57 protein-coding genes and 1 riboswitch (2 of these 58 running past the window's edge) are annotated in these 56467 nt (G+C 72.3%); of the genes, 37 read left to right on the top strand and 20 right to left on the bottom strand.

The genetic code is table 11. The features are described from left to right. Positions 1-401, bottom strand: partial view of a cytochrome P450 gene (locus BCF44_RS11800; RefSeq protein WP_116174203.1) — the beginning only. It extends 787 nt beyond the left edge of the window; only the first 401 of its 1188 coding nucleotides appear in the window; it begins with the start codon at positions 399-401; the stop codon falls past the left edge of the window. A 23-nt stretch (positions 402-424) separates the two neighbouring features. Then, complete coding sequence (locus tag BCF44_RS11795) at positions 425-1129, bottom strand: TetR/AcrR family transcriptional regulator (protein ID WP_116174202.1); 705 nt, start codon at positions 1127-1129, stop codon at positions 425-427. A 152-nt stretch (positions 1130-1281) separates the two neighbouring features. Between BCF44_RS11795 and BCF44_RS11790 the strand changes: the two genes are divergently transcribed. Continuing rightward, positions 1282-2046 (top strand): S1 family peptidase, encoded by a 765-nt coding sequence (locus BCF44_RS11790; protein ID WP_116174201.1) that lies wholly within the window; start codon positions 1282-1284, stop codon positions 2044-2046. A gap of 57 nt (positions 2047-2103) precedes the next feature. Here the strand turns inward: BCF44_RS11790 and BCF44_RS11785 are convergent, their stop codons facing one another. Further along, entirely contained in the window at positions 2104-2718 is a 615-nt protein-coding gene (locus BCF44_RS11785; RefSeq protein WP_116174200.1) for a LysE family translocator, read from the bottom strand. A 211-nt stretch (positions 2719-2929) separates the two neighbouring features. On the opposite strand from BCF44_RS11785, the gene BCF44_RS11780 reads away from it, so the two are divergent. The 3 genes from BCF44_RS11780 (at position 2930) to BCF44_RS11770 (ending at position 4700) form a co-directional block, all read left to right on the top strand. Beyond that, positions 2930-3733 carry a S1 family peptidase gene (locus BCF44_RS11780; RefSeq protein WP_116174199.1) on the top strand — a complete coding sequence of 268 codons (804 nt, stop codon included), beginning with the start codon at positions 2930-2932 and terminating at the stop codon, positions 3731-3733. Positions 3734-3744: 11 nt separating this feature from the next. Beyond that, positions 3745-4191 carry a GNAT family N-acetyltransferase gene (locus BCF44_RS11775; protein WP_116174198.1) on the top strand — a complete coding sequence of 149 codons (447 nt, stop codon included), beginning with the start codon at positions 3745-3747 and terminating at the stop codon, positions 4189-4191. 158 nt (positions 4192-4349) lie between these two features. Beyond that, entirely contained in the window at positions 4350-4700 is a 351-nt protein-coding gene (locus BCF44_RS11770) for a hypothetical protein (RefSeq protein ID WP_147328467.1), read from the top strand. Here the strand turns inward: BCF44_RS11770 and BCF44_RS11765 are convergent, their stop codons facing one another. Together BCF44_RS11765 and BCF44_RS11760 are read right to left on the bottom strand one after the other, a co-directional pair. Next, positions 4701-5870 (bottom strand): 8-amino-7-oxononanoate synthase, encoded by a 1170-nt coding sequence (locus BCF44_RS11765; RefSeq protein WP_116174196.1) that lies wholly within the window; start codon positions 5868-5870, stop codon positions 4701-4703. A gap of 53 nt (positions 5871-5923) precedes the next feature. Next, entirely contained in the window at positions 5924-6817 is an 894-nt protein-coding gene (locus BCF44_RS11760) for an AraC family transcriptional regulator (RefSeq protein WP_116174195.1), read from the bottom strand. A gap of 126 nt (positions 6818-6943) precedes the next feature. Here BCF44_RS11760 and BCF44_RS11755 point away from each other — a divergent pair, with 126 nt between their 5' ends. From BCF44_RS11755 to cobA, 15 genes are all read left to right on the top strand, one after another. Beyond that, positions 6944-8017: an aldo/keto reductase gene (locus BCF44_RS11755; RefSeq protein WP_116174194.1), complete on the top strand. Its 1074-nt coding sequence runs from the start codon at positions 6944-6946 to the stop codon at positions 8015-8017. Positions 8018-8041: 24 nt separating this feature from the next. Further along, positions 8042-8566, top strand: coding sequence for a TetR/AcrR family transcriptional regulator (locus tag BCF44_RS11750; protein ID WP_116174193.1), 525 nt, complete (start codon positions 8042-8044; stop codon positions 8564-8566). A gap of 61 nt (positions 8567-8627) precedes the next feature. Further along, a complete protein-coding gene (locus tag BCF44_RS11745) occupies positions 8628-9593 on the top strand; it encodes an SGNH/GDSL hydrolase family protein (protein WP_116174192.1) in 966 nt (321 codons plus the stop codon). A gap of 61 nt (positions 9594-9654) precedes the next feature. Next, a riboswitch (cobalamin riboswitch) is annotated at positions 9655-9739 on the top strand. A 50-nt stretch (positions 9740-9789) separates the two neighbouring features. Next, positions 9790-11733: a putative cobaltochelatase gene (locus BCF44_RS11740; protein WP_116174191.1), complete on the top strand. Its 1944-nt coding sequence runs from the start codon at positions 9790-9792 to the stop codon at positions 11731-11733. Position 11734: 1 nt separating this feature from the next. Beyond that, positions 11735-12349: a cob(I)yrinic acid a,c-diamide adenosyltransferase gene (cobO, locus tag BCF44_RS11735; protein ID WP_116174190.1), complete on the top strand. Its 615-nt coding sequence runs from the start codon at positions 11735-11737 to the stop codon at positions 12347-12349. Further along, positions 12343-13674 carry a cobyrinic acid a,c-diamide synthase CobB gene (locus BCF44_RS11730; protein WP_116174189.1) on the top strand — a complete coding sequence of 444 codons (1332 nt, stop codon included), beginning with the start codon at positions 12343-12345 and terminating at the stop codon, positions 13672-13674. Before cobO ends, BCF44_RS11730 begins: the two co-directional genes overlap by 7 nt. Further along, positions 13671-14408 carry a precorrin-2 C(20)-methyltransferase gene (gene cobI, locus BCF44_RS11725; RefSeq protein WP_116174188.1) on the top strand — a complete coding sequence of 246 codons (738 nt, stop codon included), beginning with the start codon at positions 13671-13673 and terminating at the stop codon, positions 14406-14408. Before BCF44_RS11730 ends, cobI begins: the two co-directional genes overlap by 4 nt. After that, the gene (locus tag BCF44_RS11720; protein WP_116174187.1) at positions 14405-15556 is read left to right on the top strand and encodes a cobalt-precorrin-4/precorrin-4 C(11)-methyltransferase; all 1152 of its coding nucleotides are present in this window, start codon (positions 14405-14407) and stop codon (positions 15554-15556) included. The genes cobI and BCF44_RS11720 overlap by 4 nt, the downstream gene beginning before the upstream one ends. A gap of 4 nt (positions 15557-15560) precedes the next feature. Continuing rightward, on the top strand, positions 15561-16757 hold the full coding sequence (gene cbiE, locus BCF44_RS11715) for a precorrin-6y C5,15-methyltransferase (decarboxylating) subunit CbiE (RefSeq protein ID WP_116174186.1): 1197 nt from the start codon (positions 15561-15563) through the stop codon (positions 16755-16757). Continuing rightward, a complete protein-coding gene (locus BCF44_RS11710) occupies positions 16754-17770 on the top strand; it encodes a cobalamin biosynthesis protein (RefSeq protein WP_116174185.1) in 1017 nt (338 codons plus the stop codon). Before cbiE ends, BCF44_RS11710 begins: the two co-directional genes overlap by 4 nt. Before the next feature lie 72 nt (positions 17771-17842). Then, positions 17843-18466 carry a hypothetical protein gene (locus tag BCF44_RS11705; RefSeq protein WP_116174184.1) on the top strand — a complete coding sequence of 208 codons (624 nt, stop codon included), beginning with the start codon at positions 17843-17845 and terminating at the stop codon, positions 18464-18466. Further along, positions 18466-18633: a hypothetical protein gene (locus BCF44_RS55420; protein WP_170217489.1), complete on the top strand. Its 168-nt coding sequence runs from the start codon at positions 18466-18468 to the stop codon at positions 18631-18633. The genes BCF44_RS11705 and BCF44_RS55420 overlap by 1 nt, the downstream gene beginning before the upstream one ends. Continuing rightward, entirely contained in the window at positions 18630-18896 is a 267-nt protein-coding gene (locus tag BCF44_RS55415) for a hypothetical protein (protein WP_170217487.1), read from the top strand. Before BCF44_RS55420 ends, BCF44_RS55415 begins: the two co-directional genes overlap by 4 nt. A 5-nt stretch (positions 18897-18901) precedes the next feature. Further along, positions 18902-19495 (top strand): precorrin-8X methylmutase, encoded by a 594-nt coding sequence (locus tag BCF44_RS11700; protein ID WP_246014954.1) that lies wholly within the window; start codon positions 18902-18904, stop codon positions 19493-19495. Then, a complete protein-coding gene (gene cobA / locus BCF44_RS11695) occupies positions 19485-20699 on the top strand; it encodes a uroporphyrinogen-III C-methyltransferase (RefSeq protein ID WP_116174183.1) in 1215 nt (404 codons plus the stop codon). Before BCF44_RS11700 ends, cobA begins: the two co-directional genes overlap by 11 nt. Positions 20700-20817: 118 nt before the next feature. On the opposite strand, the gene BCF44_RS11690 is transcribed toward cobA, so the two are convergent. The 5 genes from BCF44_RS11690 to yaaA all read right to left on the bottom strand — a co-directional run bounded on the left by BCF44_RS11690 (position 20818) and on the right by yaaA (position 27610). Then, positions 20818-22419 (bottom strand): DEAD/DEAH box helicase, encoded by a 1602-nt coding sequence (locus tag BCF44_RS11690; RefSeq protein ID WP_116174182.1) that lies wholly within the window; start codon positions 22417-22419, stop codon positions 20818-20820. A gap of 256 nt (positions 22420-22675) precedes the next feature. Continuing rightward, positions 22676-23626, bottom strand: coding sequence for a serine protein kinase RIO (locus tag BCF44_RS11685; RefSeq protein WP_116174181.1), 951 nt, complete (start codon positions 23624-23626; stop codon positions 22676-22678). A gap of 206 nt (positions 23627-23832) precedes the next feature. Next, complete coding sequence (locus tag BCF44_RS11680; RefSeq protein WP_116174325.1) at positions 23833-24639, bottom strand: SAM-dependent methyltransferase; 807 nt, start codon at positions 24637-24639, stop codon at positions 23833-23835. A 73-nt stretch (positions 24640-24712) separates the two neighbouring features. Beyond that, positions 24713-26839, bottom strand: a complete 2127-nt coding sequence (locus BCF44_RS11675; RefSeq protein WP_116174180.1) for a bifunctional diguanylate cyclase/phosphodiesterase — start codon at positions 26837-26839, stop codon at positions 24713-24715. Positions 26840-26878: 39 nt separating this feature from the next. Continuing rightward, complete coding sequence (gene yaaA, locus BCF44_RS11670) at positions 26879-27610, bottom strand: peroxide stress protein YaaA (RefSeq protein ID WP_116174179.1); 732 nt, start codon at positions 27608-27610, stop codon at positions 26879-26881. A gap of 164 nt (positions 27611-27774) precedes the next feature. Between yaaA and BCF44_RS11665 the strand changes: the two genes are divergently transcribed. Both BCF44_RS11665 and BCF44_RS11660 read left to right on the top strand, forming a co-directional pair. Further along, positions 27775-28371 carry a hypothetical protein gene (locus BCF44_RS11665; protein ID WP_246014953.1) on the top strand — a complete coding sequence of 199 codons (597 nt, stop codon included), beginning with the start codon at positions 27775-27777 and terminating at the stop codon, positions 28369-28371. Positions 28372-28430: 59 nt separating this feature from the next. Next, complete coding sequence (locus BCF44_RS11660) at positions 28431-29129, top strand: fibronectin type III domain-containing protein (protein WP_211352981.1); 699 nt, start codon at positions 28431-28433, stop codon at positions 29127-29129. A 78-nt stretch (positions 29130-29207) separates the two neighbouring features. On the opposite strand, the gene BCF44_RS11655 is transcribed toward BCF44_RS11660, so the two are convergent. From BCF44_RS11655 to BCF44_RS11630, 6 genes are all read right to left on the bottom strand, one after another. Beyond that, positions 29208-30449, bottom strand: a complete 1242-nt coding sequence (locus BCF44_RS11655; RefSeq protein ID WP_170217484.1) for a condensation domain-containing protein — start codon at positions 30447-30449, stop codon at positions 29208-29210. A 2-nt stretch (positions 30450-30451) separates the two neighbouring features. Then, positions 30452-31384 carry a patatin-like phospholipase family protein gene (locus tag BCF44_RS11650; RefSeq protein WP_170217483.1) on the bottom strand — a complete coding sequence of 311 codons (933 nt, stop codon included), beginning with the start codon at positions 31382-31384 and terminating at the stop codon, positions 30452-30454. Further along, a complete protein-coding gene (locus BCF44_RS11645) occupies positions 31381-33702 on the bottom strand; it encodes a GMC oxidoreductase (RefSeq protein ID WP_211352980.1) in 2322 nt (773 codons plus the stop codon). Before BCF44_RS11645 ends, BCF44_RS11650 begins: the two co-directional genes overlap by 4 nt. Then, positions 33702-34772 (bottom strand): alpha/beta fold hydrolase, encoded by a 1071-nt coding sequence (locus tag BCF44_RS11640; protein ID WP_116174176.1) that lies wholly within the window; start codon positions 34770-34772, stop codon positions 33702-33704. Before BCF44_RS11640 ends, BCF44_RS11645 begins: the two co-directional genes overlap by 1 nt. Positions 34773-34948: 176 nt before the next feature. Further along, on the bottom strand, positions 34949-37867 hold the full coding sequence (locus BCF44_RS11635; RefSeq protein ID WP_170217481.1) for an ATP-binding protein: 2919 nt from the start codon (positions 37865-37867) through the stop codon (positions 34949-34951). 179 nt (positions 37868-38046) lie between these two features. Next, on the bottom strand, positions 38047-38457 hold the full coding sequence (locus tag BCF44_RS11630) for a secondary thiamine-phosphate synthase enzyme YjbQ (protein WP_116174174.1): 411 nt from the start codon (positions 38455-38457) through the stop codon (positions 38047-38049). 24 nt (positions 38458-38481) lie between these two features. On the opposite strand from BCF44_RS11630, the gene BCF44_RS11625 reads away from it, so the two are divergent. After that, a complete protein-coding gene (locus BCF44_RS11625; RefSeq protein WP_116174173.1) occupies positions 38482-39501 on the top strand; it encodes an aminotransferase class V-fold PLP-dependent enzyme in 1020 nt (339 codons plus the stop codon). A 111-nt stretch (positions 39502-39612) separates the two neighbouring features. Next, positions 39613-40278, top strand: a complete 666-nt coding sequence (locus tag BCF44_RS11620) for a hypothetical protein (protein WP_116174172.1) — start codon at positions 39613-39615, stop codon at positions 40276-40278. A 71-nt stretch (positions 40279-40349) separates the two neighbouring features. On the opposite strand, the gene BCF44_RS11615 is transcribed toward BCF44_RS11620, so the two are convergent. Next, a complete protein-coding gene (locus tag BCF44_RS11615) occupies positions 40350-40799 on the bottom strand; it encodes a ferritin-like domain-containing protein (RefSeq protein ID WP_116174171.1) in 450 nt (149 codons plus the stop codon). Continuing rightward, positions 40796-41281 carry a hypothetical protein gene (locus tag BCF44_RS11610; RefSeq protein WP_246014952.1) on the bottom strand — a complete coding sequence of 162 codons (486 nt, stop codon included), beginning with the start codon at positions 41279-41281 and terminating at the stop codon, positions 40796-40798. Before BCF44_RS11610 ends, BCF44_RS11615 begins: the two co-directional genes overlap by 4 nt. Positions 41282-41447: 166 nt before the next feature. Here BCF44_RS11610 and rimP point away from each other — a divergent pair, with 166 nt between their 5' ends. The 8 genes from rimP (at position 41448) to BCF44_RS11570 (ending at position 49699) form a co-directional block, all read left to right on the top strand. Next, positions 41448-41969 (top strand): ribosome maturation factor RimP, encoded by a 522-nt coding sequence (gene rimP, locus BCF44_RS11605; RefSeq protein ID WP_116174170.1) that lies wholly within the window; start codon positions 41448-41450, stop codon positions 41967-41969. After that, positions 41966-42979 carry a transcription termination factor NusA gene (gene nusA, locus BCF44_RS11600; RefSeq protein WP_116174169.1) on the top strand — a complete coding sequence of 338 codons (1014 nt, stop codon included), beginning with the start codon at positions 41966-41968 and terminating at the stop codon, positions 42977-42979. The genes rimP and nusA overlap by 4 nt, the downstream gene beginning before the upstream one ends. A 22-nt stretch (positions 42980-43001) precedes the next feature. After that, complete coding sequence (locus BCF44_RS11595) at positions 43002-43325, top strand: YlxR family protein (RefSeq protein WP_211352979.1); 324 nt, start codon at positions 43002-43004, stop codon at positions 43323-43325. A 113-nt stretch (positions 43326-43438) separates the two neighbouring features. Continuing rightward, the gene (infB, locus tag BCF44_RS11590; protein WP_116174167.1) at positions 43439-46621 is read left to right on the top strand and encodes a translation initiation factor IF-2; all 3183 of its coding nucleotides are present in this window, start codon (positions 43439-43441) and stop codon (positions 46619-46621) included. A gap of 65 nt (positions 46622-46686) precedes the next feature. After that, positions 46687-46983 (top strand): DUF503 domain-containing protein, encoded by a 297-nt coding sequence (locus tag BCF44_RS11585; protein WP_116174320.1) that lies wholly within the window; start codon positions 46687-46689, stop codon positions 46981-46983. A 30-nt stretch (positions 46984-47013) separates the two neighbouring features. Beyond that, positions 47014-47466, top strand: coding sequence for a 30S ribosome-binding factor RbfA (rbfA, locus tag BCF44_RS11580; protein WP_116174166.1), 453 nt, complete (start codon positions 47014-47016; stop codon positions 47464-47466). 15 nt (positions 47467-47481) lie between these two features. Then, the gene (locus BCF44_RS11575) at positions 47482-48468 is read left to right on the top strand and encodes a DHH family phosphoesterase (protein ID WP_116174165.1); all 987 of its coding nucleotides are present in this window, start codon (positions 47482-47484) and stop codon (positions 48466-48468) included. A gap of 169 nt (positions 48469-48637) precedes the next feature. After that, positions 48638-49699, top strand: a complete 1062-nt coding sequence (locus tag BCF44_RS11570) for a chitinase (protein ID WP_116174164.1) — start codon at positions 48638-48640, stop codon at positions 49697-49699. Positions 49700-49701: 2 nt separating this feature from the next. Here BCF44_RS11570 and BCF44_RS11565 read toward each other — a convergent pair whose 3' ends face one another. After that, the gene (locus tag BCF44_RS11565; RefSeq protein ID WP_116174163.1) at positions 49702-50160 is read right to left on the bottom strand and encodes a GNAT family N-acetyltransferase; all 459 of its coding nucleotides are present in this window, start codon (positions 50158-50160) and stop codon (positions 49702-49704) included. Next, complete coding sequence (locus tag BCF44_RS11560) at positions 50157-51032, bottom strand: aminoglycoside phosphotransferase family protein (RefSeq protein ID WP_246014951.1); 876 nt, start codon at positions 51030-51032, stop codon at positions 50157-50159. The genes BCF44_RS11565 and BCF44_RS11560 overlap by 4 nt, the downstream gene beginning before the upstream one ends. A gap of 80 nt (positions 51033-51112) precedes the next feature. Here BCF44_RS11560 and BCF44_RS11555 point away from each other — a divergent pair, with 80 nt between their 5' ends. The 6 genes from BCF44_RS11555 to thpR all read left to right on the top strand — a co-directional run. Further along, positions 51113-52411, top strand: a complete 1299-nt coding sequence (locus tag BCF44_RS11555) for an MATE family efflux transporter (RefSeq protein ID WP_246014950.1) — start codon at positions 51113-51115, stop codon at positions 52409-52411. A gap of 92 nt (positions 52412-52503) precedes the next feature. Then, on the top strand, positions 52504-53829 hold the full coding sequence (locus BCF44_RS11550) for an MFS transporter (protein WP_116174161.1): 1326 nt from the start codon (positions 52504-52506) through the stop codon (positions 53827-53829). 86 nt (positions 53830-53915) lie between these two features. Further along, positions 53916-54776, top strand: coding sequence for a tRNA pseudouridine(55) synthase TruB (truB, locus tag BCF44_RS11545; RefSeq protein ID WP_246014970.1), 861 nt, complete (start codon positions 53916-53918; stop codon positions 54774-54776). A gap of 126 nt (positions 54777-54902) precedes the next feature. Then, positions 54903-55826, top strand: coding sequence for a bifunctional riboflavin kinase/FAD synthetase (locus tag BCF44_RS11540; protein WP_116174159.1), 924 nt, complete (start codon positions 54903-54905; stop codon positions 55824-55826). Between the two features lie 83 nt (positions 55827-55909). After that, entirely contained in the window at positions 55910-56392 is a 483-nt protein-coding gene (locus BCF44_RS11535; protein ID WP_116174158.1) for a helix-turn-helix domain-containing protein, read from the top strand. Between the two features lie 32 nt (positions 56393-56424). Then, a protein-coding gene (thpR, locus tag BCF44_RS11530; protein WP_170217479.1) for an RNA 2',3'-cyclic phosphodiesterase crosses the window boundary here: on the top strand, positions 56425-56467 show its start. The gene runs 461 nt beyond the window's last position; the window shows 43 of its 504 coding nt (coding positions 1-43); its start codon is at positions 56425-56427; the stop codon falls past the right edge of the window.

Genomic DNA, 56467 nt, shown 5'->3' with positions numbered 1-56467 from the left:
ACGATCACCGGCAGCGGGTAGGCCAGGCCGTCGACCAGGTCGAACTCGGCGCCGGCGGCGTCGAGCAGCTGCTCGGTGAGGTCGTGGATCGCCGGCTCCATGCCGGCCACGAACTTCGGCGTGAAGGCCTTGCTGACCATGCCCCGCAGCTGCCGGTGCCGCGGGTCGTCCATCTGAATGAAGTTGCCCTTCTGGAACAGGGCGAACTCCTCCTGCGTCGGGATCAGCGGGGACAGGTCGGAGCTGAACCGGTGCGGCTCCGACAGGACCTCGTTGACCTCCGGGTGGCCGAGCACCATCCAGGACTGCTGCTTCTCGGCGTAGACGACCTGCCCCTGCTTGCGGAATCCCTCGATGTAGTCGAGGAAGTCCTGGAGGGTGGGCTTCGCCGTAGTCGTCATGACTCCCCCTAGCTGAAGTTGTGTCAGCCCTCCGGCTGTTTGCCGTGGACCGTGGCCGCGAGCGCCCCGTGGAAGTCGGCGAGTATCGCGGTCATCTTGGGCGCGAGCGCCCGGAGCACCTCGGGATCGGGCTCACCGGGGGTGTGCAGGGCCTGCCGGATCGTGTGCGCCAGCAGCGCGGCGGTGGTGTGGTCGTCGCGCGTGCCGGCGACCGGGCCCAGCATCGGCATCAGGTAGAAGCCGGTCTGCACGGCCGACATCAGCTGCCGCTGGCTCTCCAGGTCCAGGTCGGTGCGGACGAGACCGTGCTCGCGCAGCAGGTGGAACATGTCGCCGAACAGGTCCGTCTTGACCCGCACCAGCGGCTGGATGCTGGGGTCGAGCACCAGGTCGCCCAGCATCTCGACGTTCCGGCTGAACATGGCCCGCAGCAGCGGCCGCTTCATCACACCCAGGTACACCATCTGCGCCTGCTCGGCCGGCAGCATCATCATCGGATCCCGCCGCAGCGCGTCCAGCATCTCCGCGGTCATCGCCACCGACTCCCGCACCAGCACGCTCATGAACAGCTCGGTGCGGTTGCGGAAGTGCAGGTAGACCGTCCCCTTGCCGATGCCGGCCTGCTTGGCGACGTCCTCGATCGTCACCCGCTTGTAGCCCCAGCGCAGCACCAGTTCGGCGGCCGCGTCCAGGATCCGCTCGCCGCGTTCGTGGTCGGTGCCGGGCATGAGCGTCGCTCCCTTTTGACTCGTGACCAGATTTCTTATCCGGTCACGAGTCACGGTAGACCCGCCCGACGAGGCCGTCAACGCCTTTCGTGTGACACCCCGGCGAGTTGTTCTGCTTGTCCGCGCACGGATCGGACGGTTCCGTTGCGGGTATGCGAATCTCCAGGTCGAGCCGCCTCGCCGTGGTGGCCGCCGTCTTAGTCGCTCTCGCCGCCGCCGTCCCGGCGGCCGCTTCCCCCCGCGTCGTCGGCGGCGAAAGGGCGAGCATCGTGGAGTACCCGTGGGTCGTCTACCTGACCGACTCGACCGGGTTCCAGTTCTGCGGCGGCACCGTGGTCGCGGCCACCAAGGTGTTGACCGCGGCGCACTGCCTGGCCAACCAGCGGGCGGACAACCTGCGGGTGGTCGTCGGCCGCGAGGACAAGAGGACCACCGACGGCCGGGTGGTCAACGCCCAGTCGGTGTGGGTGTCCCCGAACTACCGGGGCGACCCCACCGGCGGCTCCGACTTCGCGGTGATCACGTTGAGCCGCAGGGTCAACGTGCCGGCGCTGCCACTGGCGTCGGACAACACCCTCTACCAGCCCAACGCCATGGCGACGGTGCTGGGATGGGGCATGACCAAGGAGTCGGGCGAGGCGTCGGAGTACCTGATGCAGGCGGCCGTCCCGCTGGACTCGGACACCGCCTGCACGGCGGCGTACCAGCAGTACCGCGCATCGGCGATGGTGTGCGCGGGCTACCAGCAGGGCGGCGTCGACACGTGTCAGGGCGACTCCGGCGGACCGCTGGAGATCAACGGGGTGCTGGTCGGCATCACGTCCTTCGGCGACGGGTGCGCCCGTCCCGGCAAGTACGGCGTCTACACCCGCGTGGCGTCGTACGTGACGGCCATCGAGGGCGAACTCGACCGGTGACACCGACGCGGCGGCGCCCGTCCCGTGCACGCGGGGCGGGCGCCGTTCGCTTTTCCCTTACGCCACGACCAGTCCGACCGAGATGGTGAAGAACGCGGCCGCCGACACGGCGTCCAGCGCGGTGGTGACGCCCTTGCGCTGGAGCCGCCGCGACATCCGGCCGGCGGCCAGCACGATGGTCGCCTCCCAGCACGCGGCCAGCACGAGGAACAGCGCGCCGAGCACCCCGAGCTGGAGCACGGCGTCACCCGATCCGATGAATTGCGGCAGGAACGCCAGGGAGAACAGCAGCATCTTCGGGTTCATCAGGTTGGACAGGAAGCCCTGCCGGAAGGGATGGGCCACCGCGACCGGTTCGTCCGACTCGGCGCGGCGCGGCCGGAGCAGCCCGCGGACGATCTGCGCGGCGAGGAACGCCAGGTAGGCGGCCCCGAGCCAGCGCAGGATCTGGAGCAACGCCGGGTAACCGGCGAGCAGCGCGCCGAGGCCGGAGACGACCAGCGCGATCTGCACCGCGCTCGCGGTGTGCACGCCGGCCAGCGCCCGCAGCCCGGCCCGCGCGCCGGCCCGCAGCGACGTCCTGAGCAGCAGGAACGCGTCCATGCCGGGCGTGATGATCACGACCAGGCAGGCGAGCAGGAAGGCGGGCAGGGGGGCGACGTCGAACTTCACGTGAAAACTCCGGTCCAAGCGGGCCGTCAGCGAACAAAAACCCGCTCGCGGGCTTGCTGACGGAAGATTCTTCGTACTTATGAGATCTTAACGGGAGATTTTCCTGCCTTGACACGTTCGGGTGAGTGATCTCGCTCGCGTCCCACCCGGTGCGGTGGATCGGCTACGGTTCGTGTCCTCCCCCTCCCCTGTAGGAGTGCTCGCCGTGCCCATGCATGTCCGGCGGTCGGCCGCCGTCCTCGCCTCGCTGCTGCTCAGTGCTGGATCCATCTGGGCCGCCCCCGCGTACGCGTCCACCGCCACGCCCCGGATCGTCGGCGGCGACGACGCCAGCACGACCGCCACACCGTGGGTCGTCGCGCTCACCACCGACGGCGGCCAGTTCTTCTGCGGCGGCACGCTCGTGGCCCCGACCAAGGTCGTCACGGCCGCGCACTGCGTGACCGAGGCGCTGGCCACCGGCGGCATGACCACCAAGTCCCCGTCCTCGCTGCGGGTCGTCGCCGGCCGCACCGACCTGCGCACCAGGGACGGCATGCAGGTGCGGATCGCCTCGGTGTGGGCGGACCCGGGCTTCCGCGACGTCGGTACCGGCCACGACGTCGCCGTGCTGACATTGGCCCGCGAGGTGCCGTACCGGACGCTGCCGCTGGTCGCGGCCGGCGACACGTCCGGCTACGCGCCGGGCACGCCGGCCGCGGTGCTCGGCTGGGGCCGCGTCGGCGAGTCCGCCGCGCCGTCGCCGACGCTCAAGTCCGTGCAGGTGCCGATGGTGGCCGACAAGACGTGCGCCACCGAGGAGGCCGACTTCGACGCCGGCAGCATGGTGTGCGCCGGCTACCCGAACGGCGGCAAGGACGCCTGTGCCGGCGACTCGGGTGGCCCGCTGGTGGTGGACGGACGGCTGGTCGGTGTCGTCTCGTGGGGCGACGGCTGCGCCCGCGCCGGCAAGCCCGGTGTGTACACGCGGCTCACCAGCTACCGAGACGAGGTGTCTGCCCAGTTGGGCGCGTGATACCAAGTGGTATGACGCTTCACGCCACCCTGCGCCGCGAGTGGGCGGCCGACCTGACCCAGCAGCAGCTCTACGACCTGCTGCGGCTGCGGGTCGATGTCTTCGTCGTCGAGCAGAAGGCCCCGTACCCCGAGCTCGACGGCCGCGACCTGGAACAGGCCACCCGCCACTTCTGGCTGGCCGGCGACGACGGCCGGGTGCTGGCCACGCTCCGCCTGCTGGAGGACAAGCCGGGCGAGTTCCGGATCGGGCGGGTCTGCACCGCCGCCGACGCGCGCGGCAACGGCCTGTCCGGGCGGCTGATGGACGCCGCGGTGGCCGAGATCGGGTCCGCGCCGAGCGTGCTCGACGCCCAGGTCACCGTGAAGGACTTCTACGCCCGCTACGGCTATGTGACCGAGGGTGAGGAGTACCTGGAGGACGGCATCCCGCACATCGTGATGCGCCGCAACGGCTGACAATCCGTCAGGTCGACGGGGGAACACGGGTGACGTTCGGTCACGAACAAACGCACCTCTCGTGTGGTGACCGGGCGTTGGCCGCTGACTAGCGTCCACTGTGGATTCAATCCCGAGTTCACGGAGGATCGATGTCGTCCAGCAGCAGACTCCTGGCCGTGTCGGCAGTGATCGCCGCCGGCATGGCCCTCGGCGCGGCGGTCGCGCCCGCGTCGCCCGCGCCCGCCGCTCTCGGCTGTCGTCCCGACTCCGTCCACAACCCCTGGTTCACGCTGAGCGTGAAGCGCGCGCTGCTCAGCTGCGACGTCGTGGAGGTCGGCGTGAGCGGCGGCGGCGCCATCCCGCCGGGCGGCGCGGATCTCAGCGTGTGGGGGCCGGACAACTTCCAGCACCTCACGCACGCCGAGGCGGGCATGTACAAGACCGTGTGGCGCGGCGACCACGTCCCCGGCGCGCAGTGGTGCGCGAGCTTCGTAGGTGACGCCGGGGAGATCTGCCTGACGTCCTGACTAGCGCCCCGGCGCGGTGCGGGTGATCACGTCGACCGCGTGGTCCAGGTCGGCGGTGGTCAGGTCGGCGCGGGCGGTCAGTCGCAGCCGCGAGATCTGGTCCGGCACCGACGGCGGCCGGAAGCAGCCGACGACCACACCCGCGGTGCGGCAGTCGTTCGCCCAGGCGACGGCGGCCTCCGGGGACGGCGCCCGGACCGACACCACGGCCGCGGTCGGCGTGCTCGCGTGCAGGCCGGCCGCGGTCAGACGCTCGGTCAGGTCCAGGGCGTTCCGCCGCGCCTTGCCGGCCAGCTCGGGCTCCTCCTTGAGCACCCGCAGCGCCGTCAGCGCGGCCGCGGCGCTGCCCGGGGCGAGGCCGGTGTCGAAGATGAAGCTGCGCGCGGTGTCGACCATGTGCTTGATCACCCGGCGGGGGCCGAGGATCGCGCCGCCCTGCGCGCCCAGCGACTTGGACAGCGTCAGCGTCATCACCACGTTCGGCGATCCGGCCAGGCCGGCGTCGTGCACCGCGCCCTTGCCCTCGTCGCCGATCACGCCGAAGCCGTGCGCGTCGTCGACCAGCAGCGCCGCGCCGTGCTTCCCGCACGCCTCGGCCAGCTGCGGCAGCGGCGCGAGGTCGCCGTCCACGGAAAACACCGAGTCGGTGACGACCAGCGCTCGCTCGGTCTTGCGGGTCGCGAGGGCGTTCGCGGCGGCCGCGACGTCACAGTGCGCGACGACCGCGACGTTCGCCTTGGACAGGCGGGTCCCGTCGATCAGGGAGGCGTGGATCAGCTTGTCGGCGACGATCGCCGACTCCGGGCCGCTCAGCGCCGCGACGGCGGCCAGGTTCGCCATGAAACCGGACGAGAACACCAGCGCCGCCTGCATCCCGCAGAACGAGGCCAGCTCCAGCTCCAGCTCGGTGTGCAGCTCGGTGGAGCCGGTGACCAGGCGCGATCCCGTGGAACCGGCCCCCCACTTCAGCGCCGCCGCCGCGGCCGCGCCCGCCACCCGCTTGTCCTTCGCCAGGCCGAGGTAGTCGTTGCTGGCCAGGTCGAGCGCGTCCGAGCCGGCGGCGCGGGGGCGGAGCTGGCGGGTCAGGCCGGCGTCCTGCCGGGCCTGCGACCGGGCGTCGATCCAGTCGAAGACGGCCTCGGGTGCGGGGAAGGGGCTGCTGGCGGTCACGCGCGCCAGTCTCGCATCAGGCCACTGGCGGGCCGCCACTAGCTCGTCTTCCCCTAGGCACCCACCTCCACCACCTCCTGGATCCGCGACACGTCCCGGCCCGGCGGCTCGCCGAACAGCCGCCGGTACTCCCGGCTGAACTGCGACGGGCTGTCGTACCCGACCGCGTAGCCCACCGCGGCCACGTCGTCCGGCTCGGCGATCAGCCGCAGCCGCGCGTGCTGGAGCCGTAGCTGCTTCTGGTACTGGAGCGGGCTCATCGCCGTCACCGCCTTGAAGTGCCGGTTCAGCGTGGCGACGCTCACGCCCACCTCGTCGGCCAGGTCGGCGATGCGGATCGTCCGGTCGAACCGCTGGGTGATCCACTTCGTGGCCCGCCCGACCAGCGACACCCGGCTGTCCTCGACGCCGATCCGCCGCACCGCCGCCCCGCGCGGGCCGGTCATCAGCCGCCAGTGGATCTCCCGCTCGACCCCGGCGCCCAGCACCGCGTAGTCCGCGGGCCGGTCCAGCAGCCGGAGCAGGCGCACCACCGCGTCCAGCAACTCCTCGTCGGCGTCCGCGGTCACGATGCCGCTGCTGACATCGTCGTCACGACCGCTGCCGCCCGTCTCCAGCAACAGCTCCGTGATCACCGACTTGCGCAGCGGCAACCCCAGCGCGATGAACGGCTCCCGCGGGCTCGCCTCGATGATCCGCCCCATCACCGGCAGCTCCAGCGAGGCGATCAGGTACTGCCCGGCGCGGTACTCGTACACCCGGTCCGCGAGCGTCGTCTGCTTCGCACCCTGCGCCACCAACGCCAGCACCGGCGTCGTGATGCCGCCCGTGCCGGTGAGCGCGCACGTGGTGACGGCCGCCGTCATGCCCTCGATCCACACCGGCCGAGTGGTGCTCGCATGCAGCCGGGTGATCCGCTCGGCCAGCTCCCGCAACGTGTCCCGCATGTCCCCATCTTCACCGAAGTTGCGCAGATCGTGCAACGCGCGGATCTGATCGTTCTAGGAGCGACCCGGGTTCGCTGGTGGAATGGAAGGAGCAACTGATCGGATCATTCAACTGGAGCGTGTGGCATGTCGCTGGACTCGTACGTCACCCTCGGCCGGTCCGGCCTGCGGGTCAGCCCGTTCACCCTGGGCACGATGACCTTCGGCGAGGACTTCGGCTGGGGCAGCAGCCCCGAGGTGTCGGCCGACATCCTGGCCGCCTACCTCGACCGCGGCGGCAACTCGATCGACACCGCCAACATCTACACCGCCGGCCACTCCGAGCGGATCATCGGCGACTACCTCGCCGCCCACCCGGGCCTGCGCGACGGCGTGGTGCTGGGCACCAAGTTCTTCGGCAACCTGCGGGCCGGCGACCCCAACGGCGGCGGTGTCGGCCGCAAGGCGATCGTGCAGCAGCTGGAGAACTCGCTGCGCCGGCTGCGCACCGACTACGTCGACCTCTACTGGGTGCACAACTACGACCCGACCACGCCGATCGAGGAGACCATGCGGACCCTCGACGACCTGGTGACCGCCGGCAAGATCCGGTACGTCGGCCTGTCCGACCTGCCGGCGTGGAGGGTCGCCGAGGCGGCGCTGACGTCCCGCTTCCACGACCGCGTGCCGATCACCGCGTTGCAGCTGGAGTACTCGCTGCTGGAGCGCACCTCCGAGGGCGAGCTGCTGCCGGCCGCGCAGCACCTGGGCATCGGCGTGCTGCCGTGGAGCCCGCTCAAGAACGGCTTCCTGTCCGGCAAGTACTCCAGCGCCCGACCGAGCACCACCGCCCGCGGCAACAACGGCTACTTCCAGCCGCCGACCGCCGAGGAGTACGTGGTGATCGACGCCGTCAACGACATCGCCGCGGAGATCGGCGCCAGCTCGGCGGCGGTCGCGCTGGCCTGGGTGCAGGGCCGGCCGGGCATCACGTCGACCATCATCGGCGCCCGCACGCTGGAGCAGTTCACCGCCAACATCGCCGGCCTGGACCTCGTCCTCGGCGACGAGCACCGGGCCCGCCTGGACGAGCTGTCCGCGCCGACGCTCGACTTCCCGGCGGCGGCCAACCTGCACGCGCCGATGATGCAGTTCGGCGGAATGTCGGTGGACGGCATCCGCCCACCGGCCCATCCGGCGTTGGTGCCGGTCGAGGCGTGAGGACGCCCCGGGCAGAATGCGCGGATGCGAGTCGACGCCGAGCGCAACCACCGGGTCATCGTCGAGGCGGCCGGTGACCTGTTCTGCCAGCACGGCCCGAAGGTGTCGATGGACGCCATCGCGGCTGCCGCCGGCGTCGGCAAGGGCACCCTGTTCCGCCGGTTCGGCGACCGCGACGGCCTGGTCCGCGCGGTCGTCGAGGAACGGACCGAGGCGTGGTGGCAGGAGGCGCACCGGCGGGCCGTGGACCGGACCGTCCCGGCCAGGGACCGCGCGATCCGGTTCGTGGACGACGTGTTCGACCTGGTCGTGCTGCGGCTGCGGCCGCTGATGGCCACGATGGAGCGGTCCGAGTGCGCCGACGGCACGCCGCCGCGCTGGATCACCCAGCTGGCCGAGCTGATCGCGGAGGTCCGGCCGGCGGCCGACGCCGACTTCCTGGCCAGGGCGATCATCGGCAGCATGCGCAGCGAGATGGTGCAGGCGGGGCGGGAGAACGCACTCAGGGTGAATGTGCTGGCCCTTACGACGAGCGTGTTGGGTGATTGACCCCCGCTGACCTCACGGGACCACACTGGGCGGTCGGTTCGCTGCTCAGCGTGGAGGAGCCATGACCCTGCGCCGCCTGCTCACAGCCGCGGTTGTCGTCCTCACATCCCTCGTCTGCCTAGGCACGGGCGCCGCCGCCGCGGCGACGCCCACCTACTCCCGCTACGTCGCCCTCGGCGACTCGTACACCTCCGGCCCGTTCATCCCGTTCCTGCGCCTCGATCCCATCGGGTGCGTCCGCTCCACCAACAACTACCCGGCGCTGCTCGCCGCGACTCTGCACGTGAGCAGCTACACCGACGTCAGCTGCGGCGGCGCGGACACCACCAACATGACCGCCGCGCAGAGCGTGCCGCTGTTCGGCACGAACCCGCCGCAGTTCAACGCCCTGCGCGCGGACACCGACCTCGTCACGGTCGGCATCGGCGGCAACGACGACGGCGTGTTCGGCAACGTCGTCGGCACCTGTCCCGGTCTGCGTGCCTCCGATCCCACTGGCGCGCCGTGCAAGGCGCACTTCACCGTGAACGGGCAGGACACGCTGCTGGCGAGCATCGCCGCCACGCAGGGCAGGGTGACGGCCGTGGTGCAGGGCATCCACCAGCGCTCGCCGCACGCGAGGGTGCTGGTCATCGGCTACCCGCGTATCGCGCCGCCGACCGGCACCTGCCCGGACGTGCTGCCCTTCGCCGACGGCGACTACCCGTACCTGGACAGCATCGAGCATGCGCTCAACGCCGCCGTGTCCAACGCCGCGGCGGCCGCGAACGCGACGTACGTCGACACGTACGGGCCGTCGCTCGGGCACGACGCGTGCGCGGGCGACAACGCCTGGGTCCAGGGGCAGTCGTTCGACCTGTTCGCCGCCTACCCGTACCACCCGCGCAAGGCCGGCATGGTCGGCGAGGCGGGCATCATCGCCGGCGTCCTCGGCGCGAGCCGCGTCGTGACGACGGTGACGCCACACGCGCCGACCGCGAGTGTGAGCACCCTCACGGCGCTGGCCCACGCCCTGGTCAAGGGCTGATTCACCGCCTCGCTGCCGGCGGGCATGCAACTAGACTGCCCGCCGACAGCGAGGTGTGTGCGAGGAACCCGGTGCGAGTCCGGGACGGTCCCGCCACTGTGACCTGGCCGCAGTCGAGTTGACTACGGCCCGGGAGTCAGGAACTCGGCCCCTCGTCCGCCGGACCCGGGCGTGGACACCCGAGGAAGGACTTGGCATGGCACCCCGCTTCCCGTTCTCGGCGGTCGTCGGCCACGACGACCTACGACTGTCGCTGCTGCTCAACGCGGTGCACCCGGCCATCGGCGGCGTGCTCGTGCGCGGCGAGAAGGGCACCGCCAAGTCGACCATCGTGCGGGCGCTCGCCGCGCTGCTGCCGGACCTGGACGTGGTGCCGGGCTGCCGGTTCGCGTGCGACCCGGCCAACCCCGACCCCGACTGCCCGGACGGCCCGCACGGCGCGGGCGCCGACCGTCGGCCGTCACGGCTGGTGGAGCTGCCGGTCGGTGCCACGGAGGACCGCCTGGTCGGCTCGCTGGACCTGGAGCGGGCGCTGACCGAGGGCGTGCGCGCGTACCAGCCGGGTCTGCTGGCGGCCGCGCACCGCGGCGTCCTGTACGTGGACGAGGTCAACCTCCTGCACGACCACCTCGTGGACCTGCTGCTGGATGCGGCGGCGATGGGGCGTGCGCACGTGGAGCGCGAGGGCGTGTCCGTGTCGCACGCGGCGTCGTTCCTGCTCGTGGGCACGATGAACCCCGAGGAGGGGGAGCTACGCCCGCAGCTGCTGGACCGCTTCGGGCTCACGGTGCAGGTGCTGGCGTCACGGGACGTCTCGACCCGTACGGAGGTCATCCGCCGGCGTCTGTCGTACGAGGCGGACCCCGCGGGCTTCGCGGCGGATTGGGCGGACGCGGATGCGGAGCTCGCGGCGCGGATCGTGAAGGCACGCGCGGAGCTGCCGAACGTGGTGCTGCCGGACACGGAGCTGCGCCGGATCGCGGCCGTGTGCGCGGCGTTCGAGGTGGACGGCATGCGTGCGGACCTGGTGGTGGCCCGCACGGCCAGCGCGCACTGCGCGTGGCGCGGGGCGAACACCGTCACCGAGGAGGACGTGGAGATCGCGGTCCGGCTGGCGCTGCCGCACCGCCGCCGGCGAGACCCGTTCGACGAGCCCGGTGTCGACGAGCAGCAGCTGCAAGAGGCGATGCAGCAGGCCTCCGCCGAGATCGACGACGACCCGGACGATGACCCCGACGGCGGCGAGAGCCCACCGGAATCGCAGGCGCCGCAACAACAGCAACAGCAGCAAGGCGAGGGCAAGGCGCCGAAGGACCAGGCCCCGGCCGCGCCCTCGTCGGCGTTCAAGGCCCGGCTGTTGCAGGTTCCCGGTGTCGGCGAGGGCGCTCCCGGGCGACGGTCCCGTGCGCGGTCGACCGGCGGTCGCACGGTGCGTTCCTCCACCGTGGACGGTCACGGCCTGCACCTCATCGGCACTGTCACCGCTGCCGCCCCGCACCAGCGGGCGCGTGGGCGTGACGGCGCGGGGCTCCGGCTCACGGGCGAGGATCTGCGACTCGCCGTGCGTGAGGGCAAGGAAGGCAACCTCGTCCTGTTCGCCGTCGACGCCTCCGGCTCCATGGCCGCACGGCAGCGCATGTCGGCGGTGAGCGGCGCTGTGCTGTCGCTGCTGCGTGACGCGTATCAGCGGCGGGACAAGGTCGGCGTGGTGACGTTCCGCGGCACCGAGGCGCAGGTGGCGCTGCCGCCGACGTCGTCCGTGGACGCCGCGGTGGCCCGCCTGCGCAAGCTCCGCACCGGCGGCCGCACGCCGCTGGCGGACGGTTTGTTGAAGGCGCACAAGGTGTTGTCGGTGGAACGCCTGCGCGATCCGCGCCGGCGACCGCTGCTGGTCGTCGTCACGGACGGCCGCGCCACCGCCGCGCGTCCCGGGCACGACCCCGTGCAGGATTCGCTCAGGGCGGCGGCGATGCTCGCGGCCGACGGCGTCGCCACGGTGGTGGTGGACTGCGAGAACGGGCCCGTCCGGCTCGGCCTCGCCGACAAGCTGGCGACGGCGCTGGACGGCGTCTGCCTGCGGTTGGAACAGCTGTCGGCCGAGCAGGTGGCCGGTGTGGTGCGAGCGACGAGGGCGGCCTGACATGCCACAGGGAAAGCCGGAAGTCGTCCCCGCCGACGGCCTGACCACCAGGCAGCGCCGCAACCGGCCGCTGGTCGTCGTGCACACCGGCGTGATGAAGGGCAAGTCCACCGCCGCCTTCGGGCTGGCCCTGCGCGGCTGGAACCAGGGCTGGTCCATCGGCGTATTCCAGTTCGTGAAATCGGCGAAGTGGAAGGTCGGCGAGGAGGCCGCGTTCCGGGCGCTGGGCGAGGTGCACGAGCGCACCGGCCAGGGCGGCCCGGTGGCGTGGCACAAGATGGGCGAGGGCTGGTCGTGGACCCGCAAGCCCGGCAGCGACGAGGACCACGCCGCCGCCGCGCTGGAGGGCTGGCGGGAGATCCAGCGCCGGCTCGCCGCCGAGGAGCACGGCCTGTACGTGCTCGACGAGTTCACCTACCCCCTGAAGTGGGGCTGGGTCGACGTCGACGAGGTGGTGGCCACGCTGCGCGACCGCCCCGGCTTCCAGCACGTCGTGATCACCGGCCGGAACGCGCCGGAGAAGCTGGTGGACGCCGCCGACCTCGTGGTGGAGATGACCAAGGTCAAGCACCCCATGGACGCCGGCCAGAAGGGCCAGCGGGGGATCGAGTGGTAGCCAGGCTGGTGATCGCCGCGCCGTCGTCGGGCAGCGGCAAGACCACGGTGGCCACCGGGCTGATGGCCGCGCTGCGGCGGCGCGGCGGCCGGGTGGCCCCGTTCAAGGTCGGCCCGGACTACATCGACCCCGGCTACCACACGCTGGCCGCCGGCCGGCCCGGCCGGAACCTCGACCCGGTGCTGGTCGGCGAGGAGCGGATCGCGCCGCTGTGCCGGCACGGCTCGCACGGCGCCGACATCGCCGTGATCGAGGGCGTGATGGGCCTGTTCGACGGCCGCATCGGAACGGACGGCTTCGGTTCCACCGCCCATGTGGCGTCGTTGTTGCAGGCGCCGGTCGTGCTGGTGGTCGACGGCCGGGGGCAGGGCCGCAGCCTCGCGGCTCTCCTGCACGGGTTCCGTTCCTACGACGCCACCGTCCGCCTGGCCGGAGTGATCCTGAACCAGGTCGGGTCGGAGCGGCACGAGCAGGTGCTGACCGAGGCATGCGACGAGATCGGCCTCGACGTGCTGGGGGTCGTGCGGCGGTCGCAGGGGTTGGAGGTGCCGTCGCGGCACCTCGGTCTCGTTACCGCCGCGGAGCACGGATCCGTTGCGGTGCAAGCGGTCGAGGCGATGGCGGACTCCGTTGCCGCCGGCGTGGACCTGGACGAGGTGTCCGCGCTGGCGGCGACCGCGCCGTCGTTGACGGCGCAACCGTGGTCGCCGGACGTCGATCCGGTGAGCGCCCGGCCCGTCGTCGCGGTGGCCGGGGGATCGGCCTTCACGTTCGGGTACGCCGAACACGTGGAGCTGCTCAAGGCGGCCGGCGCGCAGGTGGCCGTGGTGGATCCGTTGCGGGACAAGGAACTCCCCGATGGAACCGCCGGTCTCGTGCTGCCGGGCGGCTTCCCCGAGCAGCACGCCGCCGAGCTGTCCGCGAACGACTCGCTGCGGCGGGAGGTCGCCGAGCTGGCCGCCAGCGGCGCGCCTGTGCACGCCGAATGCGGCGGCCTGCTCTACCTCGCGCGGGAACTCGACGGCCTGCCGATGTGCGGCGTGCTGCCGGCCGTAGCGGCCATGACTTCCCGACTGACCCTCGGGTACCGCGACGCTCTAGCCCCGGTCGAGTCAACATTGCACTCGATCGGGGACCGGGTGACGGGACACGAGTTCCACCGCACCGCCGTCACGCCCCGGCACGGCGACCAACCGGCGTGGCGGTGGCGCGACGCCGAGCCCGAGGGCTTCGTCCACGGCGGCGTGCACGCCTCCTACCTGCACACACATCCGGCCGGCGCCCCGCAGGCCATCAGGCGGTTCGTCGAAAGGTGCACGAAGTGAGACTGGTCGGACTCGGCGTCGGCCCCGGCGACCCGGAGCTGCTCACCCTCGCCGGCCTGCGCGAGCTCAAGGCGGCCGGCCGCGTCTTCGTGCCGGTGATGTCGACCGAGGAGGAGGGCCGCTCGGAGGCCGTGGTCCGCGCGCACCTGCCGGTCGACGCCCCGATCGAGCGACTGGTGTTCGCGCTCAACGACGACGTGCGCGGTTCACAACAACGTCGTAACGAACTGTGGGACGCCGCGGGCACGCGAGTCGCCGAACATCTGCGCGAAAAGGGCGGCAGCGCGGTGTTCGCGACCATCGGCGACCCGATGATCTACTCCACTTTCACCTACCTCGCGGCCACCGTTCGGCGGTTGCTGCCCGAGGTGGAAGTGGTCCTCAGCCCCGGCATCACCGCCATGCAGGCGGCCGCCAGCACCGCCGGACTCCATCTGGTCGAGGGCGTCGAGTCGCTCACCCTGGTGCCCGTGACCCGAGAGGTGACCGGGCTGCGGGCGGCCTTGCGGGGTGGCGGTACGGTCGTCGCCTACAAGGGCGGCCGTCGTCTCGACGAGCTGAAAGCCGAGATCGTGGCCGCCGGGGCGCTGGACCGCTCGGTGTACGCCGAGCATCTCGGCACGGATCGGGCGCGGGTGCTCCCCCTGTCCGATGTGGACGAGTCGGTTGCTGCGCCGTACTTGTCCACGGTCGTGATACTTCCGCCCCGAGGCGGGAGAGGGGAGCAGTTGTGAAGTCGGGGTTGGTGTCCTTCGTCGGCGCGGGTCCGGGCGCCGCCGATCTGATCACCGTGCGCGGCGCACGCAGGTTGGCCGACGCGGACGTGGTGGTCTGGGCGCCGAGTCTGGTCGACGCCGAGTGCGTCCGCGAGCACGTGCGTGCCGACGCCGAGCTGATCGACCTGTCGCGAACCGGCGGGGACGACGTCGTGGAGCTGTTCCGGCGGGCCGCGCGGGACAAGCTCCAGGTGGTCCGGATGATCACCGGCGACCCGGTGCTCTGGGGCGCGGTGCGCGACCAGGTCGACGCCTGCCGCCGGATCGGCGTCGAGACCGAGATCGTGCCGGGCGTGTCGCAGGTGTCGGCGGCGGTGTCCGCGGTCGGCCGCGAGCTGACCGATGTGGACCAGTCGGTGATCCTCACCCGGGTGGACGCCACCGCGCTGCCGGACGCCACCCAGATCCGCCAGCTCGCCGGGCACGGCGCGACGATGGGCGTCTTCGTGGCGGCGGCCCGCACCGCGCAGCTCGTCGAGGAGCTCACCGAGGGCGGCTACGGCGCGGACACGCCGGTCGTGGTGGCGTACAAGACGACGTGGCCGGACGAGCTGCTGCTGAACACCACGCTCGGCGAGCTGGAGGCGACCGTCAAGCAGCGCAAGCTGTGGCGGCACACGCTGTTCCTGGTGGGCAAGGCGATGGCCCCGGGCACCAAGGCCCGCTACCGCCGCACGGAGAGCGCCGAGCCGGTCGAGGAGGCCCTGGAGCCGGGTAGCGAGCGCGCCGCGCGCCGGACCTCCTGGTCGGCGCGGGCCGGCCGCACCAACCGCATCGCCGCAGCACGTAGCGAGGTGCCGGTGCAGGCGTCCGGCGAGACCTCGCAGGCCGCCTGGCGCGCGGTGCACAACTGGCAGGCCGACGCCCGGACCAAGGCGCCCGCGCCGAAGGCCGCGGCCAAGCAGCCGGACGCCGACCAGACCAGCCTGGACGACGTGGCGGCCGAGGAGCCGCAGAAGGTGACCGTGTCCCCGGCGGCGATCAAGCCCGCCGCCCCGCGGACCACGGCCAGGACCAACCAGACCGGGGCCACCAAGCCGACCGCGAAGCAGCAGCCGGCCAAGGCACGGACCACGCAGGCGAAGAGGACACGCAAGAGCGGGTGAGCTGATGACGATCACCGTGATCGGGGTGGACGGGGCCGCGCTGCCGCCCGGCGGCGAGGCGCTGCTGGACAAGGCGACCCTGGTCGTCGGCGGTCGTCGGCACCTGGAGCTGCACGTCCGCAACGGCGCCACCACCATCGAGCTGGGGGCGCTGGACAAGGCGCTGGAGGCGCTGGCCGCGCACACCGCCGAGCATGGGCCGGCGGTGGTGCTCGCCTCCGGCGACCCGGGCTACTTCGGCGTGCTGAGGGCGTTGCGGGACAAGGGAATCCGGCCGCAGGTGGTGCCGGCCCCGTCCAGCGTGCAGCGGCTGGCCGCGCTCGTCGGCCGGCCGTGGGACGACGTCACGGTGGTCAGCGCGCACGGCCGCGGGCTGCGCCAGGCGCTGAACGTCTGCCGCGCGCGGCCCGCGGTCGCGGTGCTGACCGCGCCCGGCGCGGGCCCGGCGGAGCTGGCGGCCGGGCTGACCGGCTGGCGGCGGACCTTCGTGGTGGCCGAGGACATCGGCGGCGACGAAATTCTGTCCACTGTGGACGCCGCCGATGCCGCCCGTCGGACGTGGCGGGAGCCGAATGTCGTGCTGTGCCTTGCCGATCCGGACGCGGTCGCGCCGCGCGGCTGGCTGGCCGGCGGCGAGCCGCTGCCCGGCACGAGCGGGTGGGCGCTGCCGGAGGACGACTTCGCGCACCGCGACGGCATGGTGACCAAGGCCGAGGTCCGGGCGCTGGCGCTGGCCAAGCTCGCGCCCGCGCCGGGCACGCTGATCTGGGACGTGGGCGCGGGATCAGGCTCCGTCGCGGTGGAATGCGCGCGGTTCGGCGCGGCGGTCGTCGCCGTGGAGCGGGATCCCGTGCAGTGCGTGCGGATCATCGCCAACGTCACCACGCACGGCGTGGACGTGCGGGTGGTGGAGGCGGAGTTCCTGGCCGCCGTGCACGGAATGCCCGAGCCGGACGCGATCTTCGTCGGCGGCGGCGGGACGAAGGTGGTGCGGGCGGCGGCCAGCGTCGGCGCACCGCGGATGGTGGTGTCGCTGGCGGCGGTGGACCGGGTCGCGCCGGCGCGGGATGCGTTGCGGGAGAGCGGTTACCGGGTCGAGGGCGTGCAGCTGTCGGCGTCCCGGCTGGCCGACCTGCCCGACGGGTCGAGCCGGCTGTCGGCGGTCAACCCGGTGACGGTGTTGTGGGGAGTGCGGTCATGATCGGGTTGTTCGCCATCGACGCGGAGCAGCGCAAGCTCGCCGTCGAGCTGTCGACGAAACTGGGCCGGGACACCGTGGTCGCGGACGGCCCCGTGCACCAGGCCGTGCACCGGATGTGGGGCAAGCTGGGCTCGGCGGTGCTGCTGATGCCGACCGGCGCGGCCGTCCGCAGCATCGCGCCGATGCTGGTGCAGGACGAGTCCTCGCCGGCGGTCGTGTGTGTCACCGAGGGCTTCGTCGTGGTGCTGGCCGGCGGCAGCTCCGGCGGGGCCAACGCGCTCGCCGACCGCATCGCCGAGGTGCTCGACCTGACGATGGTGCAGTCCAGCGGCAGCGACAACACCGGCGACACCGTGCTGGAGCAGCTGGTCGAGCAGCTCGACGCCACCGTGGACGGCGACATCGCCGAGTGCGCGGCGGCGATGCTCGACGGCGAGCCGATCCGGCTGCTCAACCCGATGGGCTACGAGCTGCCGCCGATGCCCGACAACGTCGGCCAGACACACGCCGCACGCTGGACGATTCTGATCGACGACCGGTTGGCCGAGCCGGCGGCCGACGGCGAGCTGCTGCGCATCGTGCCGCGCACGCTGGTGGTCGGGCTCGGCGCGTCCACGGGCGTGTCCGGCGACGAGGTCACCTCCGTGCTGTCCATGCTGGAGTGGGACTTCGGGCTGGACCTGCGCGCGGTGCGGGCGTTCGCGAGCATCGACCTCAAGGCCCGCGAGGAGGGCGTGCTCCAGGCGTTGGAGGACTGGAACTTCTGGCACGGCCAGGGCAGCATCGGCGAGGCCCCGCCGAAGCTGCTCACCTACCCGGCCGACACGCTGTCCACTGTGGACGTTCCCAACCCGAGTCCGGTGGTGCAGCGGGAGACCGGCACGCCCAGCGTCGCCGAGGCCGCCGCGCTCTACGCGGCTGCGGAGATGGCCGAGGGGCGGGCCGTGGAACTGGTGGTGCCGAAGGCGAAAGGCGTGAACGTCACCGTCGCCGCGGCCCGCATCAGGCCATAGGGCGTCGCACGGCCGGGTGAACCGTCGGCCAGCCTGTGTCCGATGCCGGCGCACGACCGGTAGACACGGACCGTGCGCCCCTGGACCCGATACTGGCTGACGTCCGCCGTCGCCGTCCCCGCAGCGCTGGCGCTGGTCGGCATCGCCGTGCAGGGCGGCGACATCGAACGCCAGATCAGCGCCGAATCGTCGAAGGCGTTGAACGGCGTGGGCGACGTGGTGGTCAGCGGCCGGGACGTGACGCTGGTCGGCGTGCCGTTCGAGCGGATCCCGGCGGCCAAGGAAGTCGTGCAGGCGCTGCCCGGCGTGCGGACGGTGAGCGCGCGCGAGCCGGCGTTGGCGCCGTTGACGATCGCCGTCGACGACAGCCAGGTCGTGGTCACCGGCACCACCCAGCGGGACGCGTGGCGCAAGCAGTATCTCCAGGTGATCGGGGAGTACACGCACGGCCGCACGCTCGTCGACCACACCACGACCAGCCCCGACACCGACTTCGCGATGACCACGACCGCGGTCGCCGCCCTGGTGTCGGTGCTGACGCAGGCGCCGGGCACGGACGTGAAGGTGTCCGTCGTGGACGGTCGGGTGGTGCTGGACGGGGTGCAGCCGGACGCCGCGCGCAAGGCCAGCACCGCCAAGCTGCTCGGGCGGCTGTACGGCAGCGGTGTCGTTGTGGACAAGACCAGGAGTGCCTGATGACGTGGTTGTTCGGCCAGGTTTTTGTGCTGTGCCTGGTGTCCTTCGTGGCCGGCTCGGCCGTCACCGCCGCCGGGTTCCTGGCGCGGCGCCGGTTCGCGGCGCCGGAGCCGGCCGAGGAGCCCACCGGCGAGCGGAAGATCGTCGAGATGGAGCCGGGGGAGTGAGGGCGCTGCTGGTCGCGGCGCTGATGCTGCTGTCGGCCGGCGTGGCCGCCGCCGACACCGGCCTGCACGACTGCGGCGCCCGGCTCGGCGACCGCTCCGCGACGGGCTGGTGCCACGGCACCGGGGCGTTCGCCATGGACGTGACCTGCGTCGACGGGCACGTCGAGCGGAGCGGCACGGTGTACATCGAGGACGGCTACGGCCTGGTCAGCGCTTCCTGCTTCGACCGACCCCGGGACGCGCGGATCGTCGTGAAATCCTGACCCGTGTGACCGACCAGCAGCTTGCCGTCCTGCGGTCCCGGGTGGACACCGCGCACCTGCCGCCGTTGACCCGGGCCGTCGTGGAACGCGTGATCCTCACCACGGCCGACCCGACCTGGCTCGGCGACCTCGTGCTGGACGAGCAGGCGCTGGCCGCCGGCCGGGACGCGTTGGGCGCGGGCGGACCGCTGGTCGTGGACGTCCGGATGTTGGCGGCGGCCGTCGCGCCGCGTGACGCCGTCATCGGGCTGGACATGCCGGGTGTCGCCGAGCTGGCCAAGGCCGAGGGGACAACCCGGTCCGCGGCCGGGATTCGGTTGGCTGCCAGGGCTTTTCCCGACGGCGCGGTGTGGGCTGTGGGCAACGCGCCGACGGCGTTGCAGGAGATCCTGCGGCTGGCGGCCGCCGGATCGCTGCGGCCGGCGCTGGTGATCGGCATTCCGGTCGGCTTCGTCGGGTCCGTCGACGCCAAGGCCGCGCTGCGGCGCTCCGGGCTGCCGGCGGCCAGCTCCGCCACCGAGCGCGGGGGCGCGGCGATCGCCGGTTCCGTGGTCAACGCGCTGGTCGACGCATGGCAGGCTGACGCCCATGTCCGTTGAGCAGCACTACCTGGTCGGACTCGACCTGGCCGGCCGGCGCGTGGTGGTCGTCGGCGGCGGCACCGTCGCTCAGCGCCGGCTGCCGCGCCTGGTCGCGTCCGGCGCCGCCGTCGAGGTGATCGCGCCGCATGTCACGCCGGCGGTACAGGGCTTGGCCGACGCCGGCGAGCTGACCTGGCACCCGCGGCCGTACGCCGACGGCGACCTGGACGGCGCCTGGTACGTCGTCACCTGCACGCAGGTGACCGAGGTCAACGAGGCCGTCGCCGCCGAGGCCGAGCGCCGCCGGATCTTCTGCGTGCGCTCCGATGCCGGCACCCAGGGCAGCGCCGTCACACCGGCCGTCGGCGAGCACGACGGGCTGCTGGTCGGTGTGCTGTCCGGCGGCCAGCCCCGGCGCTCCGCCGCGGTGCGGGACGGCGTGCTCACCGCCCTGCGTACGGGCGCGGTCGTCGACCGTCCGGAGAAGCCCCGCGAGGGCGGTGTCGCGCTGGTCGGCGGAGGTCCCGGCGACCCGGAGCTGATCACCGTGCGCGGTCGGCGGCTGCTGTCGCTGGCCGACGTCGTGGTCGTGGACCGGCTCGGGCCCATGCAGCTGCTGGACGAGCTGCCGCCGCACGTGCGCGTGGTGGACGCGGCCAAGATCCCCTACGGCCGGTCGGCCAGCCAGGACGTGATCAACTCGACGCTGATCGAGGAGGCCAAGGCCGGCAGGTTCGTGGTCCGGCTCAAGGGCGGCGACCCGTACCTGTTCGGGCGGGGCTTCGAGGAGCTGCTGGCCTGCGCCGACGCCGGCGTGCCGGTGACCATCGTGCCCGGCGTGACCAGCGCCTTCGGCGTGCCGGCGGTGGCCGGCGTGCCCGTCACCCACCGGGGCGTCGCGCACGAGGTGGTCGTGGTGTCCGGGCACGTTGCCCCCGACGACCCCCGCTCGCTGGTGGACTGGCCCGCGCTGGCCCGGCTCAAGGGCACCCTGGTGCTGCTGATGGCCGTCGAACGCATCCGTGCCTTCGCCGACGCCCTGCTGAGTGGCCGCCCCGCCGACACCCCCGTAGCGGTGATCCAGGAAGGCACCACCCGCTCCGAGCGCATTCTGCGCACGACTCTCTCCGAGGTCGCGGACCGCGTGCTCGCCGAAGAAATCCGCCCCCCGGCCATCGTCGTCATCGGCCCCGTAGCCGCCCTGGGCGACCACCTCCACTGAAAACCCCCGCGAGTCGCGCTCTGGGAACTACCGAATGTGGGTTTCGGGCCTATGCCTGAGACCTACATTCGGTGTGTCTGAGAGCGCGACTCGCGGGGGTGTTCGTCAGCGGTTGGGGTCAGTGGTTGTAGCTGCGGCGGCGGTCGCCGCCGTAGCTGCGACCCTCGCCACGGGGACCGCCGTGGCCGTGCTCGCCGCGCGGGCCGCCGTGACCGTGGCCGCCGCGGCTGCCACGCTCGCTGCGGTCGCCGCCGTAGCTGCGCTCGCCCCAGCTGCGGCCGCCGCGCTCGGCGGAGGACCGCTCGCCGCGGTCGCCCCAGCCGCGACGCTGGCCGCCGCCGCCCGTGCCGCCCGGGCGCGGGGTGCGCTTCTTCGGCACGAACTCCGGCACCGGCTCGCCGCTCGGCACGCGGGCGCCGGTGATGCGCACCAGGTCCTCGTCGCCGGGGCGGACGTTGGTGCTGGTCGGCTTGACGCCGGCCCGCGAGGTCAGGCCGTGCACCGCGCGCCGCTGGTCGTGGGTGACCAGGGTGACGACGGTGCCGGACTGCCCGGCGCGGGCGGTGCGGCCGGCGCGGTGCAGGTAGTCCTTGGGGTCGGCCGGCGGGTCGACGTGCACGACCAGGCTGACGTCGTCGACGTGGATGCCGCGGGCGGCGACGTCGGTGGCGACCAGCACCGGGGTGGTGCCGTCCCGGAACTCGTTGAGCACCCGGGTGCGGGCGTTCTGTGCCTTGCCGCCGTGCAGCGCGCCGGCGTGCACGCCGATGGAGCGCAGCTTCTTGGTGAGCCGGTCCACGTGGTGCTTGGTGCGCACGAACATGATCGTGCGGCCCTCGCGGGCGGCGACCTCGTTGATCACGTCCGGCTTGTCGTCGTTGGAGACCATCAGCAGGTGGTGCTCCATGGTGGTGACGCTGCCGGTGGGCGGCGACACCGAGTGCACGACCGGGTTGTTCAGGTACTCGCGGACCAGCTTGTCCACGTCCCGGTCCAGCGTGGCCGAGAACAGCAGCTTCTGGCCGCCGGGCGCCACCAGGTCCAGGATCGCCCGGACCTGCGGCATGAAGCCCATGTCGGCCATCTGGTCGGCCTCGTCCAGGGCGGTGAACTCCACGTCGGACAGCACGCAGGTGCCCTGCCGGACGTGGTCGGACAGCCGGCCCGGGGTGGCGATCAGCAGGTCGACGCCGCGGCGCAGCTGGTCGGCCTGGCGGGTGAACGAGGTGCCGCCGACGACGGTGCGGCACCACAGGCCCAGCGCCCGCGCGTACGGGGTGAGGGCGTCGCTGACCTGCATGGCCAGCTCACGGGTGGGGACGAGCACGATGGCGCGCGGGTGCAGCGGCTTGGCGTGGCCGCCGTTGAGCCGGCTCAGCAGCGCCAGGCCGAAGGCCAGCGTCTTGCCGGAGCCGGTCTGGCCGCGGCCGAGCACGTCGCGGCCGGCCATGGTGTCGGGCAGGGTGGCGGCCTGGATCGGGAACGGCTCGGTGATGCCGTTGGCGGTCAGCGCGTCCAGCAGGGGCTTGGCCAGCCCCAGCTCCTCGAACGTCGGCAGCGGGCCCTCGGGCAGCGTGGACGGGATGTCCTCGGCGATGATCGGCTGGTACGCCTCGACGGGCTTGTTGCTGCGACGGTTCGGCCGACGGCGGTAGCCGCCGTTGCCGCCGCGGGAAGAGGAAGAGTTGCCGTAACGGCGGTCGGACGATGGTGCGGGCACAAATAACCTTCCGGAACGTGGCACGTCTCGGGGAAGGCGCCGCGGAAGGTCGCGGAGATTCACAAGGACGGGCCCGGCGCGCTTGTCCGCGCCGATGGTGGGTGGGTCGCACCGCGAACCTGTGTGGAGTCGGTGGCGGGTTCGCCACAGCGGTGCGTCATAACTATATCTGATCAACGGGGCGGTCCCGACCAGCAGGCCAGTGAGCTCGCTAACCAGGTGTTGTGGCCCCGCAGGACCACAACACCCGATCCGCTCAGCCCATTCCCGCCTCCGCCAGGAGCTCCGCGATCAGCCCGTCGGCGTCGGACATCTCCACCGGCAGGCCCCTGCCCGCGAACCAGGACGTGATGTTGCGCACGTCCCGGGCCAGGAACTCGGGCCCACGCGGGTTGGCCACCACGTCGACCACCTGCGGCAGGTCGATCAGCATCAGCCGGTCCTCGTGCACCAGCAGGTTGTACGCGGACAGGTCGCCGTGGGCCAGGCCCAGCGACGCCAGCGCGCGCAGCGCCGCCCCCAGCTGGTACCAGAGGTCCCGCAGCTGTGGGCCGACCGGCCGCAGCTGCGCCAGCCGCGGCGCGGCCGCCCCCTCGTCGTCGCCGAGGAACTCCAGCAGCAGCTCGGTGCCGGTGCGCTGCACCGGGTACGGCACGGGCGCGCCGACCGTCCACAGCCGACTCAGCGCCACGAACTCCGCGACCGCCCACTGCTCGGCGATCAGGTTGCGGCCGAACGTGGTGCGGGTGGCGATGGCCCGCATCTCACGGGATTTGCGCAGCCTGCGACCCTCCAGATACCCGGCGTCGCGGTGGAACATCCGGTGGTCGTTGCTGCGGTACCGCTTGGCGGCCAGCAGCGTGGTCCGGTCGGAGCCGGGCAGCGACCGGCGCACCAGGTGCACGTCGGCCTCCTTGCCGGTCTTCACCGGCCCCAGCTCGTAGTCCACGGCCGCCGCCTCGGTGATCAGCCAGTCCGGCCGGGGCGTCGGTCCCAGGTCGCCGTCGCCCCAGGTGGACCAGCGGTCGGCCCCTTCGGGCAGCGGATCCCCGATCGCGTCCTCCGCGTCCGCGCGCTGCTGGGCGAGCAGCCCCCTGGCCTCCTCGGTCAGCCGGCCGCGGCGGGTGGGACGGGGTGTGTCGTCGTCGAACCGGCGCTTGCCGCGCCGGCGTTCGGGCAGGTCGAAATCGAAATCGTGCTCGCGCACTGGTGAGGTCTCCTCAAGAAAAGAACTGGGAAGACGTCCCCACCGAGCGGTCGTCGCTACGCGGACCTCGGCGGGACGCCGGGACGGGTGCGGGCCACGCCCCAGACGACAGTCGTTGCCACAGCGCACCTCCTCCGGTCGATCCACGCCGGTACGAAAACGGTCGGCGGGATACTCCCGCCGACCGCCGCGTCAAAGCAACTGATTTACGGCTTGCGGCCCACGGCCGCGTACACCGCGGACTCCTCCGGGTGCTCGCCGACGTCCTCCGGCGACTCCGGGTGCCATTCCGGCGTGAACACCACGCCCGGCTCCACCAGTTCGAATCCGTCGAACATGGCGGCGAACTGGTCCCTGGTGCGGGCCGTCACCGGATTCTGGCTGTTGCGGTACAGGTCGATGAGCTGCCGGATCTGCTCGCCCATGGCGTCCATGGTCACGTGCGACAGCGCCAGGTAGCTGCCGCTGGGCAGCGCGGCCCGGTAGCGGGCGGCCAGCCCCAGCGGGTCGTCGGACTCGGGGATGAAGTGGTAGACGGCGACGGTGAGCAGCCCGATCGGGCGGCTGAAGTCGAGCATCTGCCGGGTGCGGTCGTTGCCCAGGATGCTGTCCGGGTCGCGCAGGTCGGCCTCGATGGCCACCGCGTTCGGGTTGCCTTCCAGCAGCAGGTCGCTGTGCGCGACCGCGACCGGCTCGTTGTCCACGTAGACGATGCGCGCGTCCGGGTTGGCCTTCTGCGCGATCTCGTGCACGTTGCCGGCGGTGGGGATGCCGGAGCCGATGTCCAGGAACTGGTCGACGCCCTGCTCGGTCAGGTAGCGCACGGCGCGGCGCAGGAAGGCCCGGTTGAGCCGGGTGAAGTCGAAGACGCCCGGGGCGACCGCGGCGACCTTGCGGCCGAGCTCCCGGTCCACCTCGAAGTTGTAGCTGCCGCCGAGGAAGAAGTCGTACAGCCTGGCCGCGCTGGCCTTCTCGATGTCGACATCCTTGGGAGCCCAGTCCGGCCGATCCACCAACGCCCACCCCTTCCGCCTCGCCCGGGGAATCCGCCCGGCGAATCCTAGTGATCGCGGCGGGACGGCGACATCACCAGTCCGGGTCGACCGTGCCCGCGATGATCATCGGCTCCACCTCGAACGGCAGCGACGGCGGCCCGAACCAGTCGCCCTGGCCCAACTCCACGCCGAGTTCCCGCAGCGCCACGGCGTGCCGCTCGTGGTGCACGCCGGCCGCGTGCACCGGCAGCTCGGCCAGCTGGGCCGCCGACACCACGCCACCGATCGCCCGTTCGGCCGAGGGTTCCGGCTTGTCGTCCTCACCGAGCGTGGCCACGAACTCGGGGGCCAGCTTCACGCCGTGCAGCGGCAGCCCGCCGAACCCGTGCGGGCAGCAGCTCGCGGTCATGCCGCCGACCAGCACCTTGAAACCCAGGTCGGTCAGCACGGTCAGCACCTCGGCCGGGTCGCCGTCGGCGTCGCGCAGCATGTCGGGGGACACCTCCAGCACCAGCTGCTCGGCGCGGGCGCCGCTGGCGTCGAGCACGGCCAGCAGCAGCGCCGACAGGTCCTGGTCGCCCACCATCCGGTCGGACAGCGCCACCGACAGCGGCGGCGTGCGGTCGCCGTGCTCGTCGTGCCACTCCCGGGCCTGGTCGCATGCCTGCCGCAGGGCCCAGGAGCCCAGCGGCAGCATGTGCCCGGTGCGCTCGGCCAGGTGCAGAAAGTCCTTGGCGGACAACATGCCCTGCTCCGGGTGGTCCCACGAGACGACCAGCGAGAAGCCGGCCAGGCCGCGGTTGGCGACGCGGGCGACGGGCTCGAACTCGACGGCGAACTGGCCGCCGCGCAGCGCCGCCGGGAGCTGCGCGGCCAGCTCGAAGTCGCGCCGCTGCCGGCTGCCGCGGTCCGCCTCGAACAGCTGCCACTGGGCCCGGCCGTCCCGCTTTGCCCACTGCAGCGCCAGTTCCGCGTCCGCGAGCAGCCGGAACGGGTTCGAGCCGGCGGCCGCCCGCTCCACGATGCCGACGCTGGAGGTCACCGAGTACTCGCGGCCGGCGGCGAGCACCGGCTCGGCGATCCGGGCCATCGCCCGCTCGACGACGTCGATCATGCCCTGGGTGCTGGAGCGCACCGCCAGCAGCGCGAACCGGTCGCCGTCGACCCGGCCGAGCAGGCCCGTGTCGTCATCGACGACGGCCCGCAGCCGGTCCGCGGCGGTCTTGAGGATCTTGTCGCCGACCTGGTCGGACGCGCCGGCGTTGATCACCGACAGGCCGTCCAGGCCGAAGCAGGCCAGCCCGATCCGGTCGCCCGGGCCGAGGCCGCCGACCGCGGTCTCCACCTTGGACATGAACAGCGCCCGGTTGTGCAGGTTGGTCAGCGGGTCGTGGGCCACCTGGTGCGACCAGCGGTCCTGCAACAGGTGCAGGTCGGTGATGTCCTCGATCATCACCACCGGGTAGTCCGGCAGGCCGTTCTCGTCCTTGATCAGGGTGACCGCGATGTGCACCCAGATCGGCTCGTTGTCGCTGCGCAGCATCTGCTGCTCGGAGCGCAGCGAGGTGAACTGGCCGTTGATCAGCTTGCGGTAGGCCGTCGACACCTCCTCGGCGTCCTTGCGCGGCATCAGGTCGTACGGCGTGCGCTGGCGCAGCTCGTCGGCGCTGTAGCCGAGCATCTCCTGCATCGCCAGGTTGGAGTTGACGATGTGGCCCTGGATGTCGCCGATGGCGATGCCGACCACCGACTCGGTGAACACCGTGCGGAACCGGCGTTCGCTGGCGCGCAGGGCCTTCTCGGCCGCGTCGCGGGCCCGGAACACCGCCTTCTTCAGCGTTTCCTGCTGGAGGAAGATGTGGTCCCGCAACGCGTCCACGTAGCCGCCGGCGACCGCGCCCAGCAGGTCCACCAGCCGGTCGTCGTCGGCCTCGCTGCGCAGGTACCGGCTGAGCACCCGGATCGTGGCGTCCAGTGCCTTCGGGCCGACCAGCTGGCTGGCCACCAGGCCGCGGCCGACCTCCAGGGCGGGCGAGTGGTCGAACTGCTCGGCGTGCAGCGAGGTCATCAGCAGCTCGGCGAAGCCGGTCAGGATGACGTTGAGTTCGCCGCGGGACAGCGGGACGTTGCTGGTCGGCAGCACCGCGCCGGTCCACAGCCGCGCGAACTCCGCGAGGCCGGGGTACATCGACCCGCCCTGCTCGTCCTCGCCCGTCATGACGCCTCTCCAGCCGCGATCAGACGACTGTAGCCCGGATCAGTCGGTCACAACGAGGTCAACTGCGCGGTCCCCGGTCTGCCGCAGCGTGAGTCCGGCGGCGGTCGCCGTGCGGACCAGCGCGGACACCGTCGAGGGCTCTCGCGCGGCGGTTGTCAACACGCGGGCGAGGCGTCCCTTGTACGCCTTGTTGAAGTGGCTGACGGTCTTGCCGTTGGGCATGATCACCTTTACTGCCACCGCATCCGGGATCCGGGCCAGTGCCGCGTACGCGCCCGAGCGCATGTCGATCACCAGCTCGTCCGCGGCGGCCAGCACCGGCTCCAGCTCCGGCCGCCACAGCGCGGCGAGCGTGCCGATGCCGGGCAGCGTGCTCCCGCCGGAGAGCCGGTAGGCGGGGATCGGGTCGCCGGCGCGGACGACACCGAACAACGCGGAGGCCACGGCGAGGCGTTTCTCGGCGCGGGCGCGTTCCGCCTTGGACAGCGACTTCGCGTCCAGGGCGTCGTAGAGCACGCCGGTGTAGCGGGACAGCGCCGGCGCGGTCGCCGACGTGCGCAGCGCGGCGTTGCGGTGCACCTCGTGCTGCTGGCGTTCCGACAGGTCCAGCGCCCGCAGGCTCGCCGGCACGTCCGCCGCCAGCGTCACCAGGGCGTCGGCCAGCTTGCGGCGCAGCGGCGTCAGCTCGGGGAAGGACAGCGCGTCCAGGTCGAGCGGGCCGCCGGCGCCGCCGTCGGACTTCGTCTCGGACGGGGGAAGCAGCACCAGCACCCGCCGAGATTACCGCGAGCCGCCGACCTGAAGGCTTCGCGGCGGGCCTTGTCCCCCCGACGTGATCGCGCTTACACTCGGATTTGCCTCCGCCTCACGCCACTTTCCCGTGGTTCCGCTCGCCCTGTCGAATTTCGGGCGGACCCGGGTCGAGGAGGATGCCCGTGTCTCGACGCACTCGCGCTCTCGGGGGAATTCTGGCCGCGGCGGCCCTGTTTCTCGTCGCGCCCAATGCCTATGCCCAGGTCGAAAGCGGCACCTGGAAGACGTGGAATCCCGGCTTCAAGGTCCAGACGGTCGGCTGCGGCTCGGCCAGCGGCTCGACGTTCAAGCTGACCTGCTCCAGCAGCAGCGGCGAGCAGCGGGCGGAGCGTCGCTACGACACCTACAGCAGCGGCACCCACCAGTTCGAGGGCTATTTCAAAATTAACAGCATGGGCGGCAGCCGGATCAGCCTGAAGCAGACGTTCAACGAGAACAACGGGCCGTTCTTCCTGCTGGGTGTCGAGGCCGGTGGACGCATGTACGACGTGGAGGGCGGAGCCACCATTTCGGGCTCCGCGACCGTCGGAACCACGGTTCGCGTCAATACTGTGAACCAGGTCGGCAACACGCACCGCACCTACATCAACGGGTCGCTGAAGAACACGGTTTCGAGCCCGGGCGGCAGCTACTACGACAAGTTCGGGGCGTACCGGACGTCCACCGGGCAGGGGCCGATCTCGGTCACCTGGAGCAACATCAAGTTCTGGACGAAGTGAGCCGCCGGCCGCCCGTCCGGATCGGGGCGGGCGGCCACCCCGACCGCCGAGGCAACCCTGTGAAACGTGCGCTCGTGCTCTGCTGCGCCGCCGTCGGGGCGGCGCTGACCGCCTGCTCCGCCGCGGCGACCCCGCCGGCCGGCATCATGCTGGCCGCCACCATGACCTCGCCCGTCGACATCCGGCTGGACTGGACCGGGAGCGACCCGGCCGCCGCCGGCCGGATCATCGAGTTCGCCACTGCGTCGGGCGGGCCGTGGACGACGTTGCAGTTCATGCCGGTGCGGCAGAACAGCTACACCCACCCCAACCTGATGCCGCAGACCCCGTTCTACTACCGGCTCCGCCCCTACTACGGACCGGCGTCCACCGCGGTCGACGTCACCGTGCCGGGCGGCGCCGGCGACCAGCCCACCGACTTCCCGGCGCCCGCCACCTTGCCGGGCGGGCCGGCGGTGACCCACTCCATCCGCGACGGCTCCACCGCCGGGGCCCCGACCGGGCTGAAGGCGAAAGTCATTCAGGACAACGGGATCCAGCTGACCTGGACCGACAACGCCAGCGACGAGGAGGGCTACCTCGTGGAGGACAAGCCCGCCGGCGCCGCCGACTACTCGGTGGTGGCCACGCTGGACAAGGACATCAACTCGTTCGCCCTGATCACCCTGCCCGACGAGAAGGAGGCGTCCTACCGGGTGCGGGCGTTCTACTACGGCCCGTCCTCCAACGTCGTCACGAGAACCACCGGCGGCCAGTGAGAACCCGCCGATGCAGTGAAGGCGTCCTTCCCTGCGCTCAACGCAGGGAAGGACGCCTTCACTGCATCAAAGACCCGATCAGGCGAAGGCCGGGGCCGTCTCCAGCAGGTCCAGAAACGCCTGCTGGTGCACGGTGAGGTCGTCGCCGGAGTACAGCGCCGGGTTGCCGTCGAAGTCGATGCGCGGCCCGGCGCCGCCCTGGCCGCCGTGCACGGTGATGGTCAGGTCCTCCACGGGCCCGGCGGACAGCGTGTGGGCGACGGCGGTTCGCCCGTCGAACACCAGCTCGTAGCTGATGGGGTTGATGTCGACGACGGGCCCGTACAGCCGGGGCATGTGCAGTTCCTGGCGCAGCAGCTCTGACCGGTACCGCTCGTGCGGCTGACACACCTTGACCTCCTCGGCGACGTCGCCGGCGAGCTCGGCCAGGCTGGCGCCGGGCGGGGTGAGCACCCGCAGCGGCATGGTGTTGGACGTCGAGCAGGGCACGTTCAAGGCGGCGGTGCGCCGCCGGCACATGCGGGGCAGCCCGAGCACGACCTCGGACGTACCGGTGACGTGCCGCAGGTACGCGGCGACGGCGGCGATGACCACGGCGGACCAGCTGGTGTGGCAGCGGCCGGCGACCTCGGCCCAGTCCTCCAGGGCGGTCCGGGGCAGCTCGACGGTGCGACGGAGCACGCCGGCCGACGGCGGCGCGGAGCCCTCTGTGAGCCCGATAGGCACGGGCGCGTCGGCGAACCGGTCGAGCCAGAAGCGTCTGTCCCGCCGCCACCCGGCCGACAGCGCGTAGGCGACGTCCTCGTCGACCACGGGTCGTAAGGGATCGAACGGTTCCCCGTCGACGCCGTTGTACAGCTCGGCGACCCGGCGGTCCACAAGGAACAGTCCATAGCGGTCCAGGGCGATCCGGTGGCTGCGGTGGTACCAGAGCACCCGCTCGGGCGACACGGTGATCAGCGCCTGCCGGAACAACGGCCCGTCGGCGAGGTCGACGGCAGATGTGAGGTCGGCTCGCATCCAAGTCAGCGCGGCGGACATCGGGTCGGCCGAGGCGCTGACGTCGACGGGCTCCAGCCGCCACGGCCGCACCGCCACCACGTCCTGGCAGCCGACGACGGCGAACCGCATGTGCAGCGCCTCCGCCTCGGCCACCGCGCGCCGGGTGGCCTCCTCGAAGCGGCCGTGGTCGACGGGCCCCGCGATGTCGACGTACTCGGCGACGTTGTGCGCGGCGCCACCGGGATCCACCTGGTGCGCCGAGAAGATTCCGTGTTGTGCGGCGGACAGCGGCCACCGGGACGTCGAAAAGGCGGTCATGCTCATCCCCCTGAGGTGACGGTGGCCAGCGCCGCGCGTGCCCGCGCCCGGCCGTGCGCGACGACGGTCCTGGCGACGTCCGGGTCGAACCGGGCGAAGCCGGACACCTCGAACTCGTCGCCGGGCTCGATGAGCACCAGCCGGGGCGCCTCGCCGGGCCCGAGCTCGCCGAGCTGCTTGGTGTGCTCGTAGTCCCGCAGCACCGCGAACCGGGCGACGTTCTCGAACGCCAGGCCCAGCGCGTCGCCCAGGGACGCCGGCGTGGTCGACTGCCGCCCGCAGGACGACGTCACGACCACGACGGTCCGCGGCTCATACGCGAGAGCGGGCTGCAAGGGCGTGTTCGCGACCATGCCGGCGTCCACATAGGTGCGGCCGTCGATGTGCACGGGCGGGAACAGGATCGGCGCGGCCGCCCCGGCCATCAGGTGGTCGACGGTCAGCGGCACCTCGTGGAACCCCGAGCCCTCCGGTGCGGAGTTGGTGAAGTGCACGACCTCGCCCGAGCATTCCTCGACGGCGGCGACGACAACCCGCACCCCCTCCTCGATCCGCAGGCGTTCGCCGCCGATCGCGGCGATCAGCGTCTTGCGGGCCGGCGCGGTGTCGAGCAGCCAGGTCCAGCCGACGGAGTCCAGCGCGTACCCCATCAGGTCGCTGGTGGGCAGCCGCACCAGCCCGGCGGGCCGCAGCAGCCGCCACAGGTCCAGCCGCGGCTTGTAGACGTCGTGCCCCTGCACGTTGATCCACAGCTCCACCAGCTGCTGCGGCGACAGGCCGGCGGCCAGCAGGCCGGCGTTCAGCCCGCCGGCCGACGTCCCGGACAGCACGGTCGGGCGCAGCCCCACGTCGGCCAGGCCCTGCGCGACACCGGCGCCGAAGTACGCCGCCGACGCCCCGCCGCCGGAGAGCACCAGCGCGACCTCGTCGCTCACGACGTCAGCCTCGGGCGGTACACCTGCCACAGGGAGCCCAGGAAGAACGTGCCGAAGCGCTCCAGCACGGTCGGACTGGCGGCGCGGATCGTGGTGAGCTCGCGTAAGAAGTCCAGCCCACCCAGCCGCAGCTCGCCGGCGCCGAGCGTGACGCCGTCGCAGAGGATCTTCGCGTGCAGCGTGGTGGTGTCCGGCCAGATCGCCGTCGGCGGCCCGGCCCGCAGCTCCTTGTGCCCGCTGAGCAGCAGCTCACGGCCGCGGTCGTCGGCGAACGGCAGCCGGTAGCGCATCCGCCGCCGCCCGCCGGCGCTCTCGGTCACCATGAGCTCGACCCGGCCACGGGCGACCAGCAGCCGGCCGCCCAGCGGCTCGCAGTCCAGCCAGCCGGTGGCGGCGGCCTCGTGCCGCGGGTCGGCCAGGAACGCGTCCATGTCCTCGATCGACACGGTCACGTGCAGGCGAAGCGGGTTCTGCCCCTCTCGTTCACCGAGGGTGACCTGGCCGGCCATCTCCTCGGTGAACGAGAGGGCGGCTGCACCGGTCCGACCCCCGCTGAGACGGGCCGGTGCCACCGGAGTGGCCTGCGTCGTTCCCCCTGAACGGCGCTGACCACCGCGCGCGGACGACCTCCCCGCCATACCGCGCGCGAGCAACAGATGATCGCAGAGACGGTCCGCCATCGCGGCGATCGTCAGCGAGGGGTTCGCGCCCACCGGGCCCGGCATCGCGGCCCCATCGGCAACGTACAGGCCCGGATGCCCGAACACCTCGCCATAAGGGTCGCAGACTCCCTCGCCGGGATGGCGGCCTATCGGCGCGCCCCCGAGCGGGTGCGCGACCGCCAGCCGGCGGCGCAGCCAGAGCGGATTGTCCACGTACTCGCCGCCCAGCGCGCCGGTGATGGCCCGCATGGTCGCGCGGACCCGCTCGATGTAGTCCCGGCTGGTCTCGGTCGTCCACGACACGTCCAGCTCGCCCTTGCGCAGCCGCATCACGCCGTCGGGCACGTCCCGGCCCATGCCCAGCAGCGGCAGCGAGCAGTTGGACAGCGTGCCGCTGCCGATCAGCTGGCCGATGCCGTGCTCCAGGTGGTCCGGGCCGGTCCAGCGCAGCAGCGCGCGCACCCGGTTCCAGGTGAAGCCGGTCAGCCGGGACAGGTCGCCGCGCACGTCCATGTTCTGCACGAGCCAGTCCAGGATCACCGGGTAGCCCGAGTCCTGGATGTAGAACCCACGCCCGACCCCGCCGTCCTCGTCCAGCTCGTCCGGGACCCGGATGGTGCTGGTGATCACCGGCCCGCGGCTGGCGTGCATCGGACGCGGGCGGCCGTCGCGGCGGGCGTGCAGCGCGAACGACAGCATGTCGCCGTTGCCGCTGAACCGCGTGCCCAGCGCCGCGCTCAGCCCGGGCAGGTTGGCGCGGTTGCCCAGCAGCAGGCGGGTGGTGCCGAACGAGCCGGCGGCCAGGATCAGGCGCTCGCAGTCGATGCGCTTGGGCACCGAGCTGCCGTCCATGCCGTGCAGCAGGTAGCGGACCTGGTAGCCGGGGCCGCCGGGCCGGATCGCCTGCACCTCGCACATCGTGCGCAGGTCCGCGCCGGCCGCCTTGGCCGCCGACAGGTAGGTGTGGTCCAGGCTCAGTTTCGCGCCGTCGTTGCAGCCGAAGTCGCACTCGCCGCACAGGCGGCAGGTGCGCCGGGGCAGGCCGTGCAGGTTGCCGTAGGACGGCTCGACGATCGGCAGCCCGATGCCCGGCTGCCCGCCCGGCTTGGCCGCGAACGCCACGGCCAGCGGCGGCAGCTGCCAGTCCAGGCCCAGCCCGGCGGCCGCCTCCTGGAACGCCTCGGTCTTGGGCACGCCGGCGAACTGCGGATCGTCGAACGGGTACCGGCTCGGCGTCAGCATCGCCTCGACGGTGTCGTAGTGCGGGTCCAGGTCCTCGCGGGTCACCGGCCACGACTCGTAGCCGCCGCCGGGCAGCTCGCTGTCCTGCACGAACCAGCGCTCGTCCTTGCGCAGCAACACGTTCGCGTAGATCAGCGACCCGCCGCCGAGGCCGGCCGACACCACCGAGTCGAAGCCGCGGAACTCCAGCACGTCGAACAGGCCGTAGTCGGCCTGCGCGGGGTTCCAGAAGTTGTGGTGCATCTCGTCGGGCGTGCGGGCGAAGCTGCCGGGCGGCCAGGCCCGGCCGCGCTCCAGCACGACGACCGACAGCCCCGCGTCGGCGAGCCGGTGCGCGGCGACGGAGCCGCCGAAGCCGGAGCCGACGATCACCGCGTCGACCGTCTCGATCCCGGTTCCCCGTGGGCCGGCCATCACGAGGCCCGCTGCTTCAGGAAGTCCACGATGTGCGGGAACACCTCGAGGTCGGCGTGCTTGCCGATGAACGGGTCGAGGTGCCCGTAGCCGGGCAGCACCCGCAGCTCGTGCCGGCCGGGCGCGGCCTCCTCCAGCCGGCGGTGGAACACCTGCTGCGAGTCGATGAACACCCGGTTGTGCGAGCCCGTGAGCAGCAGCAGCGGGGTCGTCACGGCGCCGAGGTCGGCGGTGTAGTCCTCGCCGGTGTCGTAGGCCACGGCCCGGCCGGCGAAGATGATCTTGCGCACGTGCCGGTCGTAGTTGACGCCGCTGGCCTGGCAGATGTCGCCGATCCGCTGGTGCGTGACCGGCAGCAGGTTGCGGTGCTCGTACATGGCCGGCCAGCCGGTGCCCCACATCATGCTGAGCAGGTGGCAGGCCGGCACCGAGCACTCCGGGTGCAGCACCGACATCACCTTGGACACCGCCCAGCCGGTGGTGAACGCCGGCGCGTCGCCCCACTGCGGGTCCAGGTACGGCTGGCGCAGGCCGTACTCGACGACGTCCGGGCCGGCGACCAGGCGCGCCCGCGACCACAGCGGCACCCGTGGGGTGAGGCCGACGCTGTTGCACACCATGCTCGCGATGTCCCCGACCGCCCCGGAGAACAGGCTCATCAGGAAGGACACGGAGCCGAGGCAGTGCGCGACCACGTGGATCCGCCGCCCCCCGACGTGGCGGCGGAGTTCGGACAGTGCCGCGGGATAGTCGTTGCGCGCCAGGTCGTCCAGCGTGAACCGGTGCTGCGACTTGTTGTACGGCAGGCGGTTGCTCATGCGGGAGTCGAAGGACCACACCTCGCCGAACCCGTTGTCCAGCAGGTGGTTGACCAGGTTGCGGTGCTCCGGCATGACGAACATGTCCGTGGACGAGGTCAGGCCGTGCACCAGCAGCACGACGTCCTCGGCGGGCTCCCGGCGGAACCGGGTCAGCGTCAGGCCGAGGCCGTCCAGGGTGGTCACCGGGTGAACGCTCACATCCGCGTCGCGCACACCGTCGAGGGTGTAGAGCGGGATCTCACGGTTCATGGCGCGCCCCCCAGCGACTCGTCTGTTGGTCGACCGTCACCCTGACGGACCAGCTTCGTCTTTTCCATCGTGGTAAACCACGACATTCGGTGTTCGATCCGGCCCGATCGGCCGCCGAACCTGGTACGCCCAGGTGAGGGGCCATGCCCGCAGCGTGACCGTTTTTGACGCGTTGGTCAGTTTTCGAGGTGCGGGCCCAGCACGCGGCCCAGGCCGCCCCGCGCCGGCACCCCGGTCTTGCCGAACACGCGCGTCAGGTGCGTCTCCACCGTCCGCAGGCTCAGCGACAGCCGCTCCGCGATCTGGGCGTTCGTCCGGCCCTCCACGACCAGCCGCGCCACCTCGAACTCGCGGGCCGACAGCCCGAACGGCAGCTCCGGCCGGCGGCCGCCGCGCGGCACCGGCACCCGTTGGCCGAGCCGGCGCTGCGCCTCGGTGGCCTGGGCGTGCAGCCCGCGTGCGCCGGCCGTGGCGAACAGTTCGGCCGCGATGGCCAGCTGCCTGAGCCCGCCCGCGCGGTCGCCGGCGGCGGCGAGGCTCTGGCCGGCGCGCAGCCGCGCGCGGCCCTCCTCCAGACGGTAGTCAGGGCCCGTGAGCGTGTCCGCGGCCCGGAGCGCCAGCCGCGCCGAGGTCGACGGGTCCGAGCCGCTCACCGCGTGCGCCCGGATCAGGTCGGCGATCGCGACATTGACCTCGTGGTCGGGGTGCCGGATCGCGTCGGCGCGGTCGGCCAGCGGCAGGCCCGCGCCCGGGTTGCCGGCGATCGCCTCGGCGTGCGCGATCGCCTCCAGGCAGATCAGCATCAGCGTCTCGTCGCGGACGCCCTCGAGCTCGAACTCGTCGCACGCGGCCAGGACCGCGGGCTTGCCCGCTTCGAGGTCGCGGGAGTAGATCAGCACCAGGCTGCGCATGCAGCCGGCCAGCACCGACCAGTAGACCTTGCTCGGCTGGTTGGCCTGCGCGCCCCCGCTGGCCGCCTTGAGCGCGGCCGGGTACTCGCCGGCCCAGGCCAGCACCAGCGCCTGGGAGGTGAGCGCGATCGTCTGCGCGTCGCCCGAGCCGACCAGCCGCGCGATGTCGCACGCCTCCTCGGCCACCGTCGCCGCCTCGGTCAGCCGTCCCATCCGGCCCAGCGCGAAGATCTTGGCGGACAACAGGTACGCCAGCACGAACTGCTGCCCGGTGGACCGCGCCAGCTCGGTCACCCGGTCCAGCCGGGCCAGCGCCGAGGAATGCCGGCCGACCATCAGCTCGGCCCAGCACAGCCACGCGCAGATGTCCATCCACGGCGTGATCTCCGCGGCGGTCAGCCGGGACATCAGCCGGTCCACCTCGTCCAGCCGGTCCAGCGCGCCCGGGATGTCGCCGGCGATGTAGGCCGGCATCACGCCCAGCGCCGTGGCCGCGAACGCCGTCGGCGGGTCCAGGTGGTCCAGCTTGGTGAGCTCCTCCAGCATCCGCGCGCATTCCGCGGCCTCGCCCGTGCCCACGTACTCCACGGCCAGCCGCAGGTACAGCGGCGCCGCCTCGACCATCAACGGGTCCGGCAGCTTGCGGAGCTCCGCCAGCAGGACAGCCTTCGCCGCCTCCCGTGACCCCAACATGCGCTCCGTCGTCGCGCACAGCCGCGCGGCGATCGCCCGTCGGGTCAGGTCCTCGGCCGGCAGCAGCTGCAACGCCTCACGGGCCGAGTCGCGGCCCGCGCCCAGCTGGCCGCTGGTCAACTGGGCGTTGCCGAGCGCCAGCAACAGATTGCAGCGCGTCGGCCGCGTCGCCTCGTTGTCGGGCAGCAGCCGCAGCGCGTTGCCCAGCCAGTGCGCCGCCGTCGCCGGGGCGCGCGAGACCACGGCCTGCGCCGCCGAGGCCAGCTCGCCGACCGACGCGAGATCCCCGAACGGGGCGGAGTTCACCACGTGGTGCGCCAGCATCTGCGGCTGCGCGCCCTTGCCGCGCAGGAAGTGCGCCGCCCGCCCGTGCGCGCCCATCCGCCAGCCGGCCTTCGCCGACGCGTACGCCGCGTGCCGCACCAGCGGATGCCGGAACCGGAAGCGCGCCGCGTCCGGCCGCACCACGTCCCGGGCCACCAGCTCGTCCAACGCCGTCAGCGCGTCCGACTCGGCGATCTCACCGGCCGCGGCGACCGCCGCCGGCTCGAACTCGTCGCCGACGACCGCGGCCGCCTTCGCCACCAGCTGCCCGATCCGGCTCAGGCTGGTCAGTTCCATCAGCAGCGCCGCCCGCACCGTGTCCGGCACCTCGGCCGTCATCGACGGGAACGCCTCGCTCTGCGCGTCCCGCGGCGCCGGCACCCGGCCGCCGTTCATCCGGGACAGCGCTTCCAGGTAGAAGGGATTGCCGCCGCTCGCCTCGAACAGCCAGCGCCGGCGGGTGTGGTTCACGTCCGGGCCGAGCAGTTCCTCGGTCTCCTGCTCGGTCAGCGGCGCCACATCCAGCCGTACGCGGCGGGTCGGCTGGGCCAAGCCCAGCGCCGCCACCAGCAGCGGCGACGCCTGGCCCGGGCGGTAGGCCACCGCAACCACGAGCCGGCCGCGCGGCGGGTGCCGCAGCAGGTGGTCCAGCAGCTCCACCGAGCTCTCGTCGGCCCAGTGCACGTCGTCCAGCACCAGCACCATGCCGCCGGACTCGGCCAGCAGCTCCAGCAGGCCCCGCACGGCGCGGTACAGCCGGTAGCGGTCCGTGGCCTCGGCCGGGACGTCCGTGGCGATGCCCGCGAACACCGAGCCCAGCAGCCGCCGCTCGCCGTCGCTCAGGCGGGCCAGCTGACGGTCCGACAACGTCTCCAGGTGGTCGTCCAGCGCGTCGGCGACCGCCGCCAGCGGGGCGTCCCGCTCGAACTCCGAGGCCCGGCCGACCAGCGTCAGCATGCCCTTGCCGCGGGCCGCCGCCACCGCCTCGGCCAGCAGCCGGCTCTTGCCCACCCCCGGCTCGCCGACCAGCTCCAACAGCTGGAACGCGCCCTTTCCTGCCCGGTCCAGCGTCTTGTCCACCGAGCGCAGCGCGTCCGCCCGGCCGACCAGCGGCGCCCGGTCAGGGTCCTCCGCCGTACCCCGCGTGCGTTCGCGCCGGCCGGTCACGGCACCTCGCAAGGCTGGGGGAGTACGGGAATGCGCATCGGCGTCAAGGGTGCCAGTCCTGGGCCGTTTCGGGCAAGAGACGAAAAGGCAGGGTTAACCGGAGAAGTGAATTCAACGGGACAATTCCGCACGTCACCGGATTCGTATCACCCTCGTATGGGGGAGACGGCGTTCGGTGATCAACCGCGGAGCAGGGAGAAGCGGACGTGCCGGACCGGATTGTCCACATTGGTGTCGACCAGGCAGATCGACTGCCAGGTGCCCGTCGCCAGCCGGCCGGCGAGGACCGGAATCGTCGCGTACGGCGGAAGAAACGCAGGTAGCACGTGGTCCCGGCCGTGTCCTGGCGTGCCGTGACGGTGTCGCCACGCCTCGTCACGCGGCAGCAGCCGGGACAGCGCCGTCAGCAGGTCGTCGTCGCTGCCCGCGCCGGTCTCCAGCACCGCGAGGCCGGCCGTCGCGTGTGGCACCCAGACGTGCAGCAACCCGTCCACGGCGCCTTCCTCGGCGAGAAATCGCTCGCAGTCCGCGGTCAGGTCGTACACGACCTCGGATGATCCGGTCCTGATCTGAATTTCCACACTTCGCACATGGTTGAACGTAGCGTGTGATCCGTGCGCGAAGCCTTCGGACAGACCTTCGACATCCCGGCGGGCTATCTCAACACGGCAAGTATCGGTGTGCCACCGACCGTGGCCGCCGACGCGGTGGAGGCGGCGGTGCGGCGGTGGCGGCTCGGCGCGGACGTGCCGCCCGGCTTCGACGCCGACGTGGCCGCCGCGAGGGCGGCCTTCGCCGCGTTGGTCGGCGTGGACGCGGCCCAGGTGGCGATCGGGGCCAGCGCCTCCCAGCTGATCGCGCTGGCCGCCGCGTCCGTGCCGGACGGCGCCCGGGTGCTCGTGCCGGACGGCGAGTTCACCAGCACGACCTTCCCGTTCGCGGCGCTGGGGCACCGGGGGATCAAGGTGACCGAGGTGCCGCTGGCCGAGGTCCCGGACGCGATGCGTGACCACGACGTGCTGGCCGCCAGCGTCGTGCAGTCCAGCGACGGGGCCGTGCTCGACCTCGACGCCGTGCGCCGCAACCGGGCCGGCGTCACCGTCGTGCTCGACGCCACCCAGGCCCTGGGCTGGCTGCCGGCCGACCTCGCCTGGGCCGACTACGTGGTCGCCGCCGGCTACAAGTGGCTGATGACGCCCCGTGGCGCGGCGTGGATGGCGCTTCACCCGGACGTGCTGGACCGGACCCTCCCGCTGGTCGCGAACTGGTACGCCGGCGAGGACCCCTGGCAGACCGTCTACGGCCTGCCGCTGCGACTGGCCGGCGACGCCCGTCGGCTCGACCTCTCGCCCGCCTGGTTCTCCCACGTCGGCGCGGCGGCCGTGCTGCCGTGGCTGGCGTCGCTGGACGTCGAGGCGGTCCGCCGGCACAACGTCGGCCTGGCCAACCTGTTCCTCGACCGGCTCGGCCTGCCGCCCGGTGAATCCGCCATCGTTTCCGTCGACGCGAATGCCACCCGATTGGCGCAGGCCGGTGTGCGGCATTCGGTCCGAGCCGGCCGCGTCCGGTTGTCGTTTGCCCTGAACAACACGGTCGACGACGTGGAACTGGCGGTCCGGTCGCTGCTCCGGTGACGGATCGTGATGGGGTCGGCCGAATCGTGTCGCAATCGCTCACCCGTTACGGTGCTGGTTGTGTCGGAGTCGTATCCCCCTTCCGATCAGGCGACCTGGCGGACCAGTCCGATGACGGCCGGGCCGTCTGACACCTCGCCGTTCCAGCTGCCCCCGGAGTTCTACGACCCGGAGCCCAGCGGCGGCCCCCAGCCGCCCGACCGGCGCAACAAGCTGCTGCTCCAGGGCCTGGGTCTGGTCGGTGTCGCCGTGCTGTCGGGCCTGCTGTTCTGGGCCGTGCAGCCCTCGCACGTCGCCGGCGTCGCCGAGGCGCAGGCCCCGCAGGGCGTGGTCGCCGGCAAGTACACCTTCGTCCGGGTCGCCGGCCCCGCCACCGACGCCAACTGCGCGCAGCACGCCTTCGGCAAGACGCAGACGTTCCTCCAGACCCACCCGTGCCAGCAGCTGGTGCGGTCCCTGTACCGGACCACCACCAAGGACGGCACCGTCGCCGTGGTGTCGGTGGTCGACGTCAAGATGCCCAGCGCCGACGCCACCCAGCAGCTGCGGACGCTGACCAGCCAGGACAACACCGGCAACATCACCGACCTGCTCAAGGACGGCGGCGTGACGGCGACCGACATGCCCACCACCGATCAGCTCCAGGACGGCGGCTACGCGTCCACCACCAACGGCGACGTCACCACCATCACGCTGTCGGCGTGCGTCGGCGCCCACCAGGACAAGGCGGCGCTCAAGGACATCAGCACCGACGCCCTGGGCCTCACCGGCAAGTGACCCCCAATGCAGGGAAGGACGCCTTACCTGCGTCCAATGCGGGTAAGGCGTCCTTCCCTGCATTGGACGGGTCAGGCGGGCTGGCCGGGGAGCGGGGGCGTCGCCGGGGTCTGGCCGCCGGACTGCCGCCAGGTCATGGCCCGCACGGCGCCGTCGGTGAGGGCGGCCAGCGCCGTCTTCCGGATCCCGGCGTCCGCCGTGTACTCGAGCACCGACCGCCACGCCGACACCACGTCGGTCTCGGCCGCCACCAGCAGCACGAACGCCGACGAGGCGTTGGTCAGCGGCTGCGGCACGCTGTAGCCGGGCTCGGCCGGCTTCGGCGTCGCGCCGGCCTTCTGGAGGGTGGCGGTCACCGCGTCCCGGCGGACGGTGTGGGCCTCGGCGCCCTTGGTCAGCGCGGCGTCGGAGGCGGCCGGCAGGTAGGCGCCGGCCAGCCCGTACGCCCAGATCGCGGCGTGCTCGGCGGCCAGCGCTCGTTGGAGGGCGTCGACGGTCTCGGTCGGCACGGGGGAGGTCACGACAGCAGCTCCTTCAGGCACGCGCAGCCGGCGACGACGGAGCCGACCAGCCCGGCGCGGTAGCCGGGCGCGTTCAGCGCCACCCGGGTGGCCTGCTCCACGGCGGATCCCAGCGAGGCCGTCAGGCCGGCGACGGCGGCGGCCTGATCCGGGTAGGTCTTGCCCTGCGGCGGGCTCGACGGCGTGGTCGACGCGGAGGTCGACGGCGGCGGTGTGGCGCGGTCGATCTCCTTGCGCAGCGCGACGGCCTGCGCCTCCCGGTTGGTGGCGACGAGCTGGAACTTGGCCGCCAGCGCGGGGTACGCGGCGACCAGCCCGCGGGCGGTCGCGGCGTCCGCGGCGGCGGCGTCCGCGAGCGCTGCCAGCGGGTCCGGTGGCGGCGGGGCGGGCGGCTGCGTGGTGCACGCGGCGACGGCCGGCGCGGCGACGGCCGCGAGCGCGGCGAGCCGCAACAGGGCCCGGCGGCCGAGCAGAGGGGTCACGGTGAGTCATCTTGCCAGCAACACCCGACCCACTCCGGTCCACGTGCGTCTGGACGGCTCAGTGACGAGATACGCTTGGCGACCACGACCGGCGACGCTATCGCCGGTCGATGTCGTCACGTCCGCGTGGCGGCAGGCAGGAACTGCGACGCAGGGGAGTGAGAACGTGTCCAGCGCGCCGCGCGGGGAGATAACCGCGCAGCTCGAACCGGTCGTCCGGGAGGCCGTCTCGGCGATCGGCTTCGATCTCGAGCTGCTCGACGTGCAGCAGGCTGGGCGTCGCCGACTGGTCAAGGTGGTCGTCGACGGCGAGGAGGGCGTCGGCCTCGACGAGATCGCCGAGGCCAGCCGCGTCGTGGCCGCCGCGCTCGACGAGCACGACCACGTGCTCGCGGGCCCGTACACGCTCGAGGTGACCTCGCCCGGCCTGGACCGGCCGCTGACCGCGCCCCGCCACTGGCGGCGCGCGAAGTTCCGGCTGGTCAAGGTGCGCCAGACCGACGGGGACGAGTTCCTCGGCCGGGTCGGCCGGGTCACCGACGAGACCGTCCAGCTGCTGGTCGCCGGCCAGCTGCGGGAGGTCGCCCACGGGTCCGTGGAGCGGGCCGTGGTGGAAGTGGAGTTCCGGCAGCCGCCGGTCGAGGAGTTGGCGCTGTTGGAGCGCGGCTGTCAGGAGGAGTCCGAATGAACGTCGACATCGCCGCCCTCCGGGCGATCGAACGGGACAAGGACATCCCCTTCGAGACCGTCATCGAGGCCATCGAGACCGCGCTGCTGACGGCGTACAAGCACACCGACGGCCACATCGCGCACGCCCGGGTGGACATCGACCGCAAGACCGGCGTGGTCCGCGTGCTGGCCCAGGACATCGGCCCGGACGGCGTGGTCAACGAGGAGTGGGACGACACCCCCGAGGGGTTCGGCCGCATCGCCGCCACCACCGCCCGCCAGGTCATCCTCCAGCGCCTGCGCGACGCCGAGCACGAGCGCACCTTCGGCGAGTTCGCGGCCAAGGAGGGCGAGATCATCGCCGGCGTCGTGCAGCGCGACGCCCGCGCCAACTCGCGCGGCATGGTGGTGGTCCAGGTGGGTGACACCGAGGGCGTGCTGCCGCCGGCCGAGCAGGTGCCCGGCGAGCGCTACGAGCACGGCGAGCGGATCAAGTGCTACGTGGTCGGCGTGTCCCGGGGCGCCCGCGGCCCGCAGATCACGCTGTCCCGCACCCACCCGAACCTGGTGCGCCGGCTGTTCGCGCTGGAGGTGCCCGAGATCGCCGACGGCACCGTGGAGATCCCGGCGGTGGCACGTGAGGCGGGTCACCGTTCCAAGATCGCGGTGCGGTCCACGGTGGCCGGCGTGAACGCCAAGGGCGCCTGCATCGGCCCGATGGGCGCGCGCGTGCGCAACGTGATGAGCGAGCTGGCCGGCGAGAAGATCGACATCATCGACTTCTCCGAGGACTCGGCCACCTTCGTCGGGAATGCCTTGTCCCCGGCCAAGGTTGTGTCCGTGCGGGTGCTCGACGAGCGGGCCAAGACGGCGCGCGTGGTGGTGCCGGACTTCCAGCTCTCCCTGGCCATCGGCAAGGAGGGCCAGAACGCCCGGCTCGCGGCCCGGCTGACCGGCTGGCGCATCGACATCCGCAGCGACGCCGAGGTGGTCGCGCCGACCGGTCCGGTATCCGGTTCGGCAGAGTGAGCCCGAGGGGATAGAATCTTCGGTGGTTCGTCGTCAAGAACCGGCACCCCTGACCACCGGCCCCGTCCGGACGTGTGTGGGATGCCGCGCCAGGGCGTCGGACTCCGAGCTGCTGCGCGCGGTGGTCAGGGACGAGACCGTGGTCCCGGACCCGAGGCGCAGGCTGCCCGGCCGGGGCGCGTGGTTGCATCCCGATCCGGCGTGCCTGCGTGCCGCCGAGCGACGTCGGGCGTTCCCGCGGGCCCTCCGGGTCCAGGGGCCGCTCGATCTCGCGGTCCTGACCGCTCACGTCGAGTCGGTGCAGCTGGGGAAGACGTCGCAGGAGCCCCCTGCGGCGGATGAGTAGAGGAAGCAGGTCGACCCGTCATGAGTCAGCCGTGAAGCTGAAGACATGATCGCGCGACGATAGGACGAGGTCGAGCGGGCTGTTGCCGCCGGCCTCCCTAGACGAGGAGAGCAGTGGCAGGCAAGGCCCGAGTGCACGAGCTCGCGAAGGAGCTCGGCGTCACGAGCAAGGAAGTGCTCAACAAGCTCGCCGAACAGGGCGAGTACGTGAAGTCCGCGTCCTCCACGGTCGAGGCCCCGGTGGCCCGACGGCTGCGGGACGCCTACGAGAAGGGCGGCGCCAAGCCCAGGGGCGGCGCCCCGAAGCCCGGCCCGCGTCCGGGACCGCCGGCGGCGAAGCCCGCTCCGGAGCCCGCCGCGACCGGTTCCGCGCCGCAGGGCGGATCCGCCCCCAAGCCGGCCGGCGCCCCCGGCCAGCGTCCCCCCATGCCCGGCCCGCGTCCGGGTCCGCGCCCCAGCCCCAAGCCGGCGGAGACCCCGGCCGCCGCGGCGGCCGCTCCGGCCGAGACCGCCCAGGCCCCGGCTCCGCAGGCTCCGAAGCCGCCTACGCAGCCGCAGCTGTCCAGCCCGGCCCCCGCGCCGGCGCCGCAGCAGCAGCGTCCCCAGCCGTCGCAGCAGGCCCCGGCCGCCGCGTCGGCCGGTCAGCAGGCGCCGTCCCGGCCGCAGTCCCAGGGCCAGGGCAACCGTCCCGGCCCGCGTCCCGGCCCCCGGCAGCAGCCGCAGCAGGACGGCGGCGCCACGGTGCCGCCGCGCCAGCAGGGCCCCAAGCCCGGCCCGCGCGCGCCGCGTCCCGGCAACAACCCCTTCGGCGTGGGCTCCAACGCGCCCGCGCCGCGTCCCAGCGGGCCCCGTCCGGGCCCGCCCGCCCAGGGCGGCGGCGACCGGCCGCGTCCCGGTGACGGCCGGCCCGACCGCGCCCCGCGCGGCGACCGTCCGTCCGGCGACCGCGGCGGCGATCGCGGTCCCCGCCCGACCCCGGGCAACATGCCGCCTCGGCCCAACCCGGGCATGATGCCGCCCCGACCGGCCCGGCCGGCCGGTGGTGGCGGCCGCTCCGGCGGTCCCGGTGGTGGCGGCGGCCGCGGTCCCGGTGGGGGCGGCGGTGGCGGTGGCTTCCGTGGCGGTCCCGGTGGGGGCGGCGGCGGTGGCGGTTTCCGTGGCGGCCCTGGTGGCGGCGGCGGTGGCGGCGGTTTCCGTGGCGGTCCCGGTGGGGGCGGCGGCGGTGGCGGTGGCTTCCGTCCCGGCGGCGGTGGCGGCGGTGGCGGTGGCTTCCGTCCGGGTGGTGGCGGCGGCGGTGCCGGCGCTCCGGCCGGTGGTGGCGGCGGCTTCCGCGGTGGCGGCGGTCGTCCGGGTGGTCCCGGCGGTCGCGGCGGCGCCGCGGGTGCGTTCGGCCGTCCCGGTGGTCCCGCGCGCCGTGGTCGCAAGTCGAAGCGCCAGAAGCGCCAAGAGTTCGACAACATGCAGGCGCCCAGCGTCGGCGGCGTCCGTCTGCCCAAGGGCAACGGCGAGGCCATCCGGCTGCCGCGCGGCGCGTCGCTGACCGACTTCGCGGAGAAGATCAACGCGAACCCGGCGGCGTTGGTGCAGGTGCTGTTCCACCTCGGTGAGATGGTCACCGCGACCCAGTCCGTCTCCGACGAGATCCTGGAGCTCCTGGGCTCGGAGATGAACTACGTGGTCAACGTGGTCTCCCCCGAGGAGGAGGACCGCGAGCTGCTGGAGACCTTCGACATCACCTACGGCGAGGACGCCGGTGGCGAGGACGACCTCGTGATCCGGCCGCCGGTGGTGACCGTCATGGGTCACGTCGACCACGGTAAGACCCGACTGCTGGACACGATCCGCAAGGCGAACGTGCACGAGGGCGAGGCCGGCGGCATCACCCAGCACATCGGCGCCTACCAGGTCGAGACCTCGCTGGAGGGCAAGCCGCGGCTGATCACCTTCATCGACACCCCGGGTCACGAGGCGTTCACCGCCATGCGTGCCCGTGGCGCCAACTCCACCGACATCGCGGTCATCGTCGTCGCCGCTGACGACGGCGTGATGCCGCAGACGGTGGAGGCGATCAACCACGCCCAGGCGGCCGGCGCGCCGATCGTGGTCGCGGTGAACAAGATCGACAAGGAAGGCGCGAACCCGCAGAAGATCCGCCAGCAGCTGACCGAGTACAACCTGGTGGCCGAGGAGTACGGCGGCGACACCATGTTCGTCGACATCTCGGCCAAGCAGGGTCTGCACATCGACCAGCTGCTGGAGGCGATCCTGCTGACCGCGGACGCCGCGCTCGACCTGCGGGCCAACCCGAACATGGAGGCCCAGGGCGTCGCGATCGAGGCGCACCTGGACCGCGGTCGCGGCCCGGTGGCCACGGTGCTGGTGCAGCGCGGCACGCTGCGGGTGGGCGACTCGATCGTCGCCGGCGACGCCTACGGGCGCGTCCGGCGCATGGTCGACGAGCACAACGAGGACGTCATCGAGGCGATGCCGTCCCGTCCTGTGCAGGTGATCGGTCTGACCTCGGTGCCCGGGGCCGGCGACACCTTCCTGGTCGTGGACGAGGACCGGGTGGCCCGGCAGATCGCCGAGCGCCGCCAGGCCCGCACCCGCAACGCCCTCAACGCGTCCCGCCGCAAGCGCGTCAGCCTGGAGGACCTGGACGCCGCGCTGAAGGAGACCAGCCAGCTCAACCTGGTCATCAAGGGCGACAACTCCGGCACCGTCGAGGCGCTGGAGTCCGCGTTGATGAACATCGAGGTCGGCGACGACGTCGAGCTGCACGTGGTGCACCGCGGCGTCGGTGGTGTCACGGAGAGCGACATCAACCTCGCCACCGCGACGGACAACACCATCGTCCTGGGCTTCAACGTCCGGGCCGAGGGCCGGGCCACGGAACTCGCCAACCGCGAGGGCGTCGAGGTCCGCTACTACACGGTCATCTACCAGGCGATCGACGAGATCGAGCAGGCCCTCAAGGGCTTGCTCAAGCCGGAGTACGAGGAGGTGCAGCTCGGCCGGGCCGAGGTGCGCGACGTCTTCAAGTCCTCCAAGGTCGGCACGATCGCGGGCTGCCTGGTGATGTCCGGCGAGCTCAAGCGCAACTCGAAGGCGCGCCTGATCCGCGACAACGTCGTGATCCAGGAGAGCCTGACCCTCACCTCGCTGCGTCGCTTCAAGGACGACGTGACCGAGGTCCGCGAGGGCTTCGAGTGCGGTCTCACCCTCGGCAACTACGGCGACCTGCGGGTCGGCGACACCGTCGAGACGTACGAGATGCGGGAGAAGCCCCGCAACTGAACAAGTGGCGCCCGCGGGGCCGGCTCTCGGCCGGCCCCGCTGGGCGTCCGCCCATGGTGATGCCCATGTTCGTCGGTGCCCTCGAGTTGGACGTGCTGCTGGGCGACGTCCACTCGCTGAAGGAGAAGCGTTCCGTGGTCCGGCCGGTGCTGGCCGAGATCCGACGCAAGTACGAGGTCTCGGTCGCCGAGGCCGGTCATCTCGACCTGCACCGCCGCGCCCTGGTCGGGGTGTCGGTGGTCGCCGCCGACGCGGAGCACGTCCGGGACGTGCTCGACGCGTGCGAGCGGCTGGTGTCCTCCCGGCCCGAGCTCCAGGTCCTGTCCGCGCGGCAGCGGCTGCTCGGCCCCGAGGACGACTAGTACCTGTCACTACTCATGAGGAGGAGCGCCGTGGCCGATCAGGCCCGCGCCCGCAGGCTCGCCAAGCGGATCGCCCAGATCGTGGCGTCCGCGCTGGAACACGAGGTGAAGGACCCCCGGCTGGCCCGGGTCACCATCACCGACGCCCGGGTCACCCCCGACCTGCACGACGCGACCGTGTACTACACCGTGCTCGGCGACAACCTGGAGTCCGCTCCCGACCACGCCGGCGTCACCGCCGCGCTGACCAGCGCGACCGGTGTGCTGCGGACCATGGTGGGGCAGCAGACCGGCGTGCGGTTCACGCCCACGCTGGCCTTCGTCGCCGACACCGTCCCGACCGACTCCAAGCGGATCGAGGAGCTGCTGGCCAAGGCCCGCGAGTCGGACGCCGAGGTGGCGCAGCTGGCCTCCGGCGCGCAGCCGGCCGGCGAGGCCGACCCGTACAAGGCTCCCCGCGAGGAGGAGTCGGACTCGGAGTGACGGTAGCGTTCGGGTGTGACCGCACCCGAGGTTGATGTCACGGCCGCCGCCGCCCTGCTGGGCGCGGCGGCCGACGTCACGCTGCTGGCCCACGTCAATCCCGACGCCGACGCGTTGGGCAGCGCGCTGGCCCTGGGCCTGGCGCTGCGGCGGCGCGGCGCGACCGTCCGCGTGTCCTTCGGCGCGCCGTCCGCGGTGCCGGAGTCGTTGCGGGTACTGGATTCCGAGGGCCTCTTCGTGCCCGCCGCCGAGGTGCCGGCCGTAGTGCCGGTGCTGGTGGCCCTGGACACCGGCAGCGTGGACCGGCTCGGCCCGCTCGGCGACCGGGTGGCCACCGCCGACGTCTCGCTCGTCGTCGACCATCACGTGTCGAACACCCGCTACGGCAGCCACAACCTGGTCGACGACCGCGCCGAGGCCACCGCCGTGATCGTGGCCCGGCTGCTGGACGAGCTCGCCGTCGAGATCGACGAGCCGATCGCCCGCTGCCTGTACGCCGGCATCGCCACCGACACCGTGTCCTTCCGTTTCGCCAAGCCGGAAACGCACCGGCTGGCCGCCCGGCTGCTGGAGGCCGGCGTGGACGGCGCCGGCCTGATCCGCGGCCTGATGGACAGCCACCCGTTCGCCTGGCTGGGCATGCTCGCCTCGGTGCTGTCGGCCGCCCAGCTGGAGCCGGATGCCGCTCAGGGGCTGGGTTTCGTGCACGCCGTCGTGCGTCGGGCCGACGCCGCCGGGGTGCGGGCGGAGGAGGTCGAGAGCGTCATCGACGTCGTGCGGTCGACCTCGGAGGCCGAAGTCGCCGCAGTCCTGAAGGAAACCCCGTCCGGGGAGTGGACCGTCTCGCTGCGGGCCGTCGGGCGGCTGGACGTGCGGTCGGTGGCCGTGCGGTTCGGCGGCGGCGGTCACCGCCTGGCCGCCGGCTTCACCGGCCACGGCACCGCCGAGGAGGTCGTCGCCGGCATCCGCGCCGCCCTCGCCGAGGCTACCCCCGCCCACTAGCACCGCCCGCCTTTTCTGCCACATGCGCTTCCTATGTGTCATCTGATGCCACATAGGAAGCGCATGTGGCGTTTCCGGTAAATGCGCCGATCTGGTCTAGACCACCTTGAGGGGCGGCGGTATCGTCGGAGATCCGGCCGCCGCCGTCCTTCGACGATGGGAGCTGGCCATGTTCGGTCGGATATCGCGGACCCTGACGGCAGTCCTTGCCGCCGCGCTAACCGTTCCGGCGCTCGGTCTGGCGTCCGCACAGGCGAACCCTGCCGCGCCGCAAGCGGACACCTGCGCCGTCAAATCACGGCCCGCGGGCAAGGTGCTCCAGGGCTACTGGGAGAACTGGGACGGCGCCGTCAACGGCGTGCACCCGGGCCTGGGCTGGATACCGGTCACCGACAGCCGGATCGCGCAGCACGGCTACAACGTCATCAACGAGGCCTTCCCGGTGATCCGCTCGGACGGCACGGCGCTGTGGCAGGACGGCATGGACGCGAACGTGAAGGTCGGCACGCCGGCCGACAACTGCGCGGCCAAGGCCGCCGGCGCGACCATCCTGATGTCCATCGGCGGCGCGGCCGCCGGCATCGACCTGAGCTCGTCCACGGTGGCCGACAAGTTCGTCAGCACGATCGTGCCGATCCTCAAGGCCTACAACTTCGACGGCATCGACATCGACATCGAGACCGGCCTCACCGACAGCGGCAACATCAAGACGCTGTCGGCCTCGCAGTCCAACCTGATCCGCATCATCGACGGCATCCTGGCCAAGATGCCGTCCAACTTCGGCCTGACGATGGCGCCGGAGACCGCCTACGTCACCGGCGGCAGCATCACCTACGGCTCGATCTGGGGCGCGTACCTGCCGATCATCAAGAAGTACGCGGACAACGGCCGGCTGTGGTGGCTGAACATGCAGTACTACAACGGCAGCATGTACGGCTGCAAGGGCGACTCGTACCAGGCCGGCACCGTGCAGGGCTTCACCGTGCAGACCCAGTGCCTCAACAACGGCCTGGTGGTGCAGGGCACGACGATCAAGGTGCCCTACGACAAGCAGGTTCCCGGCCTGCCGGCGCAGGCCGGCGCCGGCGGCGGCTACATGTCCACCGGGCTGGTCTCGCAGGCGTACAAGAGCGTCAGCGGGATCAAGGGCCTGATGACGTGGTCGATCAACTGGGACGGCTCGAAGAGCTGGACCTTCGGCAACAACGTGAAGTCCCTCGAGGGGCGGTAGTTCTACCGCAGGAACACCGCCCAGCCGTCCGCGTCGGGATGCCTGTTCATGCCGACGCGGACGGCCAGCCGGATCGCCGGCTCGTTGTCCGGGCGGGTCTCCACCAGCACCGGCCAGTCCGGGTGGATCTCGTTCGCCACGGCGATGGCCTTGCGCGCCATCTCCGTGGCGATGCCTTTTCCTTGCAGTTCCGGCCAGATCCGGTAGTACAGGTTCCACACGGATCGGCCGCGCCAGGTTTTCGGCTTCACGCCGCCGAATCCGGCGGTCCGGCCGTCGAAGTCGATCCGCCAGTAGCCGTGCTCGCCGGCGTCCCAGACGGCGCAGAAGTCCTTGAGCAGCCGGTTGAGCGCCTCGACCGACCGGGGCTTGTCCTCGACCGCGTGCAGGGCGAGGAACTCGTCCAGGTCGGCCATGGTCACGCGGGTCAGTGAAAGCCGTTGCGTGGTAACGGTATTCATCCGAGCACCTCGCTCAGCACGTGCCGGGAGTTGGCCGACAGCCCGGGATTCGTGTCGCGGTAGTAGGGCAACTGGACCAGGGCGATGGACATGGCCCAGGCGCGGCCGCGTTCCCAGGTGTCATCGTCGACGTCCAATTCGGCGCGGAACACCGAGCGGGCGTCGGCGGGCAGGAGGTTCCAGGCCACGACGAGGTCCACAGTGGGGTCGCCGATGCCGACACCACCGAAGTCGATCACGGCGGAGAGGCGGCCGTCCCGCACGAGCACGTTGCCGGGGGAGAGGTCGCCGTGCGACCAGAAGACGCCGGGCGGCTCGGGCAGGGTGATGGCCCGGTCCCACAACGCCAGGGCTTCACCGGTGTCGATGTCGTCATGGAGCTGGGAGATGGCCTCACGGGTGAGGGCGTCGCGGCCGGGCGAACCCAACGGCACGCCGCGGCTCTGCGCCGGCCCGCCGGTGGGATCGATCTTGCGCAGGGCCTGGACGAACTCGGCCAGGTCGAGGGCCAACGCCTCCGGATCGGCCAGGGCGCCGACAACCGGATTGCGGCCGTCGATCCACCGCAGAACGGCCCACGGAAACGGGAAGTCGTCGTCGGGTTCGCCGACCGCGACCGGGACCGGCACCTCGACCGGCAGTTGTGGGGCCAGCACGGCCGGCCAGTGCTGCTCCTTGCGCAGGCCGTCCGCCACGAACTGCCGGCGTGGCAGCCGAACGGCCAACTCGCTGCCCAGGCGGTACATGGCGTTGTCGGTGCCCGAGGAATCGACACGTTCGATGGGGAGATCGGCCCAGTGCGGGAACTGCGCGGCGAGCAGCCGCCGCACCAGCCCGGAGTCGATGTCGATCTCGTCCGCGTGCATGCGCATGGCCACATACTGGGACAACGCAACCGTAAGTGCCATCACATAATTCGCGGACCGGGGGGCGCGCCGTGCACCCTGGGACGGTGACAGTGCGCTCCGGTTCGGCCCGTCAGGTCTTCTCCCTGGCGGTTCCGGCCCTTGGCGTACTCGCGGCCGAGCCGCTGTACGTGCTCGTCGACACGGCCGTGGTCGGCCACCTCGGCGCGCTGCCGCTGGCCGGCTTGGCGCTCGGTGGCCTGCTGTTCTCCCAGGTCTCCAGCGCGCTGACCTTCCTCTCGTACGGCACCACCTCGCGCACCGCGCGCCTGCACGGCGCCGGCCGTCGCGGCGAGGCCGTCGAGGAGGGCGTGCAGGCGACCTGGCTGGGATTCGCGGTCGGTCTCGCCGTCCTGATCCTGGGCCAGTTGCTCGCCGCGCCGGTCGCGGAGTTGTTGGCGGGCAAGGGACCCATCGCGGACGCCGGCGTGAGTTGGCTGCGTATCGCGCTGTTCGGCGCGCCGATGGTGCTGATCACGATGGCCGGCAACGGCTGGATGCGCGGCGTGCAGGACACCAAGCGCCCGCTGGTGTACGTGCTGTTGGGCAACGGGCTTTCGGCCGTGCTGAACCCGATCCTCGTGTTCGTGCTCGGCTGGGGCCTGGAGGGTTCCGCCATCGCCAACGTGTTTGCGCAAACGGTCGCGGCGACGCTGTTCGTCACCGCGCTGGTCAAGGAGAAGGTGCCGCTGAAGCCGGTGCCGCGCCTGATCAGGGCGCAGCTGGGCCTCGGCCGGGACCTGGTGATCCGCACACTGGCGTTCCAGCTGTCGTTCATCTCCGCGTTGTCGGTGGCCTCCCGCACGTCCGCGGACGCGGTCGGCGCGCACCAGATCGTGTTGCAGCTGTGGAGCTTCCTCGCACTGGTGCTGGACTCGCTGGCCATCGCGGCGCAGGCGCTCGTCGGCGCGTCGCTCGGCGCGGGGCGGGACGACGAGGCGAAGTCCCTTGCCTGGCAGGTGACTCGCTACGGCCTGATGTTCGGCGTCGTGCTGTCGGTGCTGTTCGCCGCGCTGTACGACGTCATTCCGCGCGTGTTCACCACCGCGCCCGGGGTGCTGGCCGAGATCCCGCACGCGTGGTGGTTTTTCGTGCTGATGCAACCGATCGCGGGTGTGGTGTTCGCGTTGGACGGTGTGCTGCTCGGCGCCGGCGACGCCGCTTTCCTCCGCACCGCAACGGTTGTCAGCGCGCTGGTCGGGTTCGTGCCGCTGGTCTGGCTGTCGCTGGCGTTCCACTGGGGACTGCTGGGCATCTGGGTCGGGCTGTCCACGTTCATGGCGTTCCGGCTGGTCGCGGTGGTGCTGCGCACCCGGTCCGGGCGCTGGGCCGTCACGGGCGTGTGACGGACTGCACGTCTGAAGCGGTTAACACGCCCCTGTGCTGCGGCGATACCCGTATTGGATCTCCCCTACATCTGACTTTTGGAAGGACAGCCGTGCCGGCCTCGCGCGCCACCCGTCAAGCCTGGGTGGTCTGGATCACCGCCGTCGTCGTCTACCTTTTCGCCGTCTTCCACCGGTCCTCGCTCGGCGTGGCCGGACTGGCTGCCGCCGACCGCTTCGGCGTCGGCCCCGCCGCGCTCAGCACGTTCACCGTGCTCCAGGTCTTCGTCTACGCCGCCATGCAGGTGCCCACCGGCCTGCTGGTCGACCGGTTCGGCCCGCGCAAGCTGCTCACCGCGGCGGCGATCTTCATGGGGCTGGGCCAGATCCTGTTCGCCGTCGCCGACAGCTACCCGCTCGGCCTGATCGCCCGCGGCGTGCTCGGTCTCGGCGACGCCATGACGTGGGTCAGCGTGCTGCGCCTGATCGGCGGGCACTTCCCGGCCCGCAAGTACGCCGTGGTGATGTCGCTGTCGGCGATGATCGGCTCCGCCGGCAACCTGGTCGCCACCGTGCCGCTCACCCTCTCGCTGCACAACGCCGGCTGGACGCTGACGTTCCTCGTCGCCGGCGTGGCCACCGCCGCGTACGCCACCGTCGCCGCGACGCGACTGCGGGACCTGCCCGAGGGCGCGCCGAAGCCGGTTGTGCCGCGGGTCACGCCGCGAGAGGTCGCTCGCAACATCGCCGCCGCGTGGCGTACCCCCGGCACCCGTCTCGGTTTCTGGGTGCACTTCAGCACGATGGTCGCGCCGACCACGCTCGGCCTGCTGTGGGGCGTGCCGTATCTCGTGCAGGCGCAGGGACTCAGTGTCGAGACCGCCGGCTCCGTGCTGAGCCTGCTGGTCATCGGCGGCCTCATCCTCAGCCCGGTCGTCGGCACGCTGATCAGCCGCAACCCCGAGTTGCGGGTGCCGCTGGCGGCCGCGTACCTGGCCACCTCCGGCGTGCTGTGGACGCTGCTGCTGGTCGTGCCCGGCCGGATCCCGTTGTGGCTGCTGGTGATCGCGTTCGGGCTGTTCGCCGTCGGCGGCCCCGCCTCGTCCGTCGGGTTCGCGCTGGCCAAGGACTACAACCCGACGCGGATCGTCGGCACCGCGACCGGCGTGGTCAACGTCGGCGGCTTCGTCGCCACCACGATCGCCGCGCTGTCGGTGGGCGTGCTGCTCGGCGTGGCCGACGGTCTCGGCCAGCAGAACGCGTTCCGCGTCGCCTTCGTGGCGATCCTGCTCGTGCAGTCGCTGGGCACCTGGCGGATGGCCATCTGGTGGCGGCGGGCCCGCGCCGTCGTGCTGCACGCCGCCGCCCGCGGCGAGGAGGTGCCGGTGCAGCTCCGGCGCCGGCGCTGGGACGACGTCATCGAGCCCGCGGCGGCGTGACAGAATATTCGGCTGTGTCACAACCGCTTCGCTCCCGACGCCCGCAGAACCGACAGCGCACGCCCGGCACCACCGCCAACGCCGGACTGGTGGTCGTCGACAAGCCGGCCGGGCTGACCTCGCACGACGTGGTCGCCCGCGCCCGACGGATCCTCGGCACCCGCAAGGTCGGCCACGCCGGCACGCTGGACCCGATGGCGACCGGCGTGCTCGTGCTCGGCGTGGAGCGGGCCACCAAGCTGCTGGGGCATCTGGCCATGGACACCAAGGCGTACCTGGCGACGATCCGGCTCGGGGCCGCCACCACCACCGACGACGCGCAGGGCGAGGTCACCTTCACCGCCGACGGGTCGCAGGTGGACGAGGCGCAGGTGCGGGCCGAGATCGCCGAGCTGACCGGCGAGATCATGCAGGTGCCCAGTTCCGTGAGCGCCGTCAAGGTCGACGGCAAGCGCGCCTACGCCCGGGTGCGCGCCGGCGAGGAGGTCGAGCTGGCCGCCCGGCCGGTCACCGTGAGCCGGTTCGACGTGCTGGTGCTGCGGCGCGAGGAGGACGCCACCGAGCTGGACGTGATGGTGGAGTGCTCCTCCGGCACGTACGTCCGGGCGCTGGCCCGTGACCTCGGCCAGAAGCTGGGCGTCGGCGGGCACCTGGTGGCCCTGCGCCGGACCCGGGTCGGACCGTTCGACCTGCGCACCGCTCGGACGCTGGAGCAGCTGGAGGAGGAGCCGGCGCTGTCGCTGGACCTGGGTGAGGCCGTGAACACCGCCTTCCCCCGGCACGACATCGACCTGCCGTCCGCGGCGGCGCTGTCGCACGGGCGGAAGCTCCCGGCGGCCGGGATCGACGGCCCGTACGGGGTGTTCGGCCCGGACGGCCGCGCCCTGGCGCTGGCGGTCGACGCGGAGGGCGTGTCCAAGCCCCTGGTCGTGCTGGCGATCGACTGACTTGATGCAGTGAAGGGGGCATTCCTGGCGTTGAACGCTGGGAATGCCCCCTTCCGACCATCGGCGGCGACCCGCTTGGTCACCTTTCCCTCCGCGCGTCGGTACTCCTGAGTAGGCTTCTTTCTCGTGCAGCGGTGGCGTGGGCTTGAGCATCTTCCGAGCGGCTGGGGTCGCTGTGTGCTGACCATCGGCGTGTTCGACGGCGTGCACCGGGGACACCGGGAGCTGATCAACCGGGCGGTGGAGCTGGCCGCGAAGCGGGACCTGCCGTGCGTGCTGATGACGTTCGACCCGCACCCGTCCGAGGTGGTCCGCCCGGGCAGCCACCCGGCCCAGCTGACGACGCTGAAGCGCCGCGCCGACCTGGTGGAGGAGCTGGGCGTGGACGTGTTCTGCGTGCTGCCGTTCACCCCGGAGCTGTCGCGCATGCCGGCGGACGTGTTCGTGCACGAGCTGCTGGTGGAGCAGCTGCACGTGGCCGCGGTGGTGGTGGGGGAGAACTTCACCTTCGGCCGTGGCGCGGCCGGCGACGTGACGCTGCTGCGCACGCTGGGCAACCGCTTCGGCTTCACGGCCGAGGGCGAGAGCCTGGTCACCGAGGACCACCTCGTCTACTCCTCGACGTACATCAGGGCCTGCATCGACGCCGGCGACGTGGTCGCCGCCGAGCACGCGCTGGGCCGCCCGCACCGGCTGGAGGGCATCGTCGTCCGCGGCGACGGCCGGGGCCGCGACCTGGGCTTCCCGACGGCGAACCTGTCCACGCCGAAGTTCGCCGCCGTGCCGGCCGACGGCGTCTACGCCTGCCGCTTCATCCAGGGCGGTCAGGTGCGCAACGCCGCCGTCTCGGTCGGCACGAACCCGACCTTCTCCGGTCGGGAGCGCCGGGTGGAGGCGTTCGTGCTGGACGTCAGCGAGGATTTCTACGGGCAGCGGGTGGCGCTGGACTTCGTGGCGCGGCTGCGCGGGCAGCTGAAGTTCGACTCCAGCGACGCCCTGGTCGAGCAGATGCGGCTGGACGTGGAAGAGGCACGCCGGCTGCTGGTCTGAACGGCCCGTCCCACCCCGCGCCATCAGCTACGATCATCCCGGGTGCGAATGCAAACCGGACATTCGTCGGGGAAGGGGGCCACGTGGAGGACCACAAGATCGTCCAGCGCAATCTGGCGCTGCAACGTGAGTGGTACGGCGAGCCGCTCGGGGACCGGGTGCGCCGGCTCGTGGTGGCCTTCGACATCTCCCAGGCCTACCTGGCCGACGTGCTGGGCATCAGCGCGCCGATGCTGAGCCAGGTGATGAGCGGCCGGCGGGCCAAGATCGGCAACCCGGCGGTGCTGGCCCGGCTGATCATGCTCGAACGCAAGATCCTCACCCCCGGCGTGGCCTCGGGAGACCGGCCGTCGATGCAGCAGGCGCTGGAGGACGTGCGGGAATCCCGGCCCACGGTGGACCGCGACGCGCTGCCCGTGCACGACGGCCGCCCGGACGTCGCCGCCGTGCAGGCACTGCGCCGCGTCGCCCGCCCCGAGGACCTGACGCAGGCCGCCGAGACGGTTCGCGACCGCCACCCGTGGCTCGCGGAGCTGCTCCGCCGAGCAGCCTTCCCACAAGTTTGAGAACTGTGTTCATGCCTCGCGCTCAACCGGGTATGAGAACTTTCACCGCCCTCGTCCCGGATGCCGCCGCCCTCG

The organism is Kutzneria buriramensis (genome assembly GCF_003387475.1).
In the GTDB taxonomy this organism is placed as follows: Bacteria; Actinomycetota; Actinomycetes; order Mycobacteriales; family Pseudonocardiaceae; genus Kutzneria; species Kutzneria buriramensis.
The sequence above is the reverse complement of the archived record's forward strand: the minus strand, read 5'-3'. Positions and strand labels throughout refer to the sequence as shown.

Bases quoted from the DNA above. Each gene is read 5' to 3' on its own strand.
- BCF44_RS11795 (WP_116174202.1), bottom strand. From the start codon at position 1,129: ATGCCCGGCACCGACCACGAACGCGGCGAGCGGATCCTGGACGCGGCC.
- BCF44_RS11790 (WP_116174201.1), top strand. From the start codon at position 1,282: ATGCGAATCTCCAGGTCGAGCCGCCTCGCCGTGGTGGCCGCCGTCTTA.
- BCF44_RS11780 (WP_116174199.1), top strand. From the start codon at position 2,930: ATGCATGTCCGGCGGTCGGCCGCCGTCCTCGCCTCGCTGCTGCTCAGT.
- BCF44_RS11775 (WP_116174198.1), top strand. From the start codon at position 3,745: ATGACGCTTCACGCCACCCTGCGCCGCGAGTGGGCGGCCGACCTGACC.
- BCF44_RS11760 (WP_116174195.1), bottom strand. From the start codon at position 6,817: ATGCGGGACACGTTGCGGGAGCTGGCCGAGCGGATCACCCGGCTGCAT.
- BCF44_RS11755 (WP_116174194.1), top strand. From the start codon at position 6,944: ATGTCGCTGGACTCGTACGTCACCCTCGGCCGGTCCGGCCTGCGGGTC.
- BCF44_RS11750 (WP_116174193.1), top strand. From the start codon at position 8,042: ATGCGAGTCGACGCCGAGCGCAACCACCGGGTCATCGTCGAGGCGGCC.
- BCF44_RS11745 (WP_116174192.1), top strand. From the start codon at position 8,628: ATGACCCTGCGCCGCCTGCTCACAGCCGCGGTTGTCGTCCTCACATCC.
- BCF44_RS11740 (WP_116174191.1), top strand. From the start codon at position 9,790: ATGGCACCCCGCTTCCCGTTCTCGGCGGTCGTCGGCCACGACGACCTA.
- cobO (WP_116174190.1), top strand. From the start codon at position 11,735: ATGCCACAGGGAAAGCCGGAAGTCGTCCCCGCCGACGGCCTGACCACC.
- cbiE (WP_116174186.1), top strand. From the start codon at position 15,561: ATGACGATCACCGTGATCGGGGTGGACGGGGCCGCGCTGCCGCCCGGC.
- BCF44_RS11710 (WP_116174185.1), top strand. From the start codon at position 16,754: ATGATCGGGTTGTTCGCCATCGACGCGGAGCAGCGCAAGCTCGCCGTC.
- BCF44_RS55420 (WP_170217489.1), top strand. From the start codon at position 18,466: ATGACGTGGTTGTTCGGCCAGGTTTTTGTGCTGTGCCTGGTGTCCTTC.
- cobA (WP_116174183.1), top strand. From the start codon at position 19,485: ATGTCCGTTGAGCAGCACTACCTGGTCGGACTCGACCTGGCCGGCCGG.
- BCF44_RS11675 (WP_116174180.1), bottom strand. From the start codon at position 26,839: ATGACGGGCGAGGACGAGCAGGGCGGGTCGATGTACCCCGGCCTCGCG.
- BCF44_RS11655 (WP_170217484.1), bottom strand. From the start codon at position 30,449: ATGACCGCCTTTTCGACGTCCCGGTGGCCGCTGTCCGCCGCACAACAC.
- BCF44_RS11645 (WP_211352980.1), bottom strand. From the start codon at position 33,702: ATGGCCGGCCCACGGGGAACCGGGATCGAGACGGTCGACGCGGTGATC.
- BCF44_RS11640 (WP_116174176.1), bottom strand. From the start codon at position 34,772: ATGAACCGTGAGATCCCGCTCTACACCCTCGACGGTGTGCGCGACGCG.
- BCF44_RS11620 (WP_116174172.1), top strand. From the start codon at position 39,613: ATGACGGCCGGGCCGTCTGACACCTCGCCGTTCCAGCTGCCCCCGGAG.
- nusA (WP_116174169.1), top strand. From the start codon at position 41,966: ATGAACGTCGACATCGCCGCCCTCCGGGCGATCGAACGGGACAAGGAC.
- BCF44_RS11585 (WP_116174320.1), top strand. From the start codon at position 46,687: ATGTTCGTCGGTGCCCTCGAGTTGGACGTGCTGCTGGGCGACGTCCAC.
- BCF44_RS11570 (WP_116174164.1), top strand. From the start codon at position 48,638: ATGTTCGGTCGGATATCGCGGACCCTGACGGCAGTCCTTGCCGCCGCG.
- BCF44_RS11565 (WP_116174163.1), bottom strand. From the start codon at position 50,160: ATGAATACCGTTACCACGCAACGGCTTTCACTGACCCGCGTGACCATG.
- BCF44_RS11560 (WP_246014951.1), bottom strand. From the start codon at position 51,032: ATGCGCATGCACGCGGACGAGATCGACATCGACTCCGGGCTGGTGCGG.